The 55,948-nt window shown below is 72.7% G+C and carries 51 protein-coding genes, 1 pseudogene and 1 riboswitch (2 of these 53 cut by a window edge); of the genes and pseudogenes, 37 read left to right on the top strand and 15 right to left on the bottom strand.

The window, feature by feature from the left end:
• On the bottom strand, positions 1-180 hold the start of the coding sequence (locus ABD371_RS25530; RefSeq protein ID WP_344480959.1) for a metal-dependent hydrolase. Its footprint begins 612 nt before the window's first position; only the first 180 of its 792 coding nucleotides appear in the window; the start codon lies at positions 178-180; its stop codon lies off the left edge, out of view.
• A 173-nt stretch (positions 181-353) separates the two neighbouring features.
• Here ABD371_RS25530 and ABD371_RS25525 point away from each other — a divergent pair, with 173 nt between their 5' ends.
• The 4 genes from ABD371_RS25525 (at position 354) to ABD371_RS25510 (ending at position 5,158) form a co-directional block, all read left to right on the top strand.
• Complete coding sequence (locus tag ABD371_RS25525) at positions 354-2,867, top strand: DEAD/DEAH box helicase (protein ID WP_344480951.1); 2,514 nt, start codon at positions 354-356, stop codon at positions 2,865-2,867.
• Between the two features lie 26 nt (positions 2,868-2,893).
• The gene (locus ABD371_RS25520) at positions 2,894-3,772 is read left to right on the top strand and encodes an acyl-CoA thioesterase (protein WP_344480945.1); all 879 of its coding nucleotides are present in this window, start codon (positions 2,894-2,896) and stop codon (positions 3,770-3,772) included.
• A gap of 61 nt (positions 3,773-3,833) precedes the next feature.
• Positions 3,834-4,319 carry a glutathione peroxidase gene (locus ABD371_RS25515; RefSeq protein ID WP_344480937.1) on the top strand — a complete coding sequence of 162 codons (486 nt, stop codon included), beginning with the start codon at positions 3,834-3,836 and terminating at the stop codon, positions 4,317-4,319.
• Between the two features lie 188 nt (positions 4,320-4,507).
• Positions 4,508-5,158 (top strand): TetR/AcrR family transcriptional regulator, encoded by a 651-nt coding sequence (locus tag ABD371_RS25510; protein ID WP_344480930.1) that lies wholly within the window; start codon positions 4,508-4,510, stop codon positions 5,156-5,158.
• Positions 5,159-5,196: 38 nt separating this feature from the next.
• Here ABD371_RS25510 and def read toward each other — a convergent pair whose 3' ends face one another.
• Entirely contained in the window at positions 5,197-5,760 is a 564-nt protein-coding gene (def, locus tag ABD371_RS25505; protein WP_190126156.1) for a peptide deformylase, read from the bottom strand.
• A gap of 113 nt (positions 5,761-5,873) precedes the next feature.
• On the opposite strand from def, the gene ABD371_RS25500 reads away from it, so the two are divergent.
• The 6 genes from ABD371_RS25500 to ABD371_RS25475 all read left to right on the top strand — a co-directional run bounded on the left by ABD371_RS25500 (position 5,874) and on the right by ABD371_RS25475 (position 11,360).
• Positions 5,874-7,112 carry a MurT ligase domain-containing protein gene (locus tag ABD371_RS25500; protein ID WP_190126155.1) on the top strand — a complete coding sequence of 413 codons (1,239 nt, stop codon included), beginning with the start codon at positions 5,874-5,876 and terminating at the stop codon, positions 7,110-7,112.
• A gap of 37 nt (positions 7,113-7,149) precedes the next feature.
• The gene (locus ABD371_RS25495; protein WP_190126154.1) at positions 7,150-7,878 is read left to right on the top strand and encodes a type 1 glutamine amidotransferase; all 729 of its coding nucleotides are present in this window, start codon (positions 7,150-7,152) and stop codon (positions 7,876-7,878) included.
• Between the two features lie 161 nt (positions 7,879-8,039).
• Positions 8,040-9,065: a 6-phosphofructokinase gene (locus ABD371_RS25490; protein ID WP_190126153.1), complete on the top strand. Its 1,026-nt coding sequence runs from the start codon at positions 8,040-8,042 to the stop codon at positions 9,063-9,065.
• Positions 9,066-9,196: 131 nt separating this feature from the next.
• A complete protein-coding gene (locus ABD371_RS25485) occupies positions 9,197-10,162 on the top strand; it encodes a cytochrome c oxidase assembly protein (RefSeq protein ID WP_190126152.1) in 966 nt (321 codons plus the stop codon).
• Between the two features lie 117 nt (positions 10,163-10,279).
• Complete coding sequence (locus ABD371_RS25480; protein ID WP_190126151.1) at positions 10,280-10,438, top strand: hypothetical protein; 159 nt, start codon at positions 10,280-10,282, stop codon at positions 10,436-10,438.
• 202 nt (positions 10,439-10,640) lie between these two features.
• On the top strand, positions 10,641-11,360 hold the full coding sequence (locus ABD371_RS25475) for a lysophospholipid acyltransferase family protein (protein WP_344480890.1): 720 nt from the start codon (positions 10,641-10,643) through the stop codon (positions 11,358-11,360).
• A 34-nt stretch (positions 11,361-11,394) separates the two neighbouring features.
• Here the strand turns inward: ABD371_RS25475 and ABD371_RS25470 are convergent, their stop codons facing one another.
• Together ABD371_RS25470 and ABD371_RS25465 are read right to left on the bottom strand one after the other, a co-directional pair.
• Entirely contained in the window at positions 11,395-12,957 is a 1,563-nt protein-coding gene (locus ABD371_RS25470) for an alpha/beta hydrolase (RefSeq protein ID WP_190126188.1), read from the bottom strand.
• Between the two features lie 346 nt (positions 12,958-13,303).
• Entirely contained in the window at positions 13,304-13,588 is a 285-nt protein-coding gene (locus ABD371_RS25465) for a type II toxin-antitoxin system Phd/YefM family antitoxin (protein WP_344480883.1), read from the bottom strand.
• Between the two features lie 84 nt (positions 13,589-13,672).
• On the opposite strand from ABD371_RS25465, the gene ABD371_RS25460 reads away from it, so the two are divergent.
• On the top strand, positions 13,673-14,305 hold the full coding sequence (locus tag ABD371_RS25460) for an ATP-dependent Clp protease proteolytic subunit (protein ID WP_344480876.1): 633 nt from the start codon (positions 13,673-13,675) through the stop codon (positions 14,303-14,305).
• A 357-nt stretch (positions 14,306-14,662) separates the two neighbouring features.
• A riboswitch (cyclic di-AMP (ydaO/yuaA leader) is annotated at positions 14,663-14,819 on the top strand.
• Between the two features lie 3 nt (positions 14,820-14,822).
• Positions 14,823-15,299, top strand: a complete 477-nt coding sequence (locus ABD371_RS25455) for a C40 family peptidase (RefSeq protein ID WP_344480870.1) — start codon at positions 14,823-14,825, stop codon at positions 15,297-15,299.
• Positions 15,300-15,404: 105 nt separating this feature from the next.
• Here ABD371_RS25455 and ABD371_RS25450 read toward each other — a convergent pair whose 3' ends face one another.
• Positions 15,405-15,836, bottom strand: coding sequence for an ATP-binding protein (locus tag ABD371_RS25450; protein ID WP_344480862.1), 432 nt, complete (start codon positions 15,834-15,836; stop codon positions 15,405-15,407).
• Between the two features lie 160 nt (positions 15,837-15,996).
• On the bottom strand, positions 15,997-17,163 hold the full coding sequence (locus ABD371_RS25445; protein ID WP_344480853.1) for an 8-amino-7-oxononanoate synthase: 1,167 nt from the start codon (positions 17,161-17,163) through the stop codon (positions 15,997-15,999).
• Between the two features lie 207 nt (positions 17,164-17,370).
• On the opposite strand from ABD371_RS25445, the gene bioB reads away from it, so the two are divergent.
• The 11 genes from bioB to ABD371_RS25390 all read left to right on the top strand — a co-directional run bounded on the left by bioB (position 17,371) and on the right by ABD371_RS25390 (position 28,460).
• Positions 17,371-18,549 carry a biotin synthase BioB gene (gene bioB, locus ABD371_RS25440; protein WP_344480844.1) on the top strand — a complete coding sequence of 393 codons (1,179 nt, stop codon included), beginning with the start codon at positions 17,371-17,373 and terminating at the stop codon, positions 18,547-18,549.
• Complete coding sequence (locus ABD371_RS25435) at positions 18,542-19,834, top strand: adenosylmethionine--8-amino-7-oxononanoate transaminase (protein WP_344480838.1); 1,293 nt, start codon at positions 18,542-18,544, stop codon at positions 19,832-19,834. The genes bioB and ABD371_RS25435 overlap by 8 nt, the downstream gene beginning before the upstream one ends.
• Before the next feature lie 86 nt (positions 19,835-19,920).
• A complete protein-coding gene (bioD, locus tag ABD371_RS25430) occupies positions 19,921-20,655 on the top strand; it encodes a dethiobiotin synthase (RefSeq protein ID WP_344480830.1) in 735 nt (244 codons plus the stop codon).
• A 6-nt stretch (positions 20,656-20,661) separates the two neighbouring features.
• On the top strand, positions 20,662-21,030 hold the full coding sequence (locus tag ABD371_RS25425) for a VOC family protein (RefSeq protein ID WP_344480821.1): 369 nt from the start codon (positions 20,662-20,664) through the stop codon (positions 21,028-21,030).
• 64 nt (positions 21,031-21,094) lie between these two features.
• Complete coding sequence (locus ABD371_RS25420) at positions 21,095-21,532, top strand: GNAT family N-acetyltransferase (protein WP_344480812.1); 438 nt, start codon at positions 21,095-21,097, stop codon at positions 21,530-21,532.
• Positions 21,533-21,799: 267 nt separating this feature from the next.
• A complete protein-coding gene (locus ABD371_RS25415) occupies positions 21,800-23,152 on the top strand; it encodes a hemolysin family protein (protein WP_344480804.1) in 1,353 nt (450 codons plus the stop codon).
• Positions 23,149-24,162, top strand: coding sequence for a hemolysin family protein (locus ABD371_RS25410; protein WP_344480797.1), 1,014 nt, complete (start codon positions 23,149-23,151; stop codon positions 24,160-24,162). Before ABD371_RS25415 ends, ABD371_RS25410 begins: the two co-directional genes overlap by 4 nt.
• A gap of 101 nt (positions 24,163-24,263) precedes the next feature.
• Entirely contained in the window at positions 24,264-25,067 is an 804-nt protein-coding gene (locus ABD371_RS25405; protein WP_344480790.1) for an SGNH/GDSL hydrolase family protein, read from the top strand.
• Positions 25,068-25,135: 68 nt separating this feature from the next.
• Complete coding sequence (gene purB / locus ABD371_RS25400) at positions 25,136-26,569, top strand: adenylosuccinate lyase (protein WP_344481252.1); 1,434 nt, start codon at positions 25,136-25,138, stop codon at positions 26,567-26,569.
• Positions 26,566-27,102 (top strand): G/U mismatch-specific DNA glycosylase, encoded by a 537-nt coding sequence (mug, locus tag ABD371_RS25395; RefSeq protein WP_344481249.1) that lies wholly within the window; start codon positions 26,566-26,568, stop codon positions 27,100-27,102. The genes purB and mug overlap by 4 nt, the downstream gene beginning before the upstream one ends.
• A gap of 200 nt (positions 27,103-27,302) precedes the next feature.
• Complete coding sequence (locus tag ABD371_RS25390) at positions 27,303-28,460, top strand: ROK family transcriptional regulator (protein WP_344480783.1); 1,158 nt, start codon at positions 27,303-27,305, stop codon at positions 28,458-28,460.
• Between the two features lie 138 nt (positions 28,461-28,598).
• Here the strand turns inward: ABD371_RS25390 and ABD371_RS25385 are convergent, their stop codons facing one another.
• Both ABD371_RS25385 and sigJ read right to left on the bottom strand, forming a co-directional pair.
• A complete protein-coding gene (locus ABD371_RS25385) occupies positions 28,599-29,363 on the bottom strand; it encodes a GntR family transcriptional regulator (protein WP_190126136.1) in 765 nt (254 codons plus the stop codon).
• Between the two features lie 266 nt (positions 29,364-29,629).
• Positions 29,630-30,514: an RNA polymerase sigma factor SigJ gene (gene sigJ, locus ABD371_RS25380; RefSeq protein WP_344480775.1), complete on the bottom strand. Its 885-nt coding sequence runs from the start codon at positions 30,512-30,514 to the stop codon at positions 29,630-29,632.
• Between the two features lie 192 nt (positions 30,515-30,706).
• Between sigJ and ABD371_RS25375 the strand changes: the two genes are divergently transcribed.
• Positions 30,707-31,552 carry an alpha/beta fold hydrolase gene (locus ABD371_RS25375; RefSeq protein ID WP_344480770.1) on the top strand — a complete coding sequence of 282 codons (846 nt, stop codon included), beginning with the start codon at positions 30,707-30,709 and terminating at the stop codon, positions 31,550-31,552.
• Positions 31,553-31,642: 90 nt separating this feature from the next.
• Here ABD371_RS25375 and ABD371_RS25370 read toward each other — a convergent pair.
• A pseudogene (locus ABD371_RS25370) lies at positions 31,643-32,194 on the bottom strand (EamA family transporter); the annotation flags it as partial.
• Between the two features lie 308 nt (positions 32,195-32,502).
• Here ABD371_RS25370 and pdxR point away from each other — a divergent pair.
• The 6 genes from pdxR to ABD371_RS25340 all read left to right on the top strand — a co-directional run bounded on the left by pdxR (position 32,503) and on the right by ABD371_RS25340 (position 43,292).
• Positions 32,503-33,972: a MocR-like pyridoxine biosynthesis transcription factor PdxR gene (pdxR, locus tag ABD371_RS25365; RefSeq protein ID WP_344480767.1), complete on the top strand. Its 1,470-nt coding sequence runs from the start codon at positions 32,503-32,505 to the stop codon at positions 33,970-33,972.
• A gap of 117 nt (positions 33,973-34,089) precedes the next feature.
• On the top strand, positions 34,090-35,667 hold the full coding sequence (locus tag ABD371_RS25360; RefSeq protein ID WP_344480764.1) for an alkaline phosphatase D family protein: 1,578 nt from the start codon (positions 34,090-34,092) through the stop codon (positions 35,665-35,667).
• 143 nt (positions 35,668-35,810) lie between these two features.
• On the top strand, positions 35,811-37,202 hold the full coding sequence (locus ABD371_RS25355; protein WP_344480761.1) for an SWIM zinc finger family protein: 1,392 nt from the start codon (positions 35,811-35,813) through the stop codon (positions 37,200-37,202).
• Complete coding sequence (locus tag ABD371_RS25350) at positions 37,199-39,994, top strand: DUF6493 family protein (protein ID WP_344480758.1); 2,796 nt, start codon at positions 37,199-37,201, stop codon at positions 39,992-39,994. Before ABD371_RS25355 ends, ABD371_RS25350 begins: the two co-directional genes overlap by 4 nt.
• Positions 39,995-40,078: 84 nt before the next feature.
• A complete protein-coding gene (locus ABD371_RS25345; protein ID WP_344480755.1) occupies positions 40,079-41,479 on the top strand; it encodes a GNAT family N-acetyltransferase in 1,401 nt (466 codons plus the stop codon).
• Between the two features lie 130 nt (positions 41,480-41,609).
• Positions 41,610-43,292, top strand: a complete 1,683-nt coding sequence (locus ABD371_RS25340; protein WP_344480752.1) for a DUF885 domain-containing protein — start codon at positions 41,610-41,612, stop codon at positions 43,290-43,292.
• A gap of 87 nt (positions 43,293-43,379) precedes the next feature.
• Here the strand turns inward: ABD371_RS25340 and ABD371_RS25335 are convergent, their stop codons facing one another.
• On the bottom strand, positions 43,380-43,883 hold the full coding sequence (locus ABD371_RS25335) for a rhodanese-like domain-containing protein (protein WP_344480749.1): 504 nt from the start codon (positions 43,881-43,883) through the stop codon (positions 43,380-43,382).
• A 94-nt stretch (positions 43,884-43,977) separates the two neighbouring features.
• Between ABD371_RS25335 and ABD371_RS25330 the strand changes: the two genes are divergently transcribed.
• On the top strand, positions 43,978-44,424 hold the full coding sequence (locus tag ABD371_RS25330) for an Lrp/AsnC family transcriptional regulator (protein ID WP_344480746.1): 447 nt from the start codon (positions 43,978-43,980) through the stop codon (positions 44,422-44,424).
• A gap of 47 nt (positions 44,425-44,471) precedes the next feature.
• Here the strand turns inward: ABD371_RS25330 and ABD371_RS25325 are convergent, their stop codons facing one another.
• The 3 genes from ABD371_RS25325 to ABD371_RS25315 form a co-directional block, all read right to left on the bottom strand.
• Complete coding sequence (locus tag ABD371_RS25325; protein ID WP_344480743.1) at positions 44,472-47,516, bottom strand: AAA family ATPase; 3,045 nt, start codon at positions 47,514-47,516, stop codon at positions 44,472-44,474.
• Between the two features lie 84 nt (positions 47,517-47,600).
• Positions 47,601-48,773 (bottom strand): exonuclease SbcCD subunit D, encoded by a 1,173-nt coding sequence (locus tag ABD371_RS25320; RefSeq protein ID WP_344480738.1) that lies wholly within the window; start codon positions 48,771-48,773, stop codon positions 47,601-47,603.
• A gap of 87 nt (positions 48,774-48,860) precedes the next feature.
• Positions 48,861-49,487: a YigZ family protein gene (locus tag ABD371_RS25315; RefSeq protein ID WP_344480735.1), complete on the bottom strand. Its 627-nt coding sequence runs from the start codon at positions 49,485-49,487 to the stop codon at positions 48,861-48,863.
• Between the two features lie 62 nt (positions 49,488-49,549).
• On the opposite strand from ABD371_RS25315, the gene ABD371_RS25310 reads away from it, so the two are divergent.
• On the top strand, positions 49,550-50,002 hold the full coding sequence (locus tag ABD371_RS25310; protein WP_344480730.1) for a CoA-binding protein: 453 nt from the start codon (positions 49,550-49,552) through the stop codon (positions 50,000-50,002).
• Positions 50,003-50,027: 25 nt separating this feature from the next.
• Here the strand turns inward: ABD371_RS25310 and ABD371_RS25305 are convergent, their stop codons facing one another.
• Both ABD371_RS25305 and ABD371_RS25300 read right to left on the bottom strand, forming a co-directional pair.
• A complete protein-coding gene (locus ABD371_RS25305) occupies positions 50,028-50,600 on the bottom strand; it encodes a helix-turn-helix domain-containing protein (RefSeq protein WP_344480724.1) in 573 nt (190 codons plus the stop codon).
• Positions 50,601-50,674: 74 nt separating this feature from the next.
• Entirely contained in the window at positions 50,675-51,487 is an 813-nt protein-coding gene (locus ABD371_RS25300; protein ID WP_344480715.1) for an acyltransferase, read from the bottom strand.
• 528 nt (positions 51,488-52,015) lie between these two features.
• On the opposite strand from ABD371_RS25300, the gene ABD371_RS25295 reads away from it, so the two are divergent.
• The 5 genes from ABD371_RS25295 to ABD371_RS25275 form a co-directional block, all read left to right on the top strand.
• A complete protein-coding gene (locus ABD371_RS25295) occupies positions 52,016-53,710 on the top strand; it encodes a sensor histidine kinase (RefSeq protein WP_344480708.1) in 1,695 nt (564 codons plus the stop codon).
• A gap of 143 nt (positions 53,711-53,853) precedes the next feature.
• Positions 53,854-54,270: a roadblock/LC7 domain-containing protein gene (locus ABD371_RS25290; protein WP_344481246.1), complete on the top strand. Its 417-nt coding sequence runs from the start codon at positions 53,854-53,856 to the stop codon at positions 54,268-54,270.
• Positions 54,267-54,626, top strand: coding sequence for a DUF742 domain-containing protein (locus ABD371_RS25285; RefSeq protein WP_190126119.1), 360 nt, complete (start codon positions 54,267-54,269; stop codon positions 54,624-54,626). Before ABD371_RS25290 ends, ABD371_RS25285 begins: the two co-directional genes overlap by 4 nt.
• Positions 54,607-55,218: a GTP-binding protein gene (locus tag ABD371_RS25280; protein WP_190126118.1), complete on the top strand. Its 612-nt coding sequence runs from the start codon at positions 54,607-54,609 to the stop codon at positions 55,216-55,218. Before ABD371_RS25285 ends, ABD371_RS25280 begins: the two co-directional genes overlap by 20 nt.
• Positions 55,215-55,948: the 5' portion of a cytochrome P450 gene (locus ABD371_RS25275; RefSeq protein WP_344480695.1), read on the top strand. The gene runs 544 nt beyond the window's last position; 734 of the gene's 1,278 nt are visible here — the first part of the coding sequence; the start codon lies at positions 55,215-55,217; its stop codon lies off the right edge, out of view. Before ABD371_RS25280 ends, ABD371_RS25275 begins: the two co-directional genes overlap by 4 nt.

Genomic DNA, 55,948 nt, shown 5'->3' with positions numbered 1-55,948 from the left:
GAAGGCCCGGGAGATGGTGGCCGCCTTGTGGTCGAGGTCCGGCGCGAGCGCCGCTCCCGCGCAGATCAGCGCGCCTACGACCAGGACCGGCCAGGGCATCGGATGCCCGGCGGCGGCGGTCGCCGCGCCGACCCCCAGCCAGGCCGCCGCCCCTGAGAGCGAGTGCGCCGGTCCCATCATGTGTCTGTCCCCGCCCCGTCGATGTGCCTGTCCCCGCCCCGTCGGCCGTGCCGCCGAAGGGGCGGCCATCGCTCGGCCGTCCGTGCCGAGTTGACAGGTCAGCGTACCTTTCGTGATCTTGCGCCCAGCGCCCGGTTCCCTGATCGGGGGTGCGGGCAGGCAAGATGGGGGGTGTGACCCTCATTGATCAGCTGCCGCCTGACGCCGACCCCGATGCCCTCTTCGAGGCCTTCTCCTCCTGGGCCCAGGAGCGGGGCATCTCCCTCTATCCGGCTCAGGAGGAGGCGCTGATCGAGGTGGTCTCCGGGGCCAATGTCATCGTCTCCACCCCCACCGGGTCCGGGAAGAGCCTGATCGCGGCGGGCGCGCACTTCGCCGCGCTCGCGGCCGACAAGGTCACCTTCTACACCGCGCCGATCAAGGCGCTGGTCTCGGAGAAGTTCTTCGACCTGTGCAAGCTCTTCGGCACCGAGAACGTGGGCATGCTGACGGGCGACGCGTCCGTCAACGCGGACGCGCCGGTGATCTGCTGCACCGCCGAGGTGCTGGCCTCCATCGCCCTGCGCGACGGCAAGGACGCCGACATCGGCCAGGTCGTGATGGACGAGTTCCACTTCTACGCCGAGCCGGACCGGGGCTGGGCCTGGCAGATCCCGATCCTGGAGCTGCCGCAGGCACAGTTCGTGCTGATGTCGGCGACCCTCGGCGACGTCTCCCGTTTTGAACGGGATCTGACCCGCCGCACCGGCCGCCCCACCGCCGTCGTGCGCTCCGCGACCCGCCCGGTGCCGCTGTCGTACGAGTACCGGCGCACCCCGATCACGGAGACGCTGACCGAGCTGCTGGAAACCCGGCAGGCCCCGGTCTACATCGTGCACTTCACCCAGGCGGCGGCCGTGGAGCGGGCGCAGTCGCTGATGAGCATCAACATGTGCTCGAAGGAGGAGAAGGAGAAGATCGCCGAGCTGATCGGCGGCTTCCGCTTCACCACCAAGTTCGGGCGCAATCTCTCCCGCTATGTGCGGCACGGCATCGGCGTGCACCACGCCGGAATGCTGCCCAAGTACCGCCGGCTGGTCGAGAAGCTCGCCCAGGCGGGCCTGCTGAAGGTGATCTGCGGCACGGACACCCTCGGCGTCGGGGTGAACGTCCCGATCCGTACGGTGCTCTTCACCGCGCTCACCAAGTACGACGGCACCAGGGTGCGCACCCTGCGGGCCCGGGAGTTCCACCAGATCGCCGGCCGGGCCGGGCGGGCCGGATTCGACACGGCGGGGCTGGTCGCCGCGCAGGCGCCCGAGCATGTCATCGAGAACGACAAGGCGCTCGCCAAGGCCGGCGACGACCCGAAGAAGCGGCGCAAGGTCGTCCGCAAGAAGGCCCCCGACGGCTTCGTCGCCTGGTCGGACACCACCTTCGAGAAGCTGATCGACTCCGACCCGGAGCCGCTGAACTCGCGTTTCAAGGTCACGCACACCATGCTGCTGTCGGTCATCGCCCGGCCGGGCAATGCCTTCGACGCGATGCGCAGGCTGCTGGAGGACAACCACGAGCCGCGCCGCAACCAGCTGCGGCACATCCGCCGGGCGATCGCGATCTACCGCTCGCTGCTGGCCGGCGGGGTGGTGGAGCGGCTGGACGAGCCGGACGCCCAGGGCCGCATCGTCCGGCTCACCGTCGACCTCCAGCAGGACTTCGCGCTCAACCAGCCGCTCTCCACCTTCGCGCTGGCCTCCTTCGAGCTGCTCGACCCCGAGTCGCCCTCGTACGCGCTGGACATGGTGTCGGTGGTGGAGTCCACCCTCGACGACCCGCGCCAGATCCTCGCCGCCCAGCAGAACAAGGCGCGCGGCGAGGCCGTCGCGCTGATGAAGGCCGACGGCGTCGAGTACGAGGAGCGGATGGAGCGGCTCCAGGAGGTGGGCTACCCGAAGCCACTGGAGGAGCTGCTCTGGCACGCGTACGACACCTACCGCACCAGCCACCCGTGGGTCGGCGACCACCCGGTCTCGCCGAAGTCGGTGGTCCGGGACATGTACGAGCGGGCGCTGACGTTCACCGAGTTCACCTCGGTCTACGAGCTGGCCCGGACCGAGGGCATCGTGCTGCGCTATCTGGCGGGCGCGTACAAGGCCCTGGAGCACACCATTCCGGACGATCTCAAGTCGGAGGATCTCCAGGATCTGATCGCCTGGCTCGGCGAGCTGGTGCGCCAGGTGGACTCCAGCCTGCTGGACGAGTGGGAGCAGCTGGCCAATCCGGAGGTGGAGACCGCCGAGCAGGCCCAGGAGAAGGCGGACCAGGTCAAGCCGGTCACGGCGAACGCCCGCGCCTTCCGCGTACTGGTACGGAACGCCATGTTCCGGCGGGTGGAGCTGGCCGCGCTCGACAAGGTCGGCGAGCTGGGCGAGCTGGACGCGGAGTCGGGCTGGGACGCGGACGCGTGGGGCGGCGCGATGGACGCGTACTGGGACGAGCACGAGGAGCTGGGCACCGGCCCCGACGCCCGCGGGCCCCGGCTGCTGCTGATCGAGGAGGACGAACCGCACGGTCTCTGGCGCGTGCGGCAGATCTTCGCGGACCCGAGCGACGATCATGACTGGGGCATCAGCGCGGAGGTCGATCTGGCGGCCTCCGACGACGAGGGCCGGGCGGTCGTCCGGGTCACCTCCGTCGGCCGGCTCTGATGCCGGGGCACTGAGGAGGAACTGGCATGGTGAATCCGGCGGAGCGTCTGGTGGATCTGCTCGATCTGGAGCGGATCGAGGTGAACATCTTCCGCGGCGCGAGCCCGAACGAGTCCCTTCAGCGGGTCTTCGGCGGGCAGGTCGCGGGCCAGGCGCTGGTGGCGGCGGGCCGGACCACCGACGGGGACCGCCCGGTGCACTCCCTGCACGCGTACTTCCTGCGGCCGGGGCGGCCCGGGGTGCCGATCGTGTACCAGGTGGAGCGGGTGCGGGACGGCCGGTCCTTCACCACCCGCCGGGTCACCGCCGTCCAGGAGGGCCGGACGATCTTCAATCTGACGGCCTCCTTCCACCGGCCCGAGGAGGGCGGGATCGAGCACCAGCTGCCGCCCCGGCTGGCCTTCCCCGACCCCGAGACGCTGCCCACGGTCGCCGACGAGATCCGCGGGCAGCTGGGGGCGCTGCCGGAGACCCTGGAGCGGATGGCCCGCCGGCTGCCCTTCGACATCCGCTACACCGAGCGGCTGCGCTGGACGCCCCAGGAGGTCGAGGAGAAGGAGTCGGACCCGCGCAGCGCGGTGTGGATGCGCGCGGTGGGCCCGCTGGGCGACGATCCGCTGGTGCACACCTGCGCGCTGACGTACGCGAGCGACATGACGCTGCTGGACGCGGTGCGGATCCCGGTGGAGCCGCTGTGGGGGCGGCGCGGCTACGACATGGCCTCGCTGGACCACGCGATGTGGTTCCACCGTCCCTTCCGGGCGGACGAGTGGTTCCTGTACGACCAGGAGTCCCCGATCTCCACGGGCGGCCGGGGGCTGGCCCGGGGCCGGATCTACAACCGTGCGGGAGAGCTGCTGGTGTCGGTGGTGCAGGAGGGTCTGTTCCGGCCATTGTCCGGCTGACTCCGGCGAGATCCTCCGCTTTCCCTGTTTATCGCCGTATCGCCTATGGAAGAGTTCACGGATGACGACTTTGTACGACATTCCGCTGCGCACCCTCACCGATGAGCCGACCACGCTCGCCTCCTACCGGGGCAAGGCCGTCCTGGTGGTGAATGTGGCCTCGCAGTGCGGTCTGACCCCTCAGTACGCCGGTCTCGAACGGCTTCAGCGGCGGTACGGCGACCGGGGCCTCACGGTCGTGGGCGTGCCCTGCAACCAGTTCGCGGGCCAGGAGCCCGGGAGCGCGGAGGAGATCGGGACGTTCTGCTCGGCGACGTACGGGGTGACCTTCCCCCTGCTGGAGAAGGTCGAGGTGAACGGGGAGGGCCGGCATCCGCTCTACGCGGAGCTGACCCGCTCGGCGGACGCGGAGGGCGCGGCCGGGGACGTCCAGTGGAACTTCGAGAAGTTCCTGATCTCCGAGGACGGCACGGTCGCGGCCCGGATCCGGCCGGGCACCGACCCGGAGTCGCCCGAGGTGATCGCGGCGATCGAGGCGCTGCTCTGACCCGGTCCGGACGGTGACGCCGGCTGTCGCCCCACTCGCCTTACTTGCGGTAACTGCCGTGGCGGCAGCGGCCTCCCGCCGGTCCGCCGGTCATGCCGGCCCATGGAAAACGGCTACCCCCGGCGGGCGCTCGGAGTGTTAGTTTTCGCAGGCGTCACGCAATCGCTCGGGCGGGGAGAAGCACACCTATGGCGACCACACAGCAGACCATCGGCAGACCGGCCGACCAGCGCCGCCGCGAGCTGCTCGAAGCGGCGGACCGGGTGGTGCTCCGGGACGGCCCGCACGCCTCCATGAACGCGATCGCGGCGGAGGCGGGCATCACCAAGCCGATCCTGTACCGCCACTTCGGCGACAAGGGCGGACTGTACCGGGCGCTGGCCGAGCGCCACACCGACGCGCTGCTCGACTCGCTGCGCGAGGCCCTGGACGCCCCGGCGGACCGCCGGCGGCGGGTCGAGGCGACGCTGGACGCCTATCTCGCCGCGATCGAGGCCCGGCCGCAGGTCTACCGCTTTCTGATGCACCCGGCGGAGGACTCCCCGCAGCCGGGGTCGGCGGAGGCGGGATTCGACGCGGGCCGGCACTCCGCGCCGCTGCTGCGGCGGCTCGGCGAGGAGCTGGCGAAGGTGATCCACGACCGGGTGGAACCGGCCCCCGGGGGCGAGCGGCTGGCCCGGGTGTGGGGGCACGGGATCGTCGGGATGATGCACGCGGCGGGCGACTGGTGGCTCGCCGAGCGGCCCTGCTCACGGGCCGAGTTGGTGCACAGCCTCGCGGACATGCTCTGGGGCCGGCTGGCGACGGCCCCCGACCGGGCGGGCGGTCCGGGCTTCTGAAGGGACCCGCTTTCCGGAGAGAGGTCCGCGCACGGCCGTCAGCCGGGCGGGTCCTGCGTCCGCGCCGCCGCCCAGGGCGCGCGGCGGGCCGCGCGCAGCAGCCTGGCCCGGCGCCGGCCGGTGAGGCGGTCCGGGTAGACCGTGCCCTCCAGATGGTCGCACTCGTGCTGAAGGCAGCGGGCGAAGAAGCCCGTGCCCTCGACGCGCACCGGCGAGCCGTCCAGCCGCACGCCCTCCACCACCGCCCGGTCGAACCGCTCGGTCCCGGCCTCCAGGCCCGGCAGCGACAGACATCCCTCCGGACCCCGCATGACGAGTCCGTCGGCCTCCACCAGACGCGGATTGACGATGTGTCCGAGATGGCGGACGTCCTCGTCGTCGGGACAGTCGTAGACCAGCACCTTCAGCCCGACGCCCACCTGGTTCGCCGCCAGGCCGACGCCCTGCGCCGCGTACATCGTCGCGTACATGTCCTCGACGAGCCGTTCCAGCGGCGGGCCGAAGTCGGTCACACTCTCACAGGGGGCGTGCAGCACGGCGTCCCCGAGCAGGCTCATGGGCCGTACGAGTCCAAAAGTGCCGGGGATCAGCCGGTTTCGCATGCCGTAAGCGTACGTTCCGCCGGGAGCGGGTCCGCTCCGGCGGTGCCGAGGTACGGGCCGGTGTCCGGACGTGGATAGGCTTGGGCCGACCGATGCAAGGAGGATCAAGGACGATGTCAGGCAACTCGGAGCCACTGACGCCGCGCGCCAAGCTCGCCGTGACGGCGGGCAGAGCCGCAGCCGCGGTCTCTCGCGCGGCCGGACGCGGCAGCGGTTCGGTGATCGGCGGCCGGGTCGCGCTCAAGCTCGACCCCGATCTGCTGGGGCGGCTCGCGCAACACCTGGACGTCGTCCTCGTGTCGGCCACCAACGGCAAGACCACCACGACCCGGCTGATCGCCGAGGCCCTGCGCGCCGCGGGCCCGGTCGTCTCCAACGCCCTCGGCGCGAACATGCCCGCGGGCATCACCTCCGCCCTGGCGGGCGGCTCGGACGCCAAGTTCGGCGTGATCGAGGTCGATGAGAAGTACCTCGCCGGAGTGGCACGCGATGTCACACCCAAGGCGATCGCGCTGCTCAACCTCTCCCGCGACCAGCTGGACCGCGCGGCCGAGACCCGGATGCTCGCCGAGAAGTGGCGGGAGGGGCTCGCCGGCTCCAAGGCGGTCGTCATCGCCAACGCCGACGACCCGCTGATCGTCTGGTCCGCCTCCTCCTCGCCCAATGTGGTGTGGGTGGCGGCCGGCCAGGAGTGGAAGGACGACGCCTGGTCGTGCCCGGCCTGCGGCGGTGTGATGCAGCGCCCGGGCGACGACTGGTACTGCGGTGAGTGCGGCTTCCGCCGCCCCACCCCCAGCTGGGTGCTGAACGGCGACTATGTGCTGGACCCGCACGGCTCGGCCTGGCCGATCCGGCTCCAGCTGCCCGGCCGCGCCAACAAGGCCAACGCCGCCACCTCGGCCGCCGTGGCCGCCTGCTTCGGCGTGCCGCCGCAGGTCGCGCTGGAGCGGATGTACTCCGTACAGGCCGTGGCCGGCCGGTACGACGTGGTCAGCTTCATGGACCGGGATCTGCGGCTGCTGCTCGCCAAGAACCCGGCGGGCTGGCTGGAGACCTTCTCGCTGATCGACCCGCCGCCGACCCCGGTGATCCTCGCGGTCAACGCCCGGGGCGCGGACGGCACCGACACCTCCTGGCTCTGGGACGTGGACTACACCCGGCTCGCCGGGCACCCGATCATCGTGATCGGCGACCGGCGGCTGGACCTGGCCGTCCGGCTGGAGGTCGCGGGGCTGGACTTCCGGGTCTGTGACACGGTCGACGAGGCGGTGGGCATGGCCCCGCCGGGGCGGATCGAGCTGATCGGCAACTACACCGCCTTCCAGGACGTGCGCCGCCGCGTCGGCAACTGATCCGCGAGCCCGAAGAGACGTTAAGGACATAGCAGACATGAGCGACAGCAGCCTGCGTCTGGTCTGGGTCTACCCGGACCTGCTCAGCACCTACGGCGACCAGGGAAACGCCCTGGTCGTGGAGCGCCGGGCCCGGCAGCGCGGTCTCGATGTGCAGCGGGTCGACGTCCGCAGCGACCAGCCGATCCCCACCTCCGGCGACATCTATCTGATCGGCGGCGGTGAGGACCGGCCGCAGCGGCTGGCGTCCGAGCGGCTGCTCCGCGACGGCGGGCTCTCCCGGGCCTCGTCCAACGGCGCGATCATCTTCTCGGTCTGCGCCGGCTATCAGATCCTCGGTCACGAGTTCATCAACGACCTGGGCGAGCGCCAGCCGGGCCTCGGCCTGATCGACGTGGTCTCCACCCGGGGCGAGGGCGAGCGGTGCGTCGGCGACGTACTGGCCGACATCGACCCCCGGTTCGGACTGCCGCAGCTGACCGGCTTCGAGAACCACCAGGGCGTCACCCATCTGGGACCGACCGCCCGCCCCTTCGCCCGCACCGTCATCGGCCGGGGCAACGGCACCGGCGACGGCACCGAGGGCGCGTACAACGACACCGTCTTCGGCACCTACATGCACGGCCCGGTGATGGCCCGCAATCCGCAGATCGCCGATCTGCTGCTGAAGCTGGCCCTCGATGTGAACGCCCTGCCGCCGACCGACGACCGCTGGTACGAGGCGCTGCGCAATGAGCGCATCGCCTCCGCGAGCCAGCCCGCCTGACCCGGCGGAGAGCACCGGACGCCAGTCGTCCGTTTCATGGGGCGTCCCAGCTGATGGGACGCCCCATTCGGTCACCGCCACCCCGCGCCGGTAGGGTGACAGAGATCCAGCCGGACGACGTGGTCCGGGAGTCGGCCCACGTTGCAAAGGTAATTCGGGCAATGCGCATTGGTGTGCTCACCTCCGGCGGCGACTGCCCCGGTCTGAACGCCGTCATCCGCTCCGTCGTGCATCGCGCGGTCGTCGACCACGGCGACGAGGTCATCGGCTTCCACGACGGCTGGCGCGGTCTTCTGGAGTGCGACTACCGCAAGCTCGACCTGGACGCGGTCGGTGGCATTCTGGCCCGCGGCGGCACCATTCTCGGCTCTTCCCGGGTCCGTCCCGAGGATTTGCGCGACGGTGTGGAACGCGCCAAGGGGTACGTCGAGGAGCTGGGCCTCGACGCGATCATCCCGATCGGCGGCGAGGGCACGCTCAAGGCGGCCCATCTGCTCTCCGAGGGCGGTCTGCCGATCGTCGGCGTCCCCAAGACCATCGACAACGACATCGCCTCGACCGATGTCACCTTCGGCTTCGACACCGCCGTCGGTGTGGCGACCGAGGCGCTGGACCGGCTGAAGACCACCGCCGAGTCGCATCAGCGCGTGCTGATCGTGGAGGTCATGGGCCGGCACACCGGGTGGATCGCCCTGCACTCCGGGATGGCGGCCGGCGCGCACGCCATCGTCGTGCCCGAGCGGCCCTTCGACATCGAGGAGCTGTCCAAGCGGGTCGGCGAGCGCTTCGAGGCGGGCAAGCGGTTCGCCATCGTCGTGGTCGCCGAGGGCGCCAAGCCGCGCGAGGGCTCGATGCGCTGGGACGAGGGCGGCAAGGACGTCTACGGCCATGAGCGCTTCGCCGGGGTCGCCCGTCAGCTCTCCATCGAGCTGGAGCAGCGCCTCGGCAAGGAGGCCCGCCCGGTGATCCTCGGCCATGTCCAGCGCGGCGGCACCCCCACCGCGTACGACAGGGTGCTCGCCACCCGCTTCGGCTGGCACGCGGTGGAGGCGGCGCACCGGGGCCAGTTCGGCATGCTCACCGCGCTGCGCGGCACCGAGATCACGATGGTTCCGCTGGCGGACGCCGTGCGGACCCTGAAGACCGTCCCGGCCGAGCGGTACGCCGAGGCCCAGTGCGTGCTGTGAGCCGGACCCCCGAGGACGCTCCCCGCTCCGAAGAGACTCCCTGAGAACCGCCCCCGGTCGCGATCGCGATCGGGGGCGGTTCTAGTCTGGTTCCGGCAAATGCGCAACCAGGACGAATCAGGAGCCGGCGGATGGATCACAGCGGGCACGGCATGTCGATGGATCTGCCGCCGTTCACGCTGGGGCGGGGGCTGGAGTTCTCACCGGACCCCTTCTTCCTGACCGGCTGTCTGCTGGCGCTGGCGCTGTACGGCTGGGGTGTGGTGCGGCTGCGCCGGCGCGGTGACGCCTGGCAGACGAGCCGTACGGTCTTCTTCGCCACCGGCGTGCTGACGATCATGCTGGCGACGTGCACCGGGCTCAACGACTACGGCATGGTCATGTTTAGCGTGCACATGGTGCAGCACATGATCATCAGCATGGTCTCGCCGATCCTGCTGCTGCTGGGCGCGCCGGTGACCCTGACGCTGCGCTCCCTGCCGGTCGCCGGCCGGGGCCGCACAGGACCGCGCGAGCTGCTGCTCAATCTGCTCCAGAGCCGCTACATCCGGATCGTGACGCACCCCGCGTTCACCATTCCGCTCTTCATCGCGAGTCTGTACGGGCTCTACTTCACCCCGCTCTTCGACTTCCTGATGGAGTCGACGCTCGGCCACCTCGCGATGATGGTGCACTTCCTCATCACCGGCCTGGTCTTCTTCTGGCCGATCATGGGGGTGGACCCGGGGCCGCACCGGCCCGGCTATGTGATGCGGATGCTGGAGCTGTTCGCGGGCATGCCCTTCCACGCCTTCTTCGGCATCGCGCTGATGATGGGCAGCGAGCCGCTGGTCGGCGCGTACGCCTCGCCCCCGGCCTCGCTGGGCATCGATGTGATGTCCGACCAGAACGCGGCGGGCGGGATCGCCTGGGCGTTCAGCGAGATTCCCTCGGTGCTGGTGCTGATCGCGCTGGTCTACCAGTGGAACCGCTCCGAGGAGCGGTCGGCCCGGCGGACCGACCGGGCCGCCGACCGGGACGGCGACAAGGACCTTGAGGCGTACAACGCCTATCTCGCCTCGCTCCACGCGCGCGACGGGAGCCCGGGCGCGCGATAGCCCGCCCGATCGGTCCGGCCCGGACCGGACCGGGTCCACCCGGCCGGGCGGTAGCGCGAACCCGGGTGCCCGGGTGACGATGACCTTCGGCGGCCGGGTCGTCCAAGGAGGGCGCGCATGTCCGGATCCACGAAGGCGATGGGAGTGCTCACGGTCGCGACCCTGGTGGTCGTGACCGCGTACACGGTGGCACTCGGCAGCAACGGCTGGCTCTGGTTCGGCTGGGTGGTGCTCGGCCTGGTGACGCTCGGGGTGGTCGCCTCGCGCGGCACCTGACCCGGGCGGGCGGCGGGGGCGGGGCCTCGCGCGGACCGGGAGCGGCCGTGTACCGGTGCGCTTCACTCACAAGGGTGTGCCCGGCGGACGGGATCGCGACGTGCCCCCGGCGCGGGGGCGGCCGTGCCTACACTTGCCTCTTCGAGTCCTTCCTCCGATGGACCGCAGCTCTGGCCCGGACCGCCGGAGTAGGGAGTGCCCGGTGTTCTACCACCTGCTCAAACATGTCCTGCTGGGCCCGCTGCTGCGTCTGCTGTTCCGCCCCCGGATCGAGGGGCTGGAGCACATCCCCGAGGAGGGCGCGGCCATCGTCGCCGGCAACCATCTCTCGTTCTCGGACCACTTCCTGATGCCCGCGATCATCAAGCGGCGCATCACCTTCCTCGCGAAGGCGGAGTATTTCACCGGCCCCGGCCTCAGGGGCCGGCTGACCGCCGCGTTCTTCCGCAGCGCGGGGCAGATCCCGGTGGACAGATCCGGCAAGGACGCCGGGCAGGCGGCCATCCGTGAGGGGCTCGGGGTGCTCGGCCGGGGCGAGCTGCTCGGCATCTACCCGGAGGGGACCCGCTCGCACGACGGCCGGCTCTACAAGGGGAAGGTCGGGGTGGCGGTGATGGCGGTCCGGGCCGGTGTGCCGGTGATTCCCTGCGCCATGGTGGGCACCTTCGAGATCCAGCCGCCCGGGCAGGCGCTGCCGAAGATCAAACGGGTCACGGTGCGGTTCGGGGAGCCGCTGGACTTCTCCCGCTACGCGGGGCTGGAGAACGAGAAGGCCGCGATCCGGGCGGTCACCGACGAGATCATGTACGCGATCCTCTCGCTCTCCGGCCAGGAGTACGTGGACCGGTACGCGGCCGAGGTCAAGGCGGAGCTGGAGGAGGTGCGGAAGTCGCGCGACAAGAAGGGAGGGGCGGCCGGATGACCGGCCGCCCCTCCCTCTGTTCAGCCTCGGACGGTCACGGCTTGGGGGCGGCGTGCGGGTCGCACGTCACATTGGCCGCGTCCAGGGTGCCGTTGAGCAGGTAGGCGTCGACCCGCTGGTTGACACAGGCGTTGGTGATGCCGGTGACGCCGTGCGAACCGGCGTTCTTCTCGACGATCAGACGCGAGCCCTTGAGCCGCTTGTGCAGCTCGTACGCGCCCTCGACGGGGGTGGCGGCGTCGCGCTCGGCCTGCACGATGAGCACGCCCGGCAGACCCTTGGACGACTTCACGTTGACCGCGGTGTGCTGCTTGGTGGACCAGGTGGAGCAGGGGAGGTTCATCCAGGCGTTGGACCAGGTCAGGAAGGGGTAGTCCTGGTGGAGCCGGGTGTTGTCCCGGTCCCACGTCTTCCACTTGGTGGGCCACTTGGCGTCGGCGCACTCGACGGCCGTGTAGACGGCGTTGCTGTTCTCCGAGCGGGCGTTTCCGGCGGTGTCGGAGAGGTCCGGGCCGGCCGCGTCGATCAGCGGCTGCGGGTCGCCGGCGACGTACTTGCTGAAGATCCGGGCGACCGGCGCCCAGGAGGAGTCGTAGTACGGCGCGCCCTGGAAGAAGCCGGTCAGCTCGGCCGGGCCGACGACCCCGCCGAGGGGGGCGGCCTTGGCGGCGGCGCGCAGCTTCTGCCACTGCGCCTCGACCTTCGCCGGGGTGTCGCCGAGCTTGTAGGTCGCGTCGTTGTCGGCGACCCACTGCTTCCAGTCGTTCCAGCGCATCTCGAAGGCGACGTCCTGGTCCAGGTTGGCCTGGTACCAGATCTTCTGGCGCGAGGGGTTGACCACGCTGTCCACGACCATGCGGCGGACATGGCCCGGGAAGAGCGTCGCGTAGACCGCGCCCAGGTAGGTGCCGTAGGAGACGCCGAGGAAGTTGAGCTTCTCCTCGCCCAGGGCGGCCCGGATGACATCGAGGTCGCGGGCGGTGTTCGGGGTGGTCATGTGCGGCAGCATCCAGCCGCTGCGCTCGGCGCAGCCGTCCGCGTACTCGGCGGCGAGCCTGCGCTGGGCGCGCTTGTCGGCCTCGCTGTCGGGGACCGGGTCGGCCTTGGGGGCCTTGACGAACTCCTGCGGGTCGACGCAGGAGATCGGGGTCGAGCGGCCCACGCCCCGGGGGTCGAAGCCGACGAAGTCGTAGGCCTTGGCGGTCTTCGCCCAGAGCGGGCTCTTGTTGGTGACCCGGGTGGGGAAGCGCATTCCGGAGCCGCCGGGGCCGCCGGGGTTGTAGAGGAGCGCGCCCTGGCGCTCCTCCTTGGTGCCGGTGTTGCCGATCCGGTCGACGGCGAGGGTGATCTGCCGGCCGTTCGGCTTGGCGTAGTCGAGCGGCACGGTGACCGTGCCGCACTGGATGGGCTTGGGGAGGTTCCAGTCGGCGGGACAGTCGGCCCAGTCGATGCCCTTCTGCGCGGCGCGTTCGGCGGCCGTCTCCACCCCGCGCGCCTCGTACCAGCTTTGGTGGCGGGATTCGGCCTGCGCGACCGGGGCCGCGATCGCGCCCGCCATGAGCGTGCCCGCTATCAGAGTGCCGGTAGCGCCGAACATCGCTGTGCGTCTCACCAGGAACTTCCCTTCTCCGTCGAGTCCTTCGGGGGATCCTCGCGCGTGAAGGGCGTCCGGCGACAGGCCGTGCGGCTGTTTCTTTACCTAACCAATAACCGGTGAGCCGTGTCCCGGTGAGCGGTGCATCGACGGCAGGGTGTGAACTGGTCTGTTCTGTACGGAGATGGCCCATCCGGGTGGTGATGCGCGCCACTTCCGGTGGGGGCGTGATTCAGCCGCTCCGGGAAGGGCGCACGCAAGGCCGCCGGAGCGTGTATCGGCCACGGTCCGGCGGGCGTCCGGTCGTACGGGGCATGCGGTCGCGCGGTCTTGTCGTACGGGGGGGGTGTCAGCCCCGATGGCCGGGGCGGCGGTGGTGCTCCGCCGTGAGTCCGAAGCGGCCCCGCTCGTCCGGGGCGGCGGTCGCGGACTCCAGCGAGGAGACCGAGCTGACCACCGGCTCGCCCACGGCCCCCCGGTCCGCCTCCAGGCGCGCCAAGTCCTCGGCGGACACCAGCGCCACGAGCGGTTTCCCGTGCCGGGTCACCACTACGCGCTCGCCGCCGTAGACCACTCGGTTGATCAGATCGGCAAGCTCCGCGCGGGCCTGCGTCACCGGAATCTCATACGCCATGGCACCATCATAACGCTCTGTACGTCCTGTACATTTTTTTACGGACGGCACTCTCCGCCGATGTCACGTACGAGGAGGCACGCCATGAACCACCCCTCCCCTCAGAACCGCCGTGTCCTGCCGGAGTTCACCGAGCGCACGCCGAACGGCGTCCGCACCCACGATCCGTACGCCAAGCTGCTGGCCGAGCGGATCGTCTTCCTCGGCACCCCCGTGGACGACACCGCGGCCACCGACGTCATCGCCCAGCTGCTGCATCTGGAGTACGCGGCTCCCGACCGGGACGTCTCGCTCTGCATCAACTCCCCCGGCGGCTCGCTCGACGCGATGTCCGCGATCTACGACACACTGCAAATGATCACTTGCGAAGTGGAGACGATCTGCCTCGGCCAGGCGGTGTCGAGCGCCGCGCTGCTGCTCGCGGCGGGAACCCCCGGGAAACGGCTGGCGCTGCCCGGCGCGCGGATCGTCCTTCGCCGGCCGGCCGAGGCCGAGCCGGTGCGCGGCACGCCGTCCGACCTGGAGATCCGGGCGGCGGAACTGCTGCGGCTGCGCGGCCGGCTGACCGGGCTGCCGGCCCGGCACTCGGGGCGGAGCGCCGAGCGGGTCGCGGCCGATCTGGAGCGGGACACCTTTCTCACCGCCTCAGCCGCCATGGAATATGGCCTTATCGACCATGTTGTCCGCAATCGTGGGGCGGCCGGACCGCCTTGCTGACTCTCTTTGACGCCCCGTCGGCCACGCGGTCAACCGCCGTTCGAGTGCCGGGGGAGGTACTCCGTTTGATGTATATGCCGTCCCACTGGCAACTACGGTCAACTTGCGCAACACGAGGACAAAATCACGGAATGATGTATTCCGGTGCTGGTGCGGGCATGCTCAGGTGTCGAGGGCCGAACTCCCCGCAGGGCCTGTCCACCTGAACGGACCAAGGGTGTTAAAACTCACATATCGCCGTTTCCGCTCGGAAATTTGACATGTCATGGGTCAAGATCCCTGGGACGACAAGCCCCCGTCACCTCGGCGGGGCAGTCCGAGCGGACGCCGAGTCCTGCCGCCGCTTCGGATGACTGGTCGACAGAAGTGCTTCGGCAGGAGTGGAGGACCCAAGCAGTACGGGGCGTCCGGGAGATCCGGAAGTCCCTCGGGGTGAAGCCGCGTCATGCGGCCGGGCACCTTCGTCCGCCCGAACCCGACAGGTCATCCTTCACAGGCGGCTGACGAAGGGTCGCGCATGACCGCGCACACAAACGTCCCGTTTCTGATGAGCCGGGCGGGGGCCGTGACGGCTCTCACCCTCGCCGCCGTCGGTGGATCGCTGCTCGCGCCGGGCGGCACGTCCGAGGCGCACGCCGCGACGTCGCACGCGAGCAAGGCGCTGAAGGTGGCGGAGTCCAAGAAGGGCTCGCCCTACGGATACGGCGCCACGGGTCCCTCGCGCTTCGACTGCTCCGGGCTGACGGTCTACTCGTACAAGAAGGCCGGCAAGAAGCTCCCCCGTACCGCGCACCAGCAGTACAACAAGACAAAGCGCGTGTCCCCCAAGGCACGCAAGGCCGGAGACCTGGTGTTCTTCCACTCCGGCGGCTACGTGTACCACGTCGGCATCTACGCCGGGAAGGGAAAGATCTGGCACTCGCCCAAGAGGGGGTCCTGGGTGAAGCTGGACAAGATCTGGAGCAAGAGCGTGAAGTACGGCCGGGTGCGCTGACAGCACGCCACCCGGCCCGGTCTCAGGCCCCGCCCGGCCGTCGGACGCTCTCCGGCGGCCGGGCGGAGGCCGTCCGGCGGAGAGCGTCCGACGGGGGCCGTCCTCTCAGCCGGGAAGGCCGCTCGGCCACGGAAGGGCGATCCAGACCGTCTTGCCGCCCTCCTCGGTCGGTGTGACCGTCAGCTTCCCGCCGTTCGCCGCCATGAGACTGCGGACGATCACCATCCCCCGCCCGTTGTCCTGCCGCACCGCGGCGGGCAGCCGCTGGGGCCAGCGCGGGTGACTGTCGGTCACCCCGACCCGGAGCCGCTCGTCGCGCTCCAGTTCCACCTCCACCGTGAAGGTGGGCGACTGGCCGAAGGTGTGCTGCACGGCGTTGGTCGCCAGCTCCGAGACGACCAGCCGGACGATGTCGGCCGCCTCGCAGCCGGACGGCAGCCCCCACTCGCCGAGGACGTCCAGGGCGAACCTCCGGGCCGCGGAGACCGAGACGGGGTCGGTCGGCAGGGTGAGGGAAGCTTTCTTCAGGTCTGCCATGGCGACACCGTCCCTTTGTTCCACCGGGGCCGGGTCCGCACGCGAAGCGGGATCGCGCGGGCGGCCACGGATTGCGCTGGTGGCCAGAGTGCCACTCATCCGCCTCCGACAGGGGATGTTCGCCGTACTTCGCCCTCGGGGCGGAAAGGCGCGGGAGACCTCAGCCGGGCGCGGGCGCGGTCCGGGCGACCGTCGAGACCGCCCAGGCGATCTGCTGGTCGGTCAGATCGGCACGGGCCGTCAGCCGCAGCCGGGAGACGCCGTCCGGCACCGACGGGGGACGGAAGCAGCCGACGGCCAGTCCGGCCGAGCGGCAGGCCCCGGCCCACTCCACCGCGGCCGACGGCGAGGGCGCGCGCACCGAGACCACGGCGGCTTCGGGACGTACGGCCGTCAGCCCCCGCGCCGTCAGTCCGCCGTACAGGGCCCCGGCGACCGTACGGACCCTGGCCGCCCGGCCCGGCTCGCGGCGCAGCAGCCGCAGCGCGGCGAGGGCCGCCCCGGCGGCGGCCGGGGCCAGTCCGGTGTCGAAGATGAAGGTGCGGGCGGTGTTGATCAGTTGGCCGATCACCCGGGCGGGGCCGAGGACCGCGCCGCCCTGCGCGCCCAGCGACTTGGAGAGCGTCAGCGTGGCGACCACGCCGCCGTCGCCCGCGATGCCCGCCGTGTGCGGTGCGCCCCGGCCGCCGTCGCCGAGCACTCCGAGGCCGTGCGCGTCGTCCACCAGCAGCGCAGCGCCGTGGGCCCGGCAGATTTCGGCGAGCGCCGCCAGCGGGGCCGCGTCGCCGTCGACCGAGAAGACCGAGTCGGTGACCACCAGGGCGCGCCGCCCGGGGTGGGCGTCGAGGGTCTTGCGCACCGCCTCCGGGTCCGCGTGCGCGGTGATCGCCGTCTCGGCGCGCGAGAGCCGGCAGCCGTCGACGATCGACGCGTGATTTCCGGCGTCGGAGACGATGAGCGAGTCCGGGCCGCTGAGCGCGGTGACGGCGGCGAGATTGGCGGCGTAGCCGGAGGAGAACACCAGCGCCGCCTCGAATCCGCAGAACTCGGCGAGTTCCCGCTCCAGTTCGGCGTGGAGTTCGGTGCTTCCGGTGACCAGCCGTGAGCCGGTCGCGCCCGCGCCCCAGCGGTGGGCGGCTGCCCCGGCGGCCCCGGTGATCTCGGGGTGGCGGGTGAGGCCGAGATAGTCGTTCCCGGCGAGGTCGAGCACCGGGGAGTCGGCGGGGCGCGGCCGGAGCCCGCGCACCAGACCCGTGCGCTCACGACGCCGCGCCTCGTCCTCGATCCACTCGAAAGGGTCCTGAGGGGTCGAAGGGTCCTGGGCCATGGTCGTCGGGTCCTCTTCCGGTGCTCTGACGCGGGGACCCCGCGCCGGGGGCGTACGGGCCGGGCCGACAGGGGGTTTTGTAGGCACCGCACAGACCCTAACCGGGGTGGATCCGGGAGCGGATGTGGTCATGCACACACCTCGAACAAGGTCTGTTGTGGAGTTCCGCCTTTCCCCGGGCATGTGCCGTACGCCAGGATCGGCGTCATGGACCTGCTGAACACGCTGGTGGAGAAGGGCCTGCGGCGCGAGCCGCCGAGCCGTGAAGAAGCACTCGCCGTACTGGCGACCTCGGACGACGAGTTGCTGGACGTGGTGGCCGCGGCGGGGAAGGTGCGCCGTCAGTGGTTCGGGCGGCGGGTGAAGCTGAACTATCTGGTCAACCTCAAGTCGGGGCTGTGCCCGGAGGACTGTTCCTACTGCTCCCAGCGCCTCGGGTCGAAGGCCGGGATCCTCAAGTACACCTGGCTCAAGCCGGACGAGGCGTCCGAGGCGGCGGCGGCCGGGGTCGCGGGCGGCGCGAAGCGCGTCTGTCTGGTCGCCAGCGGACGCGGTCCGACCGACCGGGACGTGGACCGGGTCTCGAAGACCATTGAGGCGATCAAGGAACAGAACGAGGACGTGGAGGTCTGCGCCTGTCTCGGGCTGCTCTCCGCCGGACAGGCCGAGCGGCTGCGGGACGCCGGGGCCGACGCGTACAACCACAATCTCAACACCTCCGAGGGCACCTACGGTCAGATCACCACCACCCACACCTACGCGGACCGGGTGGACACCGTGCGGCAGGCGCAGGCGGCCGGTCTTTCGGCCTGCTCCGGGCTGATCGCGGGCATGGGCGAGAGCGACGAGGACCTGGTCGACGTGGTCTTCTCGCTGCGTGAACTGGACCCGGACTCGGTCCCGGTGAACTTCCTGATCCCCTTCGAGGGGACTCCGCTGGCCAAGGAGTGGAACCTCACTCCGCAGCGGTGCCTGCGGATCCTGGCGATGACGCGTTTCGTCTGCCCGGACGCCGAGGTCCGGCTCGCGGGCGGGCGCGAGGTGCATCTGCGCTCGATGCAGCCGCTCGCGCTGCACCTGGTGAACTCCATCTTCCTCGGGGACTACCTGACCAGCGAGGGGCAGGCCGGCAAGGCCGACCTCGACATGATCGCGGACGCCGGCTTCGAGGTGGAGGGCGCGGGGACGACGACCCTTCCCGAGCACCGGGCGGCCCCGGGCGGCTGTGGTTCGGTCTGCGCGAGCGACGCCCCGGCCAAGACCGGGGCCAGGACCGAGGCCGTCGCCGAGGCCCCCGCCGGGACGGCTTCGGTCCCCGGGGCCCGTACGGATCTGGTGGCCGTGCGCCGGCGCGGCGCGGGAACGGATCTCGCGCCCAATGCCTGAGCCGCTCTCCGTCCCCGAGCTGCTGGCCCTGGACCGGGCCCATGTCTGGCACCCCTACGGCCCGATGCCGGGCCGCGCCGATCCGCTGGTGGTGGAGTCGGCCTCGGGGGTACGGCTGAGACTGGCCGAGCCGGTGCACGGGCGGCGGGAGCTGATCGACGGGATGTCCTCGTGGTGGTCGGCGATCCACGGCTACAACCACCCCGTGCTCAACGAGGCGGCGCGCGGCCAGCTGGACCGGATGAGCCATGTGATGTTCGGCGGGCTCACGCACGAGCCCGCCGTCCGGCTGGCGGCCAGGCTGGTGGAGATCACTCCCGAGCCGCTGCGCCATGTGTTCCTCTCCGACTCGGGCTCGGTCGCGGTCGAGGTCGCGGTCAAGATGTGTCTCCAGTACTGGCGCTCGCTGGGCCGCCCGGCCAAGCGGCGGCTGCTGACCTGGCGCGGCGGCTACCACGGGGACACCTGGCAGCCGATGGCGGTCTGCGACCCCGACGGCGGGATGCACCGGCTGTGGTCGGGGGCGCTGCCCCGGCAGATCTTCGCGGACGCGCCTCCCCCGGAGTACGAGGAGTCGTACGCGGAGCAGCTGCGCGAGCTGATCGCCCGGCACGCCGACGAACTCGCCGCGGTGATCGTGGAGCCGGTGGTGCAGGGCGCGGGCGGGATGCGGTTCCACTCCCCCGCGTATCTGCGGGTGCTCCGGGAGGCGTGCGACGCGCACGGGGTGCTGCTGGTCTTCGACGAGATCGCGACGGGGTTCGGGCGGTCCGGCACACTGTTCGCCGCCGGTGCGGCCGGGGTCTCGCCCGATGTGATGTGTCTGGGCAAGGCGCTGACCGGCGGTTATCTCTCGATGGCGGCGACCTTGTGCACCAGCGGGGTCGCGGAGGGCATATCCCGGGGCGAGGTCCCGGTGCTGGCGCACGGGCCGACCTTCATGGCCAATCCGCTGGCCGCCTCGGTAGCGCTGGCCTCCGTCGATCTGCTGCTGGCCGGGGAGTGGGAGCAGGACGTCAAGCGCCTGGAGTCGGGGCTGCGGGAGGGGCTGGCGGCGGCCGGGGAGCTGCCCGGGGTCGCCGAGGTGCGGGTGCTGGGCGGCATCGGCGTGGTCCAGCTGGACCATCAGGTGGACATGGCCGCCGCGACCGGGGCCGCGGTGCGGGCCGGGGTGTGGCTGCGGCCCTTCCGGGACCTGGTCTATGTGATGCCGCCGTATGTGACGGACGACGAGGATCTGGCGCGGCTGTGCGCGGGGGTGTGCGCGGCGGCGGCAGCGGGCTGAGCGTACGAGGCCCCTCCGGGGACCGACTCGGTCCCCGGAGGGGAAGACAGAGCAGAACAGAACGGCCAGGAAGGCAGAGCAACCGCATGTCCGTCATCGTCGTCTCCGGCACCGGCACGGAGATCGGGAAGACCGTGGTCACCGCCGCGGTCGTGGCCCTCGCGAAGGGCCGCCGGATCGCCGTGGCCAAGCCCGCCCAGACCGGCGTCGAGCCCGGGGAGCCGGGCGACCTGGACGAGGTGCGCAGGCTCGGCGGGCCGCTGCACGGCGTGGAGCTGGCCCGCTTCCGGGAGCCGCTCGCGCCCGCCGCCGCCGCCCGGCGGGCCGGAATGCCCGGGGTGCGGGCCCGGGAGGTCGCCGAGTGCGTGGGCCGGCTGGCCCATGAGCACGAGCTGGTGGTGGTCGAGGGCGCGGGCGGGCTGCTCGTACGCCTCGACGCGGGCGGCGACACCCTCGCCGACGCCGCGCGGCTGCTCGGCGCGCCGGTGCTGGTGGTCGCCCCGGCGGGTCTCGGCACGCTCAACTCGGTGGCGCTGACCGGCGAGGCGCTGCGCGCCCGGGGCATCGACCAGCTCGGTGTGGTGGTCGGGAGCTGGCCGGCCGAGCCCGATCTCGCCGCCCGGTGCAATCTCTTCGATCTCCCGGAGGCGGCCGGTGCGCCGCTGCTGGGCGCGGTGCCGGCGGGGGCGGGCCGGCTGGCCCCCGCGGTGTTCCGGGAGCGGGCCGCCGACTGGCTCGCTCCGATTCTGGGCGGCCGGTGGGGCGCGGACGCGTTCACGGCCTCGATGAACGGTGGCGTGCCGGCCGCCGCGATGGGATGAGTGGGGATGGCGACGAGGATCAGCGAGATCGTCTTCGACTGCGGGGAGCCCGCCCGTCTGGTGCGGTTCTGGGCCGCTCTGCTGGGCGGGGAGCCGGTCGACCGGGGGCCCGACTGGTCCTTCGTCGACCCGCCCGAGGGTCCGCGCCTGGCGTTCCAGCGGGTGCCGGAGGGCAAGACCGTCAAGAACCGGGTCCATCTGGACCTGGACGCGGAGGCGGGGGACGTGGAGCGGGCGGCCGAGACCGCGGTCGGGCTCGGCGCGAGCCGGGTCGGCCCGGTGACCCCCGACTCCCAGGGCCGGTTCCAGGTGCTTCAGGACCCGGAGGGCAATGAGTTCTGCTTCGTCGAGTCGCCGCCCGACCCGGCCGGGTAGCGAGCGGGAGCACCGGTGGAAAGCGGTGGCCCGGCCCGGAGCGCTCGTGCTTGGCTCTGGGGCCATGACCGATCTGCGTATACGCACCGCGAGGGCCGATGAGGCCGAGACCGTGCTGGCCTTCTGGGCCGAGGCCGCCGAGGGTACGAGCATCACCGACGACGTGGACGGGGTCGGCCGGCTGATCGCCCGCGACCCCGGGGCCCTGATCCTCGCCGAGTCCGGGGGAAGGCTGGTCGGCTCGGTGATCGCGGGCTGGGACGGCTGGCGCTGCTCGCTGTACCGGCTGGCCGTCCTTCCCGCCTTCCGCCGGCGGGGCATCGGCACGGCGCTGCTGGAGGCCGCCGAGTCGCGGTTCGCCGCCGTGGGCGGGCGGCGCGGCGACGCGATGGTGCTGGAGGACAACGAGCGGGCGCGGCGGGTCTGGGCCGCCGCCGGGTACCGGCGCGAGGATCACTGGCGGCGCTGGGTGAAGCCGTACACCGAGCCCGCGGCCCGCTGACCGGAGGAGGCCGCCGGAGGCTCTTTCCCGGGGGACCGCGCGTCCGGTGCGACGGGTGTGCGGTCCCCCGGCGTGGCTTGCGCGGGCCGCCTTCCGGATAATCTGGAGACAGCCCGTCCCGTCACCGACTTTGCCGGTCCTTTACGATGGGGTGGATCACTACTCTCCATACGAAAGGTGTGAGCGTCCGTCCATGGACGAGCCTCCCAGTAGCAGACATCGAGCACCCCTCCCGTACCCGTCCGGCCGTGGGACGGAGGTGGCCCGATGACCGAAGTGCTCCTTCTGATCGTGGCACTGCTCCTCTCGCTCGCCTGTGGCGTCTTCGTGGCGGCGGAGTTCTCCCTCACCACCGTCGAGCGCTCCGACCTCGAGAGCGCCGTCGCGCGCGGCGAGCGCGGGGCGGCGAGCGCCCTCAAGGCCGTGCGCGGGCTGACCTTCCAGCTCTCCGGCGCGCAGCTGGGCATCACCGTGACCAATCTGGTCGTCGGCATGCTCTCCGAGCCCTCGATCTCCAAGCTCATCCGCGGTCCGCTGGAGGGCCTCGGGCTCTCCTCCTCGGTGACCTCCTCGGTCGCCCTGGTGCTCGGCACCGCCTTCTCCACGGTCGTGCTGATGGTCGTCGGCGAGCTGGTCCCCAAGAACTGGGCGATCTCCTCCCCGCTGGCCGTCGCGAAGGTCGTGGCCCCGGCGCAGCGGCTCTTCACCGCCGCGTTCAAACCGCTCATCAGCCATCTCAACAACACCGCCAACCACATCCTGCGCCGGCTCGGCATGGAGCCGACCGAGGAGCTGGCCTCCGCGCGCAGCCCTCAGGAGCTGGTGGCGCTCGCCCGTCACTCGGCGAAGGAGGGCTCGCTGGAGGCGGACACGGCCGAGCTGTTCGTCCGCACTCTGAGCCTGTCCGAGCTGACCGCGGAGAATGTCATGACCCCGCGGGTCCAGGTGACGGCGCTGGAGGTGCAGGCGACGGCCGAGGACGTGGCCAACGCCACCCGGGCGACCGGTCTCTCGCGCTTCCCGGTGTACCGGGGCAGTCTCGACACGGTCGTCGGCATCGCGCACATCAAGGACGTGCTGGCGATCCCGGCGGAGCTTCGGCCGCGCCGGAGCGTCTCCGACGTGCTGCGCGAGCCGCTGCTGGTGCCGGAGACGCTGACCGTGGACCGGTTGCTGGACCGGCTCGGCGGCAGATCCACGATGGCCGTGGTCATCGACGAGTACGGCGGCACGGCCGGAGTGGTGACGATGGAGGACATCGTCGAGGAGGTCGTCGGCGAGGTGCGCGACGAGCACGATCCGCACGAGACCCCCGATCTGGCCCCGGCCGGTGAGGACGCCGACGGCCGCCCGCTGTGGTCGGCCGACGGCGCGGCCCGCACCGACCAGCTGGAGCAGGTCGGCCTGAAGGTGCCGGAGGGTCCGTACGAGACCCTCGCCGGTCTGGTCGCCAACGAGCTGGGGAGGATCCCGGCCGAGGGTGACCGGATCGATCTGGAGGGGTGGCGGCTCGATGTCGTCGACGCCTCCGGGCGGCGGGCCGCGCGGGTGCTGATGCACGCGCCGTCGGGTCCGTCCGACGTGTCCGCCGGTTCGGGTGCCGAGGAGGCCGGACGATGATCGCGATTCAGCTTCTCATCGGTCTGCTGACCCTGGTGGTCAACGCCTTCTTCGTGGGCGCGGAGTTCGCGCTGATCTCCGTGCGCCGCAGCCAGATCGAGCCGGCCGCGGAGGCCGGCAACCGCCGTGCCCGCAGTGTGCTGTGGGGTCTGGAGCATGTGTCGGCGCTGCTGGCGGCGGCTCAGCTGGGCATCACCCTGTGCACCCTGATCCTCGGCATCGTCGCCGAGCCGGCGATCGCGCATCTGCTGGAGCCGGTGTTCCACTCGCTCGGGGTGCCCGACGGCGCGATCCATCCGATCTCGTTCGTCATCGCCCTGTCGCTGGCGACGTATCTGCACATGCTCCTCGGCGAGATGGTGCCGAAGAACATCGCGCTCGCCGAGCCGACGCGCACCGCGCTGCTGCTCGGCCCGCCGCTGGTGGCGGTGGCGCGCGGGCTGCGCCCGGTGATCTTCACGATCAACGCCTTCGCCAACACACTGCTGCGGCTGCTGAAGGTCGACGCCAAGGACGAGGTCTCGGCCACGTTCTCGGACGACGAGCTGGCCCGCATGGTGGCGGACGCGGGTGACGCCGGTCTGCTGGACGACCGTTCGGCCGAGCGGCTGCGCGACGCCCTGGAGCTGGGCCGTCGTCCGGTGCGCGATGTGATCATGCCGGTCGAGCAGGTGGTGTACGCACGGGTCGGGACGACTCCGGAGCAGCTGGAGCTGCTGTCGGCGGAGTCCGGGTTCTCGCGGTTCCCCGTGGCCGACGCGGGCCGGGGCATCCTCGGCTATCTCCATGTGAAGGACGCCCTGGACGCGGCCCCTCGCGACGAACCGTTCCCGGTGGCGGCCATGCGGCCGATCGCCCGGGTGCGCGGGGTGACCCCGCTCGACGATGTGCTGACCGCGATGCGCCGCAGCCGTACCCATCTGGCGGCGGTGCTGGACGACGACGGCGCTCCGGAGGGTCTGGTCACCATGGAGGATGTGCTGCGGGAGCTGGTCGGCAGACGCGACTGATCTTCCACGAGGCTGCGGCCCGGGTCCCCTCCGAGGGGGCCCGGGCCGTTCCGTTTCCGCCCGGCGCACGGTGCGTACCCGGCGGTAGGATCGTCAGCGCCATGGAGACGAGTGCCAATTACACAAGCTTTGTCGCGGTGGGTGACTCCTTCACCGAGGGAATGTCCGATCTGCTGCCCGACGGTTCCTACCGGGGCTGGGCGGATCTCCTCGCGGCCCGGCTCGCCGCCCGTTCGCCGGGTTTCCGGTACGCCAATCTCGCGGTGCGCGGGAAGCTCATCGGCCAGATCGTGGACGAGCAGGTCGCCCCGGCCGCCGCGATGCGGGCCGATCTGGTGACGCTGGTGGGCGGCCTCAACGACGCGCTGCGCCCCTCCTGCGACATGGGCAGGGTGCGGGCGCGGCTGGAGGAGGCCGCGGCGACGCTCGCGCCCTCCTGCCGACAGCTGGTGCTGATGCGCAGCCCGGGGCGCGCGGGGCCGGTGATGGACCGCTTCCGGCCCCGGATGGAGGAGCTGTTCGCCGTGGTGGACGCGGTCGCGGCCCGGCACGGCGCGCTGGTGGTGGATCTGTACGGCTCGGGGGCGCTGGGCGATCCCCGGCTGTGGGACGCGGACCGGCTGCATCTGACGGCGGAGGGCCATCGCCGGGTCGCCGAGGCCGTCTGGCAGACGCTGGGGCTGGCGGCCCGGGACGACTGGCGGACACCGCTGCCGCCGGCCGCCCCGGCGCGGTGGGCGGCCCGGCGGGCCGATGATCTGCGGTTCGCCCGCCGCCATCTGGGGCCCTGGGTGGGGCGGCGGCTGACCGGCCGTTCCTCGGGGGACGGGCTCCCGGCGAAGCGGCCGGAGCTGCTGCCGTACGAGCCGCCGCCGGGTCCGGATCGCCCGGAGCGGCCCTCGTAGCAACGTACAACCGCGACCGGGGCGCTGGCCTGCAGAAAGCGCCAGTAGAATCTGGCCGTGTGACTGCTGTGTCTGCGAAGCCTCGCATCCCCAATGTCCTGGCCGGCCGCTATGCCTCGGTGGAGCTGGCCGCTCTCTGGTCTCCCGAGCAGAAGGTGAGACTGGAGCGCCGGCTCTGGCTCGCGGTTCTGCGCGCGCAGAAGGATCTCGGCATCGAGGTCCCCGAAGCGGCCATCGACGACTACGAACGCGTGCTCGACCAGGTCGATCTGGCCTCGATCGCCGAGCGCGAGAAGATCACCCGGCACGATGTGAAGGCCCGGATCGAGGAGTTCAACGCCCTCGCCGGTCATGAGCAGATCCACAAGGGGATGACCTCCCGCGATCTGACCGAGAATGTGGAGCAGCTCCAGATCCGGCTCTCGCTGGAGCTGGTGCGCGACCGCACGGTGGCGGTGCTGGCCCGGCTCGGGAAGCTGTCCGCCGAGTACGCCGAGCTGGTGATGGCCGGGCGCTCGCACAATGTGGCCGCGCAGGCCACGACGCTCGGGAAGCGCTTCGCGACCGCCGCCGACGAGCTGCTGGTCGCCCATGGGCGGCTGGAGGACCTGCTGGGCCGCTATCCGCTGCGCGGCATCAAGGGCCCGGTGGGCACGGCGCAGGACATGCTGGATCTGCTGGGCGGCGACGGCGCGGCCCTGGCCGAGCTGGAGGGGCGCATCGCCGCCCACCTGGGCTTCGCCGAGGCCTTCACCTCGGTCGGCCAGGTCTATCCGCGCTCGCTCGACTACGACGTGGTCACCGCGCTGGTGCAGCTGGCGGCGGCCCCCTCCTCGATCGCCAAGACGATCCGGCTGATGGCCGGGCACGAGCTGGTCACCGAGGGTTTCAAGCCGGGGCAGGTCGGTTCCTCGGCCATGCCGCACAAGATGAACACGCGCTCCTGCGAGCGGGTGAACGGTCTGATGGTCATTCTGCGCGGCTACGCGTCGATGACGGGCGAGCTGGCCGGCGACCAGTGGAACGAGGGCGATGTGTCCTGTTCGGTGGTACGCCGGGTGGCGCTGCCGGACGCGTTCTTCGCCCTGGACGGGCTGCTGGAGACCTTCCTGACGGTGCTGGACGAGTTCGGCGCCTTCCCCGCCGTGGTCGCCCGCGAACTCGACCGGTATCTGCCGTTCCTCGCCACCACCAAGGTGCTGATGGCCGCGGTGCGGGCCGGGGTGGGCCGCGAGGAGGCGCACGAGGCGATCAAGGAGCACGCGGTGGCCGCCGCGCTGGCGATGCGCGAGCAGGGCGCGGAGCGCAATGAGCTGCTGCCGAAGCTCGCCTCGGACGAGCGCATTCCGCTGGACCGGGAGCAGCTGGACGCCCTGATGGCGGACAAGCTGTCGTTCACCGGGGCGGCGGCCGGCCAGGTCGCGGCAGTGGTCTCCCGTATCGAGGAGATCGTCAAGCGGAACCCGGCGGCGGCCGGCTACACCCCGGGGTCGATCCTCTGACCCCCGAAGAGCTGGAGGCCGCCCGTGATCGCGTCGTCGGTGATGTGGTCGCGGACGGTCTCCAGGTGCTTTTCTGCGGTATCAATCCGGGGCTGCTGTCGGCGGCGACCGGTTTTCACTTCGCGCGCCCGGGCAATCGATTCTGGCCGGTTCTGCACCTCTCGGGCTTCACGCCCCGGCTGCTGACGCCCTCGGAGCAGGGCGAGCTGCCGTCGTACAGGCTGGGCATCACCAATGTGGTGGCACGGGCGACGGCGCGCGCCGACGAGCTGGACGCGGAGGAGCTGCGGGAGGGCGGCCGGCTGCTGCGGGAGAAGGTGGCCGCCCTGGAGCCCCGGTGGCTGGCGGTGGTCGGGGTGACCGCGTACCGCACGGCCTTCGGCGAGCGCGGGGCGCGGATCGGCCCGCAGGAGACGACGGTGGGCGACACCCGGATCTGGGCGCTGCCCAATCCGAGCGGGCTGAACGCGCGCTGGACGGCCGAGTCGATGGCCGAGGAGTTCGCCCGGCTGCGGGCCGCCGCGTCCGCTTGAGCGGGCGGCGGGGGGCGGCGAAAGCGCCGGGGCCGGTTTCGGAAGATGTCGGGAAGGGTCCCGGTAGGGCCGCCGCGCTCCGCCGGGGGGCCGCGGTGGCGCATGCCCCGCTCCGATCGTGCACGTGGCAGGGCCAGCGAGTACGATCCGGCAGACACACACGCCCGAGCTGCACGAGCAAAGGGCTGGAAGGACACATGGTGGGGCGGCTGACCGGCGGGGATCCGTCGCTGCTGCGGCGGATCAACTCCGCGGTGGTACTCCATTCGCTGCGGGGCGCGGGCTCTCCGACGCTCACGGATCTGACCCGGCTGACGGGACTGTCCCGGCCGACGGTCGAGGGCGTCATCGAGGGACTCGTCGAGGCCGGTCTGGTCAGTGAGTCGGTCCCCGAGGAGGGCGAGGCACGCCGTCAGGGACGCCCGGCCCGGCGCTTCCGGTTCCGGGTCGAGGCGGGCCATCTGCTGGGCGTGGAGATAGGTCCGCACCGGGTGGCGGCGCTGGTGTCCGGTCTGGACGGGCGCATCATCGGCGCGGGTTCCCGGGAGGTGTCGGAGACGGCGTCGGCGGACGACCGGCTGGAGCGGGTGCGGCTGGTGATCGCGGACGTGCTGCGTCGGACCGGGGTCTCGCGGACCAATCTGCGGGCGGTCGGGGTCGGCACTCCGGGGATAGTGGAGGCGGACGGGACCGTACGGCTGGGGACGGCGCTGCCGGGCTGGACCGGGCTGCCGCTGGGGCAGCGCCTTCAGCGCTCGTTCCGCTGTCCGGTGCTGGTGGAGAACGACGCCAACGCGGCGGCGGTCGCCGAGCACTGGAAGGGTTCGGCGAAGGGTTCCGACGATGTCGTCTTCGTGCTGGCGGGGCTGAGTCCGGGAGCGGGTTCGCTGATAGGCGGCCGGCTGCACCGGGGGTTCGGCGGTGCGGCCGGGGAGATCGGGGCACTGCATCTGCTGGGGCGCGAGGTGTCCCCGGAGAAGCTGCTGTCGACGACGGACCAGCCGCTGCATCCGCTGGACGAGCAGGCGGTGGCCAATGTCTTCGCACTCGCCAAGCAGGGCGACGTCCGGGCCCAGGCGGCGGTGGAGCGGTTCATCCAGCGGCTGGTCCACGATGTGGCGGCGCTGGTGCTGGCGCTCGATCCGGAGCTGGTGGTGATCGGCGGCTGGGCGGCCGGGCTGGACGGGGTGCTCGATCCCGTACGGGAGGAGCTGTCCCGGTACTGTCTGCGGCCGCCGAGGGTGACGCTCTCGCTGCTGCGGGAGGCGGCTGTCTCGACGGGCGCGCTGCGGCTGGCGCTCGACCATGTCGAGGAGGAGCTGTTCGCGGTGGAGGGTACGGTGACGGCCCGCCGCTGAGAGCCTCGGCTCGGTGCGACGGGCCGTGCGCCGGCGGGTCCGCTCCCTGTCCGGGGGCGCGGCCGGTGAGGGCCGTGCGGGCGGATGCCGTGACGCGTGCGGTGGCGCGGGTGCTCAGGGGACCACGGGCGGAGTTCGTCAGGAAGCGCGACGCTCCTCGCCGTGGTGGCTTATCTGCACATCGCCGGAGTCGCCGAAGGTCAGCCGGCAGGTGTCGGCCCGGTAGGTCGCCATGATGACGGCGGCGGTCCTGCCCCGGGAGAAGTAGCGGGTGGTGACGATCAGTACGGGCGCGCCGGGCAGCCGGTCCAGTTCCCTGGCGTCGTCGGCGCGGGCCGAGCCCAGCTCCACCGCGCGGTCCTGGCCGTCCAGTTCGAGCCGCTGGAGTTCGCGCAGGACGGCGCGGGCCCTGGCGGGCCCCGGGGGCGCGTCTATGGCCGACAGCTCGGGCACCGAGGAGGCCGGGACGTAGAGCTGTTCGGCCGCGACCGGCTGCCCATGGGTGACGCGCAGTCTGCGCAGGGTGTACGTCTCCTCTTCGGCCGCGGTTCCCAGCAGTCGGGCCACCGCGGGAGGCGGTACGGCCCTGGAGCAGTCGAAGGACTGCCAGGCGTCCTGCGCCGAGCCGGGCCACGCGTGCTGGGTGGTGGACACGTCCACTCCCATGCGCGGCGGGGCGACGGTCGTGCCGACGCCGCGCCGGCGTTGCAGCCGTCCTTCGAGTTCGAGTTGTTCCAGTGCCTGGCGCAGGGTCGCTCGGGCGACTCCGAACCTGGCGGCGAGGTCCCGCTCGTTCGGCAGGATCTCCCCCACCGCGAAGTCAGAGTCGAGCGCTTCTCCAATCACCGTCTTGAGGTGCCAGTATTTCGGTTCCGGCACAGATTCCAGCTGCGTGGTCCCCACCCTGATCCTCCGCATTCGCCGTGTCAGCGGCGGCTTTTCCGCGCCCTTGTTTATTAAAGGTTCCTGCACTATCTCAGCCGACCATAGGACGGCGCGGCACCTTGGTCAAGACCAATCCTGCGTTTGTCGCTCTGTGAAGTCGACGGGATTGGACAAGCGTTCACGGGCTGTTAGCACTGTTTGCACCCCAGCTAAACGCGCGCGGCCGACCGTCCATGGATTTTCGGACAAGGGCTCTGACGTGCACGGAAGGGGTGTGCATGGGGTCACATGAAAGTCACCCCGGAGAGTTTGTCTGGATTGCGCATCACGTAGACGCGGCTGACGCGTCCGTCCGCGATCTCCAGCTGAAAAACGGTGTCCGGCTTCCCGCCGGAGAGCAGCAGCAGCGCCGGGGCTCCGTTGATCTCCACGAACCTGCGCCCCTCCTCCGGCAGCCCGCCGTTCGCGACCGCGACGAGGAAACGCCCGACCTTGTCGGCGCCGGAGAGGACCCGCAGCGGCGCCTTGGCCCTGCCGCCGCTGTCGCCGATCAGACGCACGTCGGGCGCGAGCAGGGCCAGCAGGCCCTGGAGGTCGCCGCCGGCCGCGGCGGCCAGGAAGCGCTCGGTCAGTTCACGGCGTTCGGTCGGGTCGACGTCGTAACGGGGTTTGCGTTCCTCCACATGCCGGCGGGCCCGCGCGCCGAGTTGGCGCACGGCCGCCTCGGAGCGCTCCAGGGTGACCGCGATCTCCCCGTAGGGGAATCCGAAGGCCTCCCTCAGGACGAACACGGCCCGCTCCAGCGGGGAGAGCGATTCCAGGACGACGAGGACGGCGAAGGAGACGGATTCGGCGAGAACTGCCCGTTCGGTCACGTCGGGGGTGGTATGCCCGATGTCCGTGATGATGGGCTCGGGCAGCCAGGGGCCGATGTACGACTCGTTCCGGGCGCGGATCTGTCGCAGCCGGTCGATGGCGAGACGGGCGGTGACCCGTACGAGATAGCCCCGGGGCTCCCTGACGTCCGCCCGGTCCTGGGCGGACCAGCGCAGCCAGGCGTCCTGGACGACGTCCTCCGCGTCGGCCGCGCGGCCGAGCATGCGGTAGGCCACAGCGGCCAGTACGGGCCGGTGCTCTTCGAAGACGTCGGTCAGGGTGTCGGTCGCCACCCCTCCATCCCAGCCGACACACGTCTCCGTGTCCAGGCGAACGCGGTGCGTCATATGTCTCCCGGCCGGAAACGACCAGTCGGGGCCGGGACGGCGCATTCCGGCCCTTGAACTGAAAACTACCTGGCGGTAATTGTTACTGACAGGCCGTCTACCAGCTCCGAGCAGGGGCGACACGAGGGAGCAACAGTCATGGTCGCGGACATTTCGTTCTCCGTCGAATCCCCGGAAGGGAATCGGAAGCTGTCCGTCAGCTATGCGCGAGATGGCGTGGGAGAGCCATTGCTGCTGCTCCACGGCATAGGGCACCACTGGCAGGCATGGGAACCCGTGATCCGCGTACTGGCGGCCGAACGCGATGTCATAGCCGTGGATCTGCCCGGTTTCGGTGTGTCCTCGCCGCTGCCCGAAGGAGTGCGGTACGACCTTTCGACCGTGGGTTCGATACTGGGCTCGCTCTGCGCCGCCCTGGGTCTGGAGCGCCCGCATGTCGCGGGCAACTCGCTCGGCGGGCTCCTCGCCCTGGAGCTGGGCCGGGCCGGACTCGCGCGGTCCGTCACCGCGCTGTCGCCCGCCGGCTTCTGGAACGAGCGGGAGCGGGTCTACGCCTACGGCACGCTCAAGGCGCTGCGGGCCGGGGCCCGCTCGATACCGCTGCCGGTGATCGAGGGGCTGTCCCGCTCGGCGGCCGGGCGGGCGGCGCTCACCGGGACGATATACGCCAGGCCCGGCCGCCGCTCATCGGAGTCGGTCGTCGCCGAGACCCTCGCGATGCGCGGGGCCTCCGGTTTCCACCAGACGCTCGCCGCCGGACGCTCCGTCCTCTTCCGCGACGACGTGCCCGATGTGCCGGTCACCATCGCCTGGGGCACCCGGGACCGGGTGCTGATGCGCCGCCAGGGCGTCCGGGCCAAGCGGGCCATCCCCGGGGCGCGGCTCGTCCGGCTGCCCGGCTGCGGACACGTCCCGATGAACGACGACCCCGCGCTCGTCGCCCGGGTGCTGCTCGACGGCAGCTCCGGCCGCTCCGGTCACTGACGGCGGCCGGCCGCCGAAGAAGCCCGAGCCGAGCGCCGCACCCGCTCCCACCAGCGCTCCCCCGGCCGCCTGGGCCACACCGAAGCTCCCCGCGCCCACCAGCGGCGCGGTGAGGGCCGCCGCGACGGGGATCAGCCCGGTGAAGAGGGTGGCGCGCTCCGTGCCGATCCGCTGGATGCCCATGTACCAGGCGACGAAGCCGATGACGGTGACCACGGCGGCCTGCCACAGCAGCGCCCACGCCTCCCCCTGGTCCGGCATCCGGACGAAGCGCGAACCGTCGACGAGCAGCCCCACGAGGGCCGCCTCCACCGCCGCGACACCGCAGACGCAGGCGGTGAGCAGCCTCGGCCCGAGGGGGCGCAGCACCGGCGCGGCCAGCACGGCGAAGCCGACCTCGCCGAGGAGCGCGGCCACCGACCAGAGGACGCCCGCCGCGTCGGCGCGGCCCCAGCCCTGGACGGCGAAGGCCCCGGCGGCGACGAGGAGGGCCCCGTACAGCACCGGCGGGGTGGGCCGGCGGCCGTCGGCCAGCGGTACGAGGACGGCGACGATGACGGGCGCGCAGCCGACGAAGACGCCGGGCACGGCGGGTTCCGCGGTGCGTTCGGCGGCCAGGATCGCCAGGTTGAAGCCGACCATGCCGACGGCGGCGAGCAGGGCGATCCGGCCCCACTGGCGGGCGGTCAGCGCGCGGACCCGGGGGAGCGCCGACGCGCCGCCGAGCAGGGGGAGCAGCAGCAGGAGGGCGAGTGCGTAGCGGACGGCCTGGCCGCCGGCGTACGGGTAGTCGCCGAGCACGCTGTTGGCGGTGAAGGAGGCTCCGACCAGGCAGTAGGCGAAGGAGACGAGGAGGACCCCGGTCAGGGGGCCGGGGTGGGCCGGGTGGCTCGGGCGGTTCATGGGGGTGACGCTAGGGAGCGCGGCGGTCCCCTTTAAGGTCCACTTCCATGATGTCTTCGGGGACCACTTCGGGGCCGTCCGGAGCGGAGCCGTCCGGACCGGGGCCGTCCGGTCCGGCGTGGGAGCTGCTGACGCCGGCCGCCGGGGCTCCCGCGCGGCAGCGGGGGCGGGCGCTCCGCTCGGCGCTGCGGGACGCGGTGCGGTCGGGGCGGCTGGCGGCGGGCACCCGGCTGCCGGCGAGCCGGGAGCTGGCGGCCGATCTGGGCGTCTCGCGGGGGCTGGTGACCGAGGCGTACGAGCAGCTGACGGCCGAGGGGTACCTCCGCAGCGAACGGGGCTCGGGCACCTGGGTCGGCGCGGCGGCGCGCCCGTCCTCCCGGGGGGCGCGGGATCTCGCGCCGCGCCGCGGCCCCGGTCCGGTGGTGGACTTCCGGCCCGGGACTCCCGATCTCTCGCTCTTCCCCCGGGCGGCGTGGGCGGCGGCCCACCGGTCCGCCCTGGCACGGCTGCCGCACCGGGCGCTCGGCTATCCCGATCCCCGCGGCCTGCCCGAGCTGCGGACCTCGCTGGCGGCGCTGCTGACCCGGCGGCGGGGCGCGGTGGCCGATCCGGAGTGCCTGGTGGTGTGTTCGGGGGTGGCGCAGGCGATGACGGTGCTCGGCTCGGTGCTGCGGGGCCGGGGCGCGCGGTCCATCGGCGTGGAGGACCCGGGCAGCCCCGAGCACGGGCCGCTGTTCGACGCCGCCGGGTTGAGCGCCGCCGCGCTGCCGCTGGACGGCGAGGGGCTGGCGATGGAGCCGCTGCGGCGCTCGGGCGTGACGGCGGTGGCGACCACGCCGGCCCATCAGTTCCCCACCGGAATCGCCTACTCCGCGCGGCGCCGTGCCGAACTGCTCGACTGGGCGCGGTCGGTGGACGGCCTGATCGTGGAGGACGACTACGACGGCGACTTCCGCTACGACCGGGCCTCGGTCGGCGCGCTCCAGGGGCTCGACCCGGAGCGGGTCGCCTACACCGGCTCGGTGAGCAAGTCGCTCGCGCCGGGGCTGCGGCTCGGCTGGGTGCTCGTGCCGGAGCGGCTGGTGGACGAGGTGATCGAGCGCAAACGCACCATGGACCTGGGCAATCCCGCCCTGGACCAGGCGCTGCTCGCGGACTTCGTCGACGGCGGCGGCTACGACCGCCAGCTGCGCCGCTGTCAGCGCGCCTACCGGGAGCGGCGCGACGCGCTCGTCCGCGCCCTCGGGGAGCACTTCCCGGGGGCCTCGGTCAGCGGGATCGCGGCGGGGCTGCACCTCATCGCCCGGCTGCCCGGCCGGTACGGTCCCGAGGAGGGCTTTCTGCGCCGCGCGGAGCGGGCGGGGATCGCGGTACGGCCGCTGTCGGCGCACGCTCTGACGCCCGTGCGGGACACGGGGGTACGGCTGGTGCTGGGGTACGCGCATCTCTCGCCGTCCGACATCGTGCGGGGGATCGGGCTGCTGGCCCGGGAGACGGCGCGGCGGGACGGGGACTGACGTTCACTGAGGCGTCGGCCGCGCGCCACCGCGGGATGCGAGGATCGGCTCCGGCGGTCCACCACGCCGACCGTTACCGCGGCACCCGCCGCACGGAATGCCCCTGGAGGCCCGCCGATGACAGCAACCCCCCGCGGGCCGGCGGCCCCCGGCCGCCGCTCGCTGCTGCGCGGCGCGGCCGCCGCGTCGGCGGTCCTGACCCTGCCCGCCTTCGGCTCAGCGCCCTCGCAGGCCCTGGGCGGGCGTCCGAGCGCTGCGTGGGGGGTGCGCAGCGGCGCGGTGACCTCGTCGTCCGGGCTGGTGTGGGTGCGTTCGGACCGGCCCGCGCGGATGCTCGTGGAGACCTCGGCCACGGAGTCCTTCGAGCGCACAAAGCTTCACCGGGGGCCGCTGCTCGGGCCCGGCACGGACTTCACCGGCACCACCCCGCTGGCCGGGCTGCCGCCCGGGGAGCAGATCCACTACCGGGTGACGCTCGCCGATCCGGACGATCCCCGCCGTACCGGCGAGCCGGTCCCCGGGACGTTCCGGACCGTGCCCGCCGGGCGCTGCCGGGGCGTCCGCTTCCTCTGGTCGGGGGATGTCGCCGGACAGGGCTGGGGCATCAATCCGGACATCGGCGGCTACCGCGTCCACGAGGAGATGCGGCGGCTCGATCCCGACTTCTTCCTGTGCAGCGGCGACTCGATCTACGCGGACGGGGTGATCGAGCCCCGGGTGACCCTGCCGGACGGCCGGATCTGGCGCAATGTCACCACCGAGGAGAAGTCCCGGGTCGCCCAGACGCTCCGGGACTTCCGGGGCAACTTCCGCTACAACCTGCTCGACGAGCACACCCGCCGCTTCAACGCCCAGGTGCCGTCGGTGGTGCAGTGGGACGACCACGAGGTGCGCAACAACTGGTATCCGGGCCAGCTTCTGGACGATCCGCGCTACACCGAGAAGAGCGCGGACGTGCTGGCCGCGCGCTCGCTGCGCGCCTTCGGCGAGTACTTTCCCCTCGCCGCGCCGCCCGCCGCGCCCGGGGGGCGGATGTACCGGGTGGAGCGGTACGGTCCGCTGCTCGACGTCTTCGTCCTGGACATGCGCTCGTACCGGAGCGCCAACTCCCCCGGCCGGCAGGCCCGCGACCGGCGGGGCATCCTCGGCCCGGAGCAGCTCGCCTGGCTCCAGGGCGGGCTGCTCCGGTCGCGCGCGGTGTGGAAGGTGATCGCGGCGGACATGCCGATCGGACTGACGGTGCCGGACGGGCGGACCGACTTCGACGCGGTCGCCCAGGGCGACGCGGGCGCGCCGCTGGGCCGGGAGCTCCAGATCGCCCGGCTGCTGCGGTTCGTGAAGCGGCGGCGGATCACCGGCACCCTCTGGCTCACGGCGGACGTCCATCACACCTCCGCTCAGCACTACGCGCCGGAGCGGGCCGCGTTCAAGGACTTCGCCCCGTTCTGGGAGTTCGTCTCGGGGCCGCTGGCGGCGGGCGGATTCCCGGCCTCCGCACTGGATGCGACCTTCGGCCCGAGGCGGGTCTTCGTCCGCGCGCCGAAGCGGGGGAACGTGTCGCCGATGGAGTCCCCGCAGTACTTCGGCGAGGTCTCCGTCGACGGGGACAGCGGTGAGCTGACGGTACGGCTGAGGGCCGAGGGCGGAACGATTCTGTTCACCAAGGTGCTCCTGCCGGGCCTGGTGGGGCAGTAGGCCGCGCCCGGACGCGCCGTCCCCCGTCCCCCGTCCCCGTCCACCGTCCGCACAGGCCGCCAACTCCGTTGAATCCGCAGGTGGGGTGGGGGTCCGGGCCGGCCCGCGGTCGATTGTCAGTGGTGGGTTCTACCGTCTTTCACATGACCCGATCAACGCAGGCGCTCGCCTACGCCCGTCCGTCCGCCCTGGAGTCGGGGGCGGCCGGACGGCTTCTCGGCCTGGAGACGTCCGGCGGTCTCACCCCGGCCGGCGCGCAGCCCCACCCGACGTTCTTCTCCGGCTTCCTCTCCTCGCCCCAGACCGCGGCCCGCGGGCTGCTGGCGGTCGCGGACGTGGCGGCCGCCCGCTACCACGACCCGACCCCGCGCCCGCTCCTCGACCCGGTGGTGACGGGCAACGGCGACCGGCTGCGGTTCGAGTCGTTCTCCGGCTGCTGCGGGGTGTACGCGAGGCTCGATGTGCTGCGCGAGGGTCTGGACGGCGCGGAGACCGGGCACGGCACGACCAATGTCGATGTCAACAACCCGCTGCGGGAGGCGCTCTCCCGGATGACCGGCGACAGCCCGCTCCATCTGCGGGTGGGCCCGGGGGAGCTGGCGGTCACCACCCTGGACGGCTCGGTGGTGGAGAAGAAGGTGCCGCTGCCGGAGCGCTGGCTGCGCGGCTTCGCCGAGGCGCAGGTGGCCACCGCCGGGTTCGATCTGCGGGCCGAGCTGCCGGCGGCGGAGGCGGTGCGCTTTCTGCGCTCGCTGCCGCGCCCCTCGGCCGGGCGGGCCTCGCGGGGGGTGAGCTGGGTCATCGCGTCCGGCCGGACCCTGCGGCCCACCACCCGGCCGGTGCCGGGGGCGATCTGCCTGCCGGGCCCCGAGCGGCTGGCCGCGCTCCAGCGGGTGCTGCGCCAGGCGGTCGCGCTGCGGGTGTACGGGCCTCTCGCCACCGACGGGGTGGCGTCCTCGGCCGCCTGGGAGGTGGTGCTGCCGGGGATGCGGCTCACACTGACCCTCTCCCCCGGCACGAACCGCGGCTTCTCCGGCGAGGGAGGCGTCCTGGAGGCGCTGTCGACCGACGAGGCCGCGCAGGACGCCGAGCTGGTCTCGGTGCTCCTCGCCTGGGAGCCGAGGATCGACCCGGCCGAGCTGGCGGAGCGGTCCGGGCTGACGGTGGCCCGGGTGCGGGCCGCCCTGGTCCGGCTGGGCACCGCCGGACGGGTGGGGTACGACGTGGCGGACGCGGCGTACTTCCACCGCGAGCTGCCCTATGAACCGGACCGGACGGAACGGCACAACCCCCGGCTGGTCGACGCCAGGCGGCTGCTGGCGGCGGGGGCGGTGACCCTCGACGGGGAGTCGGCCTCGGTCGTCTCGGGTCCCCGGGTCTACCGGGTCCGGGAGGCGGGCGGACAGCTGCGCTGCACCTGCGCCTGGTGGGCGGACCACCAGGGGCGGCGAGGACCCTGCAAGCACGCGCTGGCGGTCCGTATGGCCCGCCGGGGAACAGCGGTCAAGGCCGCGGCCGGAGGGGAGAACCGGTGAAGGAGCTTCTCGAGGCCGTGCGCGAGGGGCGCGCGGACAAGGTGCCCGCGCTGCTCCGGCCGCTGACCCCGGCCGAGCGCAAGGAGCTGCTGGTGGAGTTGCGGGCGCTCCGCGCCGAACTGCGCCGCGAGGAGGGCCCTTGGGCCTACTGGCGGCAGCGGGGTCTGGCGGCGACCGGGGTGCTGGTGGCCGGCGCGGGGTGCCACACCGGGGCGGCGGCCACCGCCTCCTGGATCGGCTCGCGCGATCTGCGGATCTCCCGGCCCCCCGGCTCCCCCGGGGTGCTGCGCCCGCTCCTGGAGGTGCTCGACGGCAAGGACCCCGGCTGGCTCGGCGATGTCGCGCACCGGCTCGCCGCCCGCGCCTCCGCCGAGGACGACTTCCCGCTGATCGAGGAGCTGGTCCGGCGGGCCGGCTGCCCGGCTCCCGCCACCGAGGGCTATGTCAGCGGCTGGCTGGACGCGCGCTCCCCGAGGAGCGGCGGGGCGAGGCTGCTGCGCGAGGATCCGCACACACCCGCCCTGCTGCCCCTCGTCTTCGACCTCGCGGTCCTTCCCAATACCTTCAGCTGGTTCCCGGACGAGAAGACCCCGGGGCACTGGCCCTCCGTGCTCGCCGGTCTGGCGGAGGCCGGGGTGGTGGAGCGTTCGACGCTGGTGGACGGCTGCGTCTCGCGGCTGCTGCGCGGCGGACGCCCGCTCGAGACGGGCTTCTTCCTGAATGTGCTGCGGCGTCTCGCGCCGACTCCCGAGGAGGAGCGGGCGCGGATTCCCGACTGGGCCGGTATGGCCGCCGACGGGGGGCCGCAGGTGGCGGCGCACGCCCAGAGCGTGCTGGGGCGGCTCGCCGAGAGCGGTCTGCTGCCGGTGCGGAGCCTGGCCGAGGTGACGGGCGCGGTGCTCTTCCGTACCGAGAAGAAGCTGGTGCGGACCCAGCTGACGCTGCTGGCCAAGGTGTTGCGCGAGCGGGCGGGCGACGGCGAGGCGGTGGCCGGGCTGCTGCCGGCCGTCGCCGAGGCGTTCGGCCACCCGGACACCGGGGTGCAGGAGCGGGCGCTGAAGCTCGTCGCCCGGCATCTGCCGGGTGCCGGGGAGGAGTTGCGCGAGGATCTGGCCGCCTCCGCCGCCCTGCTGAGCCCGGCGCACCGGTCCGCCGCCGTCGCGGTCTTCGGGGCTCTGCTGCCCGAGGAGGAGACGGTGGCCCATGAGGAGATCCTCCCGCCGCCCCCCGTGCGCGAGCGGCTCCCCGCACCGCCCGCCTCGGTGGCGGAGCTGGTCGAAGAGGTGCTGGTGCTGATGGGCTCCCCCGAGGAGGCCGGGGCGTACGAATGGGTCCTGGACGGCCTGGTCCGGCTGGCCCACCGGGAACGCGAGCCGCTGGAGGCCGCGCTGAAGGAGGCGATACCCCACCAGGGGTGGTACGAGCACCGGTTCGAGAACTTCCGCCACCTCCACCTCTCCTCCCACCGGATCACCGTGGAGGTCGTGGTGGCCACCCTGTTGGGGCAGGTCTCCGACCATGCCCTCCGGACCGTGCTGAGGCGGATGGGCTCGGCCGTGGACTGCCCGCACGACGGGCTGCGGGAGATCACCACCGCCCGGACCTGGGAGGCCGCCCAGCTGATCCGCGGCCGGCCGGTGCCGTTCCTGCTCGCCACGCCCACCTGGAGCACGGGCGCGCTGGACGCGGAGACCCTGGTCGAGCGGTTGCGGGAGTACCGGCGGCTGGAGATCGAGCCCGCCCCGGTGGACTTCGCCCAGGCGCTGCTGCGGGTGGCTCGCGGACCGGCGGGGAGCGGGGGCGGGACCGCGGCCCGGGCCGCCGCCCTGGGCACGCCGGAGGGCGACCGGCTCGCCGCCTGGCTCTCCGGCGGCGCTCCGGCGCTCGTCGCGCTGTCGCCGAAGCCCGGGTCCGGGTCCGGGTCCGGGTCCGAGCCCGGGTCCCGCACCGGCACCGATGGCGGTGGTGGCGGTGCGGAGGCGGCCGTCGGGGGCGCGCGGGAGCCGGGGCAAGCGGCCTGGCTCTCGGAGAACCCGCTGACGATCGCCCGCCGCATGGCGCACGGCATGCGCGAACGGCTGGTGCCCCTCACCCAGTTCCCCCCGGCGTTCCGCTGGCTGGGCAGACCCCTTGAGGACCAGAAGTGCGGCCGCTGGTCCTGCGAGATGTGGGAGTCCCACTGGGCGACGGTGCTTCCGCACGACCGGGAGGGGCTCGCCCTGTGGATGACGCACAGCCTGCGGACACCCGGCGACTGGGCGCGGAGCACGGCCGGCTGTCTTCCGGCGCTGGCCGAGTCGGAGGCCCCCGAAGGCCCGGCCGGTCCGGAGCTGCACCGGGCGCTGGCGGCCGGCATGGGAGCCAAACGGGCGAACGACCGGCTGTCCTCGGTCGACGCGCTGCTGACGCTCGCCGCCCGGGGACAGCTGGATCACCCGGTGCTCGGCCGCGAACTGGCGCACGCGGTGCGGCACGGCTCGCTGAAGCCCAACCGGCTCGCCGACACCCTCGGGACGGCGGCGGCGACCGGGGCGTACGGGACGGTCTGGGCGGTGCTCGCCGAGGCGCTGCCCCCGCTGCTCGGGACGAAGCCCCTCCCCCGGGCGCTGGGCGAGATCCTGGCGGTGGCCTCGGAGTGCGCGGAGCGGTGCGCGCCGGACGGCGGTCCGCTGCCCGGGCTCGCCGAGCTGGCCGGGCGGGGCGGTTCCTCGCAGTCGGCGGCCCAGGCTGCACGGCTGCTCAAGGTGCTGGAGCACGGAGCGGCAACCTCGGCACAGGATCGGTCAAAATGAGTCAATAGCAGAACATAAACCCGCTTAACCCATCAGTCACAAAGCGTTCGCGATCACGCAACACGGCTCGGCCAGAGTGAGGCCATGACCGATGTGACCCATGCGAAGAACACCCGCCGCCCCCACCTCTGGCGGCGGGACCTCGTCGAGCTGGCCGCCGTCTTCACCGCGGTGGCGGTCGCCGACATCGTCGCCAATCTGGTCGGACACGGACCCGGCGGGCCGTCCCTGCTCGTCGTCTCCGCCGTGGCGCTGATCGCCACGGCCGCCTTCCACCTCTGGTGGGCGGGACGGCACCGCCACTCCCCGCCGGCCGAAGCCCGCAGCGCCCCGGCCGACGCCGACACCGACACCGACACCGACACCGACGGCCCCGTACGGAAGGAGCCCCACGAGACCTCTCTCTGGCGGATGCGGACCACCGTGCGGGACACCCCCGGCAGTCTCGCCGCGCTCTGCACCGCGCTCGCCGCGCTCGACGTGGACATCCTGACCCTTCAGACACACCCTCTGACGACGGGCACCGTGGACGAGTTCCTGCTGCGCGCGCCCGCCTCCCTCCCTCCCCGGCGGCTGACCGACGGGGTGACGGCGGCCGGCGGCAGCGGCACCTGGATCGAGCGGGCCGACGCCCACGACCTGGTCGACGTCCCCACCCGGGTGCTCGGTCTCGCCGCCCGCACCGCGCTGGACGCGGCCGAGCTGCCGCTGGCCCTGCGCCAGTTGCTCGGCCGCTGCACCATCCACTCCTGGCCCGCCGTCTCCCCCACCGGCCGCTCCGCCGCGGACCTCCCGCCCGCCGAAGGGGTGCTCGAGGAGACCGTGATGCGCCTTCGCGACCCGCGCGGCGGCTCCATCACCGTGGAGCGGCCCCACCTCCCCTTCACCCCCACCGAGTTCGCCCGGGTCAGGGCGCTGCTGGAGCTGGACGACCGGCTCGGTCCCCGGGTGCCGGCCGGCCGGGACGCCCTCACCCTGGCCGAGGGCGGGGAGTTCACCGTCGGCCGGGCCGACCAGAGCGACCTCGAAGCGGCGGCAGCCCTGCACGACCGCTGCTCCGAGCGGACCCTGCGACAGCGCTACCACGGCCCGGTCGACGACGTCCGGCGCTACCTCGACCATCTGCTCAGCCCCCGGTTCGGCCGGACCCTCGCCGTGCGCACGGCCTCCGGACGGATGATCGCCCTCGGCCATCTGCTCTGGGACGGGGACGAGACCGAAGTCGCGCTCATCGTGGAGGACGCCTGGCAGCGCCGGGGAATCGGCTCCGCGCTGCTCGGGCGGCTGGTCGCGCTCGCCCAGGAGGACGGCTGCGGCCAGGTGTACGCGGTGACACAGCCGTCCAACACCGCGATGGTGGCCTCGATGCGCGGTCTGGGGCTGCCCCTCGACTACCAGCTGGAGGAGGGCACCCTCGTCGTCACCGCCCGGCCCGCGCCCCGGAAAGCCACCGCGACCCCTCCGGCCGACCGCGCGGGCCGCTGACCGGGCGGTCAGCGCGAGACCCCGGGAACAGGCCCGGATTCGGCCAGTGAAGGGGGTGTGACCTGGCCGACGGTCCGCCGGCGATCAGACGATGGTGACGCGAAGCCCCCACTCGTATGAGGATGTGTGCATGTCAGTCACCGCCAGCAGCCCGCTGCCCCGCCAGGTCGCCGACGCCTATGTCGACGCACTCATCGAACTCGATCCGACCATCGGCACCTACCTGGGAGTCAGGGAGAGTTCCGGGCTCCTCCCCGACTTCTCCCCGACAGGTCAGGAAGAGCGCGCCGAACTCGCCAGGGAGACCCTCGCCAGGCTCGACGAGGCCGAGAGGCTGCCAGGGGCCGGGAGTGACATCGAGCGGCGCTGCGGCCGGCTGCTGCGCGAACGCCTGACGGCCGAACTCGCCGTGCACGAGGCCGAGGAGGGCCTGCGCACCGTGAGCAATCTGCGCTCCCCGGTGCACTCGGTGCGCGAGGTGTTCACCGTGACGCCGACGCAGACCGAGGAGGACTGGGCGGCCGTGGCCCAGCGGCTGCGCGCCGTGCCGACGGCGCTGCGCGGCTACCGCGAGTCCCTGGAGCTGGGACTCGAGCGGAAGCTCTTCGGCGGCCCGAGGGCCACCCGTACCAGTGTCGCGCAGATGACGGAGTGGCTCGGCTCCGGCAGCAGCTGGTTCGAGGACTTCGCGGCCGAGGGCCCCGCCGCGCTCCGCGCGGAACTCGACTCCGCCGCCCGTACCGCCACCGAGGCGCTGGCCGCGCTGCGCGACTGGATGCGCGACGTCTACGCCCCCGCCGTCGCGGACGCGCCCGACACCGTGGGCCGCGAGCGGTACGCCCGCTGGTCGCGCTACTTCAACGGCACCGATCTCGATCTGGACGAGGCGTACGCGTACGGCTGGTCGGAGTACCACCGGCTGCTCGCCGAGATGAAGACCGAGGCCGGGAAGATCCTCCCGGGCGCGGGCCCCTGGGAGACACTCGCCCATCTCGATGTGCACGGCCGCCATGTCGAGGGCGTCGAGGAGGTGCGGATCTGGCTCCAGGAGCTGATGGACGAGGCGATCCAGGCGCTGGACGGCACCCACTTCGAACTCGCCGAGCGGGTGCGGAAGGTGGAGTCCCGCATCGCCCCGGCGGGCAGCGCCGCCGCGCCGTACTACACCAGCCCCTCGGAGGACTTCTCCCGTCCGGGCAGGACCTGGCTGCCGACCATGGGCTCGACCCGCTTCCCGGTGTACGACCTGGTCTCCACCTGGTACCACGAGGGTGTGCCCGGCCACCACCTCCAGCTGGCGCAGTGGGTGCACGTGGCCGACCGGCTCTCCCGCTACCAGGCCACGGTCGGCGGGGTCAGCGCGAATCTGGAGGGCTGGGCGCTCTACGCCGAGCGGCTCATGGACGAGCTGGGCTTCCTGCCCGACCCCGAGCGCAGACTCGGTTATCTGGACGCGCAGATGATGCGCGCGTGCCGGGTGATCGTGGACATCGGAATGCATCTGGAGCTGGAGATTCCGGAGGATTCGCCGTTCCGTCCGGGCGAGACCTGGACCCCGGAGCTGGCCGAGGAGTTCTTCAACAGCCACAGCGGGCGGCCCGCGGACTATGTGGAGAGCGAGCTGACGCGCTATCTGTCGATGCCCGCCCAGGCGATCGGCTACAAGCTCGGCGAGCGGGCCTGGCTGCTCGGCCGGGAGAACGCGCGCAAGGCGCACGGCGACGCGTTCGACGCGAAGGCCTGGCACATGGCGGCGCTGTCCCAGGGGTCGCTGGGGCTGGACGACCTGGTGGACGAGTTGTCCAGGCTGTGACGGCGGCGGGGTGAGCCTGCCGGCGGCACCGGGCTCGCCGGAGCCCGGGGCCGCCCGGTGGAGCCGCCGGTCAGCACCCGGGCCCGGTCAGCAGCCGCAGTCGGCGGCGTCGACGGGCGCGGTCAGCGGGTCCGGTTCGCGCCGCGTGTGCCCCGTCGGGGTCCGGTGGCCGAAGCCCTCCCGTACCCAGTACTCGAATCCGCCGAGCATCTCCTTGACGCGGTAACCGAGCAGGGCGAGGGCGAGCGCCGCACGGGCGGCTCCGTCGCAGCCCGGGCCCCAGCAGTGGACGACCACCGGCCGGGCCGGGTCGAGCAGCCGCCCGGCCCGCTCGGCGATGAGCGCGGTCGGCAGATGGACCGCGCCGGGAATGTGCCCCTGGTCCCAGGCGTCGGCCGAGCGGCAGTCGAGCAGGGTGAAGCCCGGATCGCCGCCCGCGCCCGCCGCGAGGGCGGCGGCGACGTCGGAGACATCGGTGTGGAGGGCGAGGCTCGCGGCGAAGTGGGCGGCGGCCACCTCGGGCGCGGCGGGCGGCACACGGAGGACGGGGTTCGGGGCTGAGGCCGCGTTCACGACCGAGGCTGTGTTCATGACTAAAAATCTATGGCGGTGATCCACTGCCCTGAAGGGGGATTCCACGGGGATCCTCTTGATCGACCGGGGATTCCCCTGTTGTCTGTCAGTCATGACGGAATATTCACCGGACGCCACGGACTGGCGCATCCTGCGCGCCCTGCAGAGCGACGGCCGGGCCGGTTTCGCGCAGCTGGCGCGGGCCGTCTCCATGTCGGCGAGCGCCGTGACGGAGCGGGTGCGGCGGCTGGAGGAGGCGGGCGTGATCGCGGGGTACACGGCGGTGGTGGACCCCGAGCGAGTGGGGCTGCCGGTGCTCGCGTTTGTACGGCTGCGCTATCCGAACGGCAATTACAAGCCATTCCACGATCTGCTGGAGACGACTCCGGAGATTCTGGAGGCGCACCATGTGACCGGCGACGACTGCTTTGTGATGAAGGTCGCCGTACGGTCGATGCGCCATCTGGAAGAGGTCACCGGCCGGATCGGGGCGCTCGGATCGGTGACCACCAGCGTCGTCTACTCCTCGCCGCTGCCGCGCCGGTCGGTCGGCGGCTGACCGGCGGGCGGCGCGGCGGCGAGCGGGCAGCGCGGAGACGGGCCGCGTCAGCCGCCGAGGGGAGCCGTCCGGAGCCGGACGACGGAGCCCCGGCGCTCCTTGACCACTTCCAGCTGCGTGGGGACGCGCCGTCGCAGATCGGCCACATGGCTGACGATGCCGACGCTGCGGTCCTGTTCGCGCAGCGAGTCGAGGACGTCGATGACCTCGTCGAGGGTCTGCTCGTCCAGGCTGCCGAAGCCCTCGTCGATGAAGAGGGTGTCGAGCCGTACGCCCCCGGCCTCCTCGGTGACCACATCGGCCAGGCCCAGCGCCAGGGCGAGGGAGGCGAAGAAGGTCTCGCCGCCGGAGAGCGTCGAGGTGTCCCGCTCGGTCCCGGTCCAGGCGTCGACCACATGGAGGCCGAGCCCCGACCGCTTCCCGCCGGAGCGGGCGTCCGAGTGGACCAGGGTGTAGCGGCCTGCGGACATCCGCCGCAGCCGTACGGTGGCCGCCGCGGCGACCTGTTCGAGCCGGGCCGCGAGGACGTACGACTCCAGGCGCATCCGGCGCTCATTGTCGGCGGAGGTGCCCGCGGTGAGACCGGCGAGCCGGGCGACCAGGTCGTACTCCCGGCGCAGCGGGCCGAGCCCGGCGGCCTCGGCGGCGGCGGCCCGGGAGAGCCGGACGAGTTCGGCCCGCCGCCCGCGCGCGGCGTCCCGCGCGGATCCGGCCACGCGCAGCGCGCGCTCGGCCGCGTCGTGGGCTGCGAGCGCGGCCCCGGGGGCGGCAGGCGGGCGTCCGGCGGCGGCGCGGGCGTCCGGCTCGGCGAGCCGGTCGGCGACGGCGGCGGCCTCGGTCGCCCAGGCGTCGGCCCGGTGCTGGAGGTCGCGCTGCTCGCGGTCGGCGCGGGCATCGGCGACGGCGGCGGCCGGGGTGTCGAAACCGGCCCGGAACGCGGCGTCGGAGAGTTCGCCGTCGGCGTCCTTCAGCCGCCGGGCCGAGGTGTCGGCGGCCCGGGCGGCCTCGGCCGCCTCGGCGAGCAGCCGCACCCGGCGCTCCAGCCGGGCGGCATGCTCGGCGACGCTCCCCTCGCCGTCGTGGACCTTGGCCAGTTCCCTCGCGAGCCCGGCCCACTCCTGGTCGAGCGCCTCCCGGCGGGTGTTTCTGGCGACCACGCGCCGCTCGGCCGACTGCCGGGCCGCGAGGCGCTCCTCGTGCTCCCGCTCGCCCCGGTCGAGGGCCTCCCGGGCGGCGTGGATCCCGAAGGCCAGGGCCTTCGCCTCCCGGTGCGCCCGCTCCAGCTCCTCGACGGCGTCCGCCAGCTCGGCGGCGGTCGGGTCGTGGGGTGCGCCGCCCGGGGCTTCGGCGCCCGGGGTCCTGGCGCGTTCGCCGGCCGTGGCCAGGGCCCCGGTGACGACGGCGAGCCGGCGCTCGGCGTCCGAGCGGACGCCCTCGGCACGGGTGTGGTCGTGGTACGCCGCTTCCTCCTGGGCCGGGTCGACGCGGGCGTCGGAGGCCGGGGCGGGGGCGGGGTGTTCGGGGGAACCGCAGACCGCGCAGGGGTCGCCGGGGGCGAGGGCGGCCGCCAGCTCGGCCGCCATCCCGTGCAGCCGCCGTTCCTTCAGGTCGAGCCATCGTTCGCGGGCCGCGTTCGCGCTCTCCCGGGCCGCGCCGAGCAGTTCCCGGGTCTCGGCGGCCGTCCGGGCGAGGCGGTCGCGCTCGCGGGCCGCGTCCAGCCGCGCCCCGGCCGGTTCGAGCCGTCCGGCGAGGTACTCGGCGCGGGTGGCCGCCTCCTGGGCGGCGGCGAGGCGCTCGCGGTGGCCCCGGCGCAGGGTCTCCCAGCCCGCCAGCCAGCCCTCCGCGTCGTGGAGGACGTCGTCGTCGGCACGGGCCTGGCGGTCCAGTTCGGCGCGCTCGCGGGTGATCTCCTCGCCGCGCCGCTCCAGGCCCCGGGCGGCTTCGAGGCCGCCGAGATCCTGGCGGAGCCGGCGTTCCAGCTCCGCCAGCTGTTCCGCGCCCGCGTCCGCGAGGCCGGCCGGCAGCCGGTCGCGGAGCCCGTGGTGCCGGGCGGTCGCGGTGCGGTGCTCGCGCTCGGCGTCCTCGCGCAGCCGCAGCGCGGGGGCGACCCGGTCGGCCCTGCGGGCCTCCTCCAGCCGGGCCCGGAGCCTCTCGTGCTCGGGCCGCCGGGCGTCCAGGGTCCGCCGCCGGTCCAGGGCCTCCTCGTACCGCCGCTGGAGCCGGTCGAGTTCGCGCTCGGCGTCGAGCGCGATCCGGGCGGCCCGCTGCCGCTCCTCCGCGGCGCCGACCGCGCTCCCGGCGATGTCCAGTGCTTCCAGCGCGCCCGCGCGGGCGACCGCCGCCCACTCCAGCACGGCGGCGGCGAGACCGGGGTCGCCGGGCTGCTGCCGGGGCGGCGGCCAGTCGCCGGCGGCCGGGCCGGCCGCCTGCTCCATCCGGTGCGCGTGGGCGAGGAGACCCTCGTCCGCGGTCCGCACCCGTGCCTCGGCGGCCCGCCGCCGCTCGGCGAGGCGCTCCTCGACTGCGGCGAAGCGGCGGGTGTCGAAGAGCCGGCCCAGCAGTCTGCCCCGGGCCTCCGCGTCCGCGCGCAGCAGCCGGGCGAAGTCGCCCTGCGGCAACAGCACCACCTGGCAGAACTGGTCGCGGCTCATGCCGACGAGCTGCCCGATCTCCTCGCCGATCTCCTGGTGGGACCTGCTCAGCCCCTTCCAGGCGGCGGTCTCGGGGTCGTACTCGCTCAGCTCGCTCCAGGCCCGCTCCGGTGTGAAACCCTTGCCGTTCTTCTTGGGCCGCTGCTGGGCGGGGCCCCGGCCCACCCTCAGCCGCCGGCCGCCGACGGTCAGCTCCAGGACGACCTCGGTCAGGAGGCCGGGGGCCGCGTGATCGCTGCGCAGGGAGGTCCCCGGGCTCTGCCGGGCGCCGGGGACGGATCCGTACAGGGCGAAGCAGACCGCGTCGAGCACCGAGGTCTTGCCCGCGCCGGTCGGCCCGTGGAGCAGGAAGATCCCGCCGGTGGACAGGGCGTCGAAGTCGATCTCCTGGACGGCTCCGAAGGGCCCGAAGGCGGTGATGGTCAGCCGGTGCAGTCTCATCGGGCGGCCCCGTCGTCATGAGCGGTACGAGCGGTACAAGCGGTACGAGGAGCACGAGCGGCACGAGCGGTACGGGGGGTGATGTCAGCCACGGCGGCTCGTCCCCTCGTTCAGCGCCTCGTCCACCCGTACGCCGTCGAAGGCTTCGCGCAGCGCGGTGCGCTCGCGCGGGTCGGGCCCCGCCCCGCGCACATGGGCGAGGAAGTCCTCCGCGATCTGCTGGTCGTCGCGGCCCTTGAGCCGCCGGGCGTACGAGAGCGAGTCGTCCTGCTCCTCGCGCTCGGGCGCGAAGACCAGGCTCAGGGTGTGCGGGAAGCGTTCGGCGAGGCGGGCCATCGGGTCGGCCGGGCGGACCGGGTCGGTGAGGGTGGCCTCGACGAAGGACTCCCGGTGCCGTTCGTGGGAGGGGTCGGCGAGCAGCTCGTCGAGGGTGCCGTGCAGCCGGGCGAGGGGTCTGGGCACGGGGCAGTCGACCCGCTCGGCGTCGATCTCGCCCCGGGGGCCGAGGTCGACGAGCCACATGGTCTTGCGGTGGGCGGCCTCGGAGAAGGAGTACGCGAGGGGGGAGCCGGAGTAGCGGACCCGGTCGGTGATGGTCTGGCTGCCGTGCAAATGGCCGAGCGCCACATAGTCGACGCCGTGGAAGACGCCCGCGGGCACGGCGCTGACGCCGCCGACGGTGATGTCGCGCTCGCTCTCGCTGGGCTCGCCGCCCGCGACGAAGGCGTGGGCGAGGACCAGGGAGCGGGTGGCGGGCCCCCGGGCGGCGAGGTCCTCCCGTACGCGGTCCATCGCCGCGCCGAGGACGGCCTCGTGGTTCGCCCGGTCGGTACGGAATTCGTCCTTCACCAGGGCGGGTTCCAGATAGGGCAGCCCGTAGCACGCGACCTCGCCGTGCTCGTCGGTGAGGATCACGGGGGTGCCGCAGCCCGCCGGGTCGGTCCGCAGATGGATTCCGGCGCGGTCGATCAGCCCGGCCCCGACGCCGAGGCGGCGGGCCGAGTCGTGGTTCCCGGAGATCATCACGGTCGGCACGGACTCGGCGGCGAGCCGGTGGAGCGCGCGGTCGAAGAGCTCCACCGCCGCCAGCGGCGGCACGGCCCGGTCGTAGACGTCGCCCGCCACCAGCACGGCGTCCACCTCGTGCGCCTGTACGGCGGCGACCAGATGATCGAGGAACGCGGCCTGGGCCTCCAGCATGCTCACCCGGTGCAGGGATCGCCCCAGATGCCAGTCAGATGTGTGCAGAATCCTCAAGAGCCAGCTCCGAACCGCATGTTTTCCTTCTCCGCCCCCGGGTTTGCGTACGGCCGGCCGGGGCCCCGTGCTCGCGGGCCCCGGCGGTCAGGCGTCGCCGTACGCCTCCCCGCCCAGCTCGAATCCGGCCGTGCCGGCCGTGGCGTCCGCCAGCCAGCGCCGGAACGCCTCGATCTCGGCCTCCGGCAGTCCGATCTCGATGGTGACGCTCTCCGCGTACCGCACCTCGCGCACCGCGCGGCCGGTCGCCCGCAGATCGTTCTCCAGTCTGCCCGCCCGCTGGTGGTCCACGGTGAGGGTGGCGAGCCGGAAGCGCCGGCGGGTGAGGGTGCCGAGCGCGTCGAGGGCTTCGCCGACGACCCCGCCGTACGCCCTGATCAGTCCGCCCGCGCCGAGCTTCACCCCGCCGTAGTAGCGGGTGACCACGGCCACCGCGTAGCGGATCTCGCGCCGGGTGAGCATCTGGAGCATGGGCACTCCGGCCGTGCCGCCCGGCTCGCCGTCGTCGCTGGCCTTCTGCACGGAGGCGTCGGCCCCGATGACGTACGCGTAGCAGTTGTGGGTGGCGGTCGGGTGCTCCTTGCGGACCCGGGCGACGAAGGCCTGGGCCTCCTCCTCGGTCGCGGCGGGTGCGAGCGCGCAGATGAAGCGCGATCTGCCGATCTCTGTCTCGTGCACGCCCTCGCGGGCGACCGTCCGGTACTGCTCCTGCATCGGACCACCCTATGCGGCGCGCGGGCGGGAATGCTCCGCGCGGGTCGCCCGTTGTCGTCTGCATGGACGCTGACACGGGTACGGACACGGGTACGGGAGCGGGCACGGACGCGGGCACGGACGCGGAGACGATCAAGAGGATTCTGACCGCCACCGGCGACACCTGGGCGGTGGTGGGGCTGTCGAACAACGAGTCGCGGGCGGCGTACGGGGTGGCCCGCGTCCTCCAGCGGTTCGGGAAGCGCGTGGTCCCGGTGCACCCCAAGGCGGAGCCGGTCCACGGCGAGCAGGGCTATGCGAGCCTCGCCGACATCCCCTTCGACGTCGATGTGGTCGATGTCTTCGTCCATTCCGGACTGGCGGGGCGGGTCGCGGACGAGGCGGTGGCAATCGGCGCTAAGGCGGTCTGGTTCCAGCTGGGAGTGATCGACGACGAGGCGTACGAGCGGACCCGCGCGGCCGGTCTGGACATGGTGATGGACCGCTGCCCGGCGATCGAGATCGGCTCTCTGTAGACGGCGGCGCTCGTCCCGGCGGCGCTCATCCCGCCGGAGGCACCGCGACCACCATGGTCATCGCCACTTCCGCCGTGCCGTCGTTGCGGTACGCGTGGGGGGCGTTCGCCTCGAAGGAGGCCGAGTTCCCGGCCGGCACCGGGAAGGACTCGCCGTCCACGACGAGGGTGAGTTCCCCCTCGGTGACATGGATCAGCTCGACCGTGCCCTCGGGGTGCGCGTCGGACTCGCTGCGGTCTCCCGGCATCAGCCGCCAGGACCACAGCTCCACCGGGCCGCGCCCCTCGGCCCCGACCAGCAGCTTGGTGAAGCTGCCGGTGGAGGTGGACCACATCCGCACCGCCCGCTCCGGCGGCACCACCTGGACCCGTGCGCCCCGCTCGTGGTCGAGCAGGGTGGTGATGGAGACGCCGAGGGCGTCGGCGAGCTTCACCGTGGTGCCGACGCTCGGATTGGTGCGCGCCTGCTCAATCTGGATGATCATGCCCCGGCTGACCCCGGCGCGGGCGGCGAGGGCGTCGAGCGTGAATCCGCGCTCACCCCGCCACCGCTTGAGGTTGCGGGCGAGCGCCTGGGTGAGCTGGTCGAAGTCCGACACATTCCATCCACTGAATTGAATGACAGAGTCAAACATATTGCACCATCGGGCGCGGGCGGCGGCGCACCGCCGGTTCAGCCGCCGCTCTTCGGCCCGGCAGGCCCGGCGGGCCCCGCAGGCCCGTCCGGCCCGTCCGGCCCGTCCGGCTCCCGCGTCTTCTCCAGCTCGGCGAGAGCGAGCAGCTGCTCCGGGGTAATGCCGTCCGGGAGCGGCACGGGAGCAGGTGTGCGCAGCGGGGGCCGCCAGCCGTCGACCGGGTCCCAGCTGCGTACGACCCGGGCCGGGGCGCCCGCCACCACACAGTGGTCGGGCACCTCTCCCCGTACGACGGCTCCCGCCGCCACCACGACATTGCGGCCCAGCCGCGCGCCGGGCAGCACCACGGCCCCGGTGCCCAGCCAGCAGCCGGGGCCGATCTCCACCGGCGCGGTGCGCGGCCACTGCTTGCCGACGGGCTGCCGGGGGTCGTCGTAGCTGTGGTTGGTGGAGGTGATGTAGACGTACGGGCCGCAGTAGGTGTCCGAGCCGATGGAGACCCGGGTGTCGGCGATGACATGGCTGCCCCGGCCGAGGACCACTCCGTCGCCGAGGGTCAGTATCGGCTCCGCGCCCAGGTCCAGGCCGGGCATCATGCCCGCGGTGAGGGTGACCCGCTCGCCGATGATGCAGTGCTCGCCCACCTCGATCCACGGCTCGCCGAACACGGTGCCCTGCGGGAAGGCCAGCCGGGTGCCGTGGCCCAGCCGGCGGAAGCGGAGCCGCCCGGGGTGCTCCGCGGTGACCGAGCCCGCCCGCTGCGCCCAGCGCCAGCCGCGGTGCACGGCGCGGGTGAGCGCCCTCCGGCACCAGCGGCCAGGCAATGAGAACGTGTTTCTGTTTCTGGGCACTCGATCACGGTAGTCGGCGGGGGCCGGGCCACTCAGAGCCACGGACTGTGATGTTCACCCCACGGCTCGCCCCACGGCTCTTCACCACTCACCCATGACCGACGAGCCCCGTCCGGGCGCTCCCGGCAGCGGATCAGCGCCGGATGGCTGAAATCAGACGCCCAAGCATGCCGCCCCGTGCCGCGATACGCCCGCTTCCTCACCTTCACCATGGATTGTCGCCTCACTTCCCCGCGACCGGGGAAGCGGCCCGAGAGCGGCCCTGGGGTGATTCCGCCGGAGTCCTGAAGGATTCCTGTGGAACTCACCGCTTATCACGATGGCGGATCCAAGGCGGTGACTTCGGGACTAAGTACCCCGTTCTGCGGGCTCCGGGGCCCGTCCGGACTCGGTGGCCATGGCACTTGACTAGCATGAGCGCCACATGGGCGCGGAAGATCACCGTCAACTTTTGGTGACCGTGCTCGCGTTCGGTCGGTGTGCGTCAATCGGCCTTTCAGTACTTCCCGGACTCCAGCGAGGGACCGCATGTCAGTGCCAGTCGCCCCCAAACCGCGCAGGATACGAACACCCCGGCCGCTTCCCGCGGCCGTCCCTCTGGTCTCGGTCGCGGCGGCGGGCGCGGCCGGCGGCGCGGCGATAGCGGCGGCCCCGGCCCCGGCCCGGGCCTGGGTCGCGGCCACCGTCCTGGTCGGCTGGGTCTGGCTGGCCGTCACCGTGGCCGCCACCACGCTCAATTCACGACGGCTGCACAAGGCCGTCACCGCCACCGGCGGTGAGCTGCGCTCCCTCCAGACGCACACCGCCCAGACCGCCGCCGGCTCCGCGCACCTGGTGAACGTCACCCTCCCCACCGTCCTCAAGCGGGTGCGCGACGGGGAGAGCGCCGAGTCCGCCCTCGGTGCGGCCCCCGCGCCCGCCGACCCCCAACTCCGCCGGATGCTCCAGCTGGTCACCGCAGATCTGGTGGCGGCCGGGCGGCGGACGGCGGCGGCCGAGGCCGCCGCCGCCGATGTCACCCAGCGGCTGGCCCGGTCGGCCGAGGAGCTGGACCGGCTGACGGGCGTCGTCCTGCCCGCCGCGATCGAGCGGCTGCGCGGCGGAGCCTCCGCCGGCACCACGCTGGCCGAGCTGGAACAGCCCGCCGACCCCCGGCTGCGAGCGGCCCTGGAGTCGATCGTGCGGGAGTTCGCCTTCAGCGAGCGCCGCGCGGCGGCGGCCCAGGGCGCGAGCGCCAAGGTGCTCAGCCGGGTCCAGGCGAAGGCCGTCAGCATGCTCGCCGAGCTGAGGGAGATGCAGGATCGTCACGGCGAAGATGTGTTCGGGGATCTGCTGACCCTCGATCACAACACCTCGCAGCTCGGTCTGCTGACCGACCGGCTGGCGCTGCTGATGGGCGGCCGGGCGAGCCGGGCGTGGAACAAGCCGATCGTGATGGAGTCCATCCTGCGCGGCGCGGTGGGCCGGATCTCCGCCTATCAGCGGGTCAGGCTGCACTCCTCCAGCACCGCCTCGGTCGCCGGGTACGCCGCCGAGGGCGTGATGCATCTGCTGGCCGAACTGATGGACAACGCGGCGAACTTCTCGCCGCCGATCGACGAGGTCCATGTCTATGTGGAGGAGCGCACCGCCGGGCTGGTCGTCACCATCGAGGACAGCGGACTGAAGATGGCCGACGCCGCCCTGCGGCGCGCCGAGGAGGCCGTCGCCGGCCGGTTCCACGACCTCGCCCATCTCCAGAGCACCCGGCTGGGGCTCGTCGTGGTGGGCCTGCTGGCCGCCAAGTACAACATGAGCGTCAGCTTCCGGCCGTCCTCGCGCGGCGGCACGGGGGTCGTGGTGCTCTTCCCGCCGCAGCTGCTGCACCAGTCGCGGACGCTCGCGCCGGAGCAGCCGGCCCGCCGTGAGGCCGAGCCCGAGCCCTCGCCCCAGCCCCCCGTACGCCCCCTCCCCCAGCAGCACAGCCGGCGGGAGACCCGGCCGCAGGGCGCGCAGCAGGGCGGACCCAGGGTGGCGACCCCCGGCGGGCTGCCCGTGCGGCCCCCCGGGCGCACCATGGCCGCCGCCGACCGGGGCCGTTCGGGGGCCGAGGAGGTCCCCGCCGACCGTCCGGCCCCGCCGGCGCGGGACGCGGGCACCCAGTTCGGGGCCTTCCACCGCGCTCGCGCATCCCGGGACGACAGAACCGGGGGCGACGGGGCCCGGTACGACACCGAGCAGTAGAGACCGGCGCGGAGCGGCCCCGGGGCCGCTCCCGCACCACAGCTGTGCCGTACGCATGTACGCGGGTACGCGTGCACTCAACGCCAGACAGGAGGCAGGGGCCGGTGACCGGACCGTCCGGCGACACCGGGCCCACGCAGACCATGCAGACCACCGACAACAGCCTGACCTGGCTACTGGAAAGCCTGCTCGAACGGACTCCGGGCACCCGGCACGCGCTGGTGCTCTCCCGTGACGGGCTCAAACTCTGCTGGACCCCGCATCTGACGCTCGACCAGGCCGATCAGCTCGCCGCGATCTGTTCGGGCATCCAGGCCCTGGCCCAGGGCGCGTCCGTCGAGTTCGGCAACGGCAGCGGCGGGGTGCGGCACTCGATGACCGAGTTCCACGGCGGCCTGCTCTTCATCGTGGAGGCGGGGGCCGGCGCGCATCTGGCGGTCGTCGCCGACGACGGGGCCGACCCCGGCGCGGTGGGGCACCAGATGACCGAGCTGGTCGAGCAGATCGGCGAGTATCTGCGGGCGGAACCGCGCACACCGTCGGAGACCCGGCTGTCATGACACGCCGCCCCGTCGATCTGGGTGACCCCGACCGGCTCTACACCGTCACCGGTGGCCGCAGCCGAGCCGACGACGAGAAGTTTGACCTGGTGACCCTGGTCGTCAGCGAGTGCCGGCCGTCGCCCGGGATGCAGTCGGAGCATGTCCGCATCCTGGAGCTGTGCGAGCGGCCGATCGCCGTCGTGGAGATCTCGGCGGAGCTCAGGCTGCCGGTGACGGTGGTACGGATCCTGCTGGGCGACCTGCTGTCGACGGGGCGCATCACCGCCCGACACCCCAGAGCCGGGCGCTCACTCGTCGATCTGCCCGATTCATCCCTCTTGGAGGAGGTGCTCCTTGGACTCCGCAATCTCTGAACTGCCCAGCCGTACCCCGCTGGCCGCATCCGCCGACACCGGACTGAAGATCGTCATCGTGGGCGGCTTCGGGGTGGGGAAGACCACGCTGGTGAAGTCGGTCAGCGAGATCCGTCCGCTGAACACCGAGGAGGTGATGACACAGGCGGGCATCGGGGTCGACGAACCGGCCGGTCTCACCAAGACCACGACCACGGTGGCGTTCGACTTCGGCCGGATCTCCCTCAACGACCGGATGGTCCTGTACTTGTTCGGCGCACCGGGCCAGGAGAGATTCTGGTTTCTGTGGGACGGGCTGTTCTCCGGGACGCTCGGGGCCGTCGTGCTGGTCGACACCCGGCGGATGAGCGACTCCTGGTACGCCGTCGACCGGCTGGAGCACCATCGGACCCCGTTCGTGGTGGCGGTCAACCGCTTCGACGGCGATCACGCCTCCTTCTCGCTGGAGGAGATCCGCCAGGCGCTGGCCCTGCCCGACCATGTGCCGCTGATCGAGTGCGACGCCCGGGTCCGCTCGTCCGGCAAGCAGGTTCTGATCAGCCTTGTCGACCACCTTCGCGAACTGGCCAGGGCCAGGGAGATGACACCATGACCGAACTCACCGGATCCGATCCCCGTCTGTCCGGGGGCGCGCCGCCCCCGGGCTGCCCGGCCCATCAGGGCGCGGTCCCCCTCAGCGGTCTCGAGTACCAGCAGTCGCCCTCGGAGCTGTACCGCACGATGCGCCGGGAGCACGGCGCGGTCGCGCCGATCGTGCTGGACGGCAATGTTCCGGCGTGGCTGGTGCTCGGCTACGCCGAGGTCACCTATGTCACCGCCCACGACGAGCTGTTCGCCCGTGACTCCCGGCGCTGGAACCAGTGGCCGGTCATCCCGCCCGACTGGCCGCTGATGCCGTACGTCGGCCACCAGCCGTCGGTGCTGTTCACCGAGGGGGCCGAGCACCAGCGCCGGGCGGGTGTGATCACCCAGGCACTGGAGGAGGGCGTCGACCAGTTCGAGCTGGCCCAGTGGTGCCGGTCGATCGCGCATCAGCTGATCGACTCCTTCGCGGGCAGCGGCCGGGCCGAGCTGATGGCCTCGTACGCCCATGCCCTGCCGATGCGGGCGGCCGTCCAGATGTGCGGAATGCCGGCCGGCGGCGAGGACACCGAGGATCTGGTGACCGATCTGCGGATCTCCCTGGACGCCCGGGAGGGCGACGACCCGGTGGCCGCGTACGGCAGGGTCGCCGAGCGGATCCAGCGGCTGGTCAAGGAGAAGCGGGCCGCGCCCGGGCCGGACGTCACCTCGCGGATGCTGACCCATCCGGCCGGGCTGAC

Source organism: Streptomyces amakusaensis (assembly GCF_039532665.1).
Classification (GTDB): domain Bacteria; phylum Actinomycetota; class Actinomycetes; order Streptomycetales; family Streptomycetaceae; genus Streptomyces; species Streptomyces amakusaensis.
This window is presented reverse-complemented; position numbering and strand designations above follow the sequence as displayed.

What these genes read in the sequence shown, in the direction of transcription:
- def (WP_190126156.1), bottom strand. Translation starts at nt 5,760, where the DNA reads ATGCGAAACCGGCTGATCCCCGGCACTTTTGGACTCGTACGGCCCATG.
- ABD371_RS25340 (WP_344480752.1), top strand. Translation starts at nt 41,610, where the DNA reads ATGTCAGTCACCGCCAGCAGCCCGCTGCCCCGCCAGGTCGCCGACGCC.
- ABD371_RS25465 (WP_344480883.1), bottom strand. Translation starts at nt 13,588, where the DNA reads ATGGCGTATGAGATTCCGGTGACGCAGGCCCGCGCGGAGCTTGCCGAT.
- ABD371_RS25470 (WP_190126188.1), bottom strand. Translation starts at nt 12,957, where the DNA reads ATGTTCGGCGCTACCGGCACTCTGATAGCGGGCACGCTCATGGCGGGC.
- ABD371_RS25360 (WP_344480764.1), top strand. Translation starts at nt 34,090, where the DNA reads ATGACAGCAACCCCCCGCGGGCCGGCGGCCCCCGGCCGCCGCTCGCTG.
- ABD371_RS25510 (WP_344480930.1), top strand. Translation starts at nt 4,508, where the DNA reads ATGGCGACCACACAGCAGACCATCGGCAGACCGGCCGACCAGCGCCGC.
- ABD371_RS25500 (WP_190126155.1), top strand. Translation starts at nt 5,874, where the DNA reads ATGTCAGGCAACTCGGAGCCACTGACGCCGCGCGCCAAGCTCGCCGTG.
- ABD371_RS25460 (WP_344480876.1), top strand. Translation starts at nt 13,673, where the DNA reads ATGAACCACCCCTCCCCTCAGAACCGCCGTGTCCTGCCGGAGTTCACC.
- ABD371_RS25520 (WP_344480945.1), top strand. Translation starts at nt 2,894, where the DNA reads ATGGTGAATCCGGCGGAGCGTCTGGTGGATCTGCTCGATCTGGAGCGG.
- bioB (WP_344480844.1), top strand. Translation starts at nt 17,371, where the DNA reads ATGGACCTGCTGAACACGCTGGTGGAGAAGGGCCTGCGGCGCGAGCCG.
- ABD371_RS25330 (WP_344480746.1), top strand. Translation starts at nt 43,978, where the DNA reads ATGACGGAATATTCACCGGACGCCACGGACTGGCGCATCCTGCGCGCC.
- ABD371_RS25480 (WP_190126151.1), top strand. Translation starts at nt 10,280, where the DNA reads ATGTCCGGATCCACGAAGGCGATGGGAGTGCTCACGGTCGCGACCCTG.
- ABD371_RS25285 (WP_190126119.1), top strand. Translation starts at nt 54,267, where the DNA reads ATGACACGCCGCCCCGTCGATCTGGGTGACCCCGACCGGCTCTACACC.
- ABD371_RS25310 (WP_344480730.1), top strand. Translation starts at nt 49,550, where the DNA reads ATGGACGCTGACACGGGTACGGACACGGGTACGGGAGCGGGCACGGAC.
- ABD371_RS25425 (WP_344480821.1), top strand. Translation starts at nt 20,662, where the DNA reads ATGGCGACGAGGATCAGCGAGATCGTCTTCGACTGCGGGGAGCCCGCC.
- ABD371_RS25315 (WP_344480735.1), bottom strand. Translation starts at nt 49,487, where the DNA reads ATGCAGGAGCAGTACCGGACGGTCGCCCGCGAGGGCGTGCACGAGACA.
- ABD371_RS25375 (WP_344480770.1), top strand. Translation starts at nt 30,707, where the DNA reads ATGGTCGCGGACATTTCGTTCTCCGTCGAATCCCCGGAAGGGAATCGG.
- ABD371_RS25290 (WP_344481246.1), top strand. Translation starts at nt 53,854, where the DNA reads ATGCAGACCACCGACAACAGCCTGACCTGGCTACTGGAAAGCCTGCTC.
- ABD371_RS25495 (WP_190126154.1), top strand. Translation starts at nt 7,150, where the DNA reads ATGAGCGACAGCAGCCTGCGTCTGGTCTGGGTCTACCCGGACCTGCTC.
- pdxR (WP_344480767.1), top strand. Translation starts at nt 32,503, where the DNA reads ATGATGTCTTCGGGGACCACTTCGGGGCCGTCCGGAGCGGAGCCGTCC.
- ABD371_RS25405 (WP_344480790.1), top strand. Translation starts at nt 24,264, where the DNA reads ATGGAGACGAGTGCCAATTACACAAGCTTTGTCGCGGTGGGTGACTCC.
- ABD371_RS25410 (WP_344480797.1), top strand. Translation starts at nt 23,149, where the DNA reads ATGATCGCGATTCAGCTTCTCATCGGTCTGCTGACCCTGGTGGTCAAC.
- ABD371_RS25490 (WP_190126153.1), top strand. Translation starts at nt 8,040, where the DNA reads ATGCGCATTGGTGTGCTCACCTCCGGCGGCGACTGCCCCGGTCTGAAC.
- ABD371_RS25450 (WP_344480862.1), bottom strand. Translation starts at nt 15,836, where the DNA reads ATGGCAGACCTGAAGAAAGCTTCCCTCACCCTGCCGACCGACCCCGTC.
- ABD371_RS25345 (WP_344480755.1), top strand. Translation starts at nt 40,079, where the DNA reads ATGACCGATGTGACCCATGCGAAGAACACCCGCCGCCCCCACCTCTGG.
- ABD371_RS25515 (WP_344480937.1), top strand. Translation starts at nt 3,834, where the DNA reads ATGACGACTTTGTACGACATTCCGCTGCGCACCCTCACCGATGAGCCG.
- ABD371_RS25295 (WP_344480708.1), top strand. Translation starts at nt 52,016, where the DNA reads ATGTCAGTGCCAGTCGCCCCCAAACCGCGCAGGATACGAACACCCCGG.
- ABD371_RS25335 (WP_344480749.1), bottom strand. Translation starts at nt 43,883, where the DNA reads ATGAACACAGCCTCGGTCGTGAACGCGGCCTCAGCCCCGAACCCCGTC.
- ABD371_RS25415 (WP_344480804.1), top strand. Translation starts at nt 21,800, where the DNA reads ATGACCGAAGTGCTCCTTCTGATCGTGGCACTGCTCCTCTCGCTCGCC.
- ABD371_RS25325 (WP_344480743.1), bottom strand. Translation starts at nt 47,516, where the DNA reads ATGAGACTGCACCGGCTGACCATCACCGCCTTCGGGCCCTTCGGAGCC.
- ABD371_RS25445 (WP_344480853.1), bottom strand. Translation starts at nt 17,163, where the DNA reads ATGGCCCAGGACCCTTCGACCCCTCAGGACCCTTTCGAGTGGATCGAG.
- ABD371_RS25435 (WP_344480838.1), top strand. Translation starts at nt 18,542, where the DNA reads ATGCCTGAGCCGCTCTCCGTCCCCGAGCTGCTGGCCCTGGACCGGGCC.
- ABD371_RS25455 (WP_344480870.1), top strand. Translation starts at nt 14,823, where the DNA reads ATGACCGCGCACACAAACGTCCCGTTTCTGATGAGCCGGGCGGGGGCC.
- ABD371_RS25355 (WP_344480761.1), top strand. Translation starts at nt 35,811, where the DNA reads ATGACCCGATCAACGCAGGCGCTCGCCTACGCCCGTCCGTCCGCCCTG.
- ABD371_RS25485 (WP_190126152.1), top strand. Translation starts at nt 9,197, where the DNA reads ATGGATCACAGCGGGCACGGCATGTCGATGGATCTGCCGCCGTTCACG.
- bioD (WP_344480830.1), top strand. Translation starts at nt 19,921, where the DNA reads ATGTCCGTCATCGTCGTCTCCGGCACCGGCACGGAGATCGGGAAGACC.
- ABD371_RS25420 (WP_344480812.1), top strand. Translation starts at nt 21,095, where the DNA reads ATGACCGATCTGCGTATACGCACCGCGAGGGCCGATGAGGCCGAGACC.